Source organism: Ferrimonas sp. YFM (assembly GCF_030296015.1).
In the GTDB taxonomy this organism is placed as follows: Bacteria; Pseudomonadota; Gammaproteobacteria; order Enterobacterales; family Shewanellaceae; genus Ferrimonas.
The window spans coordinates 4,065,808-4,123,121 of the sequence record NZ_AP027368.1; the positions used below are offsets into that span (position 1 = coordinate 4,065,808).

At 59.1% G+C, this 57,314-nt stretch carries 54 protein-coding genes (2 of these 54 only partly in view); 27 read left to right on the plus strand and 27 right to left on the minus strand.

The window, feature by feature from the left end; genetic code table 11:
* Positions 1-29, plus strand: the final stretch of a protein-coding gene (locus QUE41_RS18825) for a PaaI family thioesterase (protein ID WP_286340495.1). The gene continues 412 nt to the left of window position 1, outside the view; the window shows 29 of its 441 coding nt (coding positions 413-441); its start codon lies beyond the left edge, outside the window; it ends in the stop codon at positions 27-29.
* 73 nt (positions 30-102) lie between these two features.
* On the opposite strand, the gene groL is transcribed toward QUE41_RS18825, so the two are convergent.
* The gene (gene groL / locus QUE41_RS18830; RefSeq protein ID WP_286340496.1) at positions 103-1,749 is read right to left on the minus strand and encodes a chaperonin GroEL; all 1,647 of its coding nucleotides are present in this window, start codon (positions 1,747-1,749) and stop codon (positions 103-105) included.
* A gap of 40 nt (positions 1,750-1,789) precedes the next feature.
* Positions 1,790-2,080 (minus strand): co-chaperone GroES, encoded by a 291-nt coding sequence (locus tag QUE41_RS18835; RefSeq protein ID WP_286340497.1) that lies wholly within the window; start codon positions 2,078-2,080, stop codon positions 1,790-1,792.
* A gap of 310 nt (positions 2,081-2,390) precedes the next feature.
* Here QUE41_RS18835 and QUE41_RS18840 point away from each other — a divergent pair, with 310 nt between their 5' ends.
* On the plus strand, positions 2,391-3,695 hold the full coding sequence (locus QUE41_RS18840; RefSeq protein ID WP_353506860.1) for an MATE family efflux transporter: 1,305 nt from the start codon (positions 2,391-2,393) through the stop codon (positions 3,693-3,695).
* Between the two features lie 118 nt (positions 3,696-3,813).
* On the opposite strand, the gene QUE41_RS18845 is transcribed toward QUE41_RS18840, so the two are convergent.
* Positions 3,814-4,362, minus strand: a complete 549-nt coding sequence (locus QUE41_RS18845; protein ID WP_286340499.1) for an FxsA family protein — start codon at positions 4,360-4,362, stop codon at positions 3,814-3,816.
* 220 nt (positions 4,363-4,582) lie between these two features.
* Here QUE41_RS18845 and QUE41_RS18850 point away from each other — a divergent pair, with 220 nt between their 5' ends.
* Positions 4,583-6,352: a protein-disulfide reductase DsbD gene (locus tag QUE41_RS18850; RefSeq protein ID WP_286342977.1), complete on the plus strand. Its 1,770-nt coding sequence runs from the start codon at positions 4,583-4,585 to the stop codon at positions 6,350-6,352.
* A gap of 338 nt (positions 6,353-6,690) precedes the next feature.
* Here the strand turns inward: QUE41_RS18850 and QUE41_RS18855 are convergent, their stop codons facing one another.
* The 3 genes from QUE41_RS18855 to QUE41_RS18865 all read right to left on the minus strand — a co-directional run bounded on the left by QUE41_RS18855 (position 6,691) and on the right by QUE41_RS18865 (position 8,717).
* On the minus strand, positions 6,691-7,272 hold the full coding sequence (locus QUE41_RS18855; RefSeq protein ID WP_286340500.1) for an LON peptidase substrate-binding domain-containing protein: 582 nt from the start codon (positions 7,270-7,272) through the stop codon (positions 6,691-6,693).
* Positions 7,273-7,396: 124 nt separating this feature from the next.
* Positions 7,397-7,597, minus strand: a complete 201-nt coding sequence (locus QUE41_RS18860; RefSeq protein WP_286340501.1) for a DUF2061 domain-containing protein — start codon at positions 7,595-7,597, stop codon at positions 7,397-7,399.
* 76 nt (positions 7,598-7,673) lie between these two features.
* Positions 7,674-8,717, minus strand: a complete 1,044-nt coding sequence (locus tag QUE41_RS18865; RefSeq protein ID WP_286340502.1) for an alpha/beta hydrolase — start codon at positions 8,715-8,717, stop codon at positions 7,674-7,676.
* A 399-nt stretch (positions 8,718-9,116) separates the two neighbouring features.
* Between QUE41_RS18865 and QUE41_RS18870 the strand changes: the two genes are divergently transcribed.
* The 5 genes from QUE41_RS18870 (at position 9,117) to accC (ending at position 12,597) form a co-directional block, all read left to right on the plus strand.
* Positions 9,117-9,536 (plus strand): DUF2057 family protein, encoded by a 420-nt coding sequence (locus QUE41_RS18870; protein WP_286340503.1) that lies wholly within the window; start codon positions 9,117-9,119, stop codon positions 9,534-9,536.
* 99 nt (positions 9,537-9,635) lie between these two features.
* On the plus strand, positions 9,636-10,055 hold the full coding sequence (gene arfB / locus QUE41_RS18875; RefSeq protein ID WP_286340504.1) for an alternative ribosome rescue aminoacyl-tRNA hydrolase ArfB: 420 nt from the start codon (positions 9,636-9,638) through the stop codon (positions 10,053-10,055).
* 241 nt (positions 10,056-10,296) lie between these two features.
* Entirely contained in the window at positions 10,297-10,758 is a 462-nt protein-coding gene (gene aroQ / locus QUE41_RS18880) for a type II 3-dehydroquinate dehydratase (RefSeq protein WP_286340505.1), read from the plus strand.
* Positions 10,759-10,772: 14 nt separating this feature from the next.
* Positions 10,773-11,237, plus strand: coding sequence for an acetyl-CoA carboxylase biotin carboxyl carrier protein (accB, locus tag QUE41_RS18885; RefSeq protein WP_286340506.1), 465 nt, complete (start codon positions 10,773-10,775; stop codon positions 11,235-11,237).
* 10 nt (positions 11,238-11,247) lie between these two features.
* Complete coding sequence (gene accC, locus QUE41_RS18890; RefSeq protein WP_286340507.1) at positions 11,248-12,597, plus strand: acetyl-CoA carboxylase biotin carboxylase subunit; 1,350 nt, start codon at positions 11,248-11,250, stop codon at positions 12,595-12,597.
* 62 nt (positions 12,598-12,659) lie between these two features.
* On the opposite strand, the gene QUE41_RS18895 is transcribed toward accC, so the two are convergent.
* A complete protein-coding gene (locus QUE41_RS18895) occupies positions 12,660-14,336 on the minus strand; it encodes a methyl-accepting chemotaxis protein (RefSeq protein WP_286340508.1) in 1,677 nt (558 codons plus the stop codon).
* Between the two features lie 379 nt (positions 14,337-14,715).
* Complete coding sequence (locus QUE41_RS18900) at positions 14,716-15,981, minus strand: dicarboxylate/amino acid:cation symporter (protein WP_286340509.1); 1,266 nt, start codon at positions 15,979-15,981, stop codon at positions 14,716-14,718.
* A 448-nt stretch (positions 15,982-16,429) separates the two neighbouring features.
* On the opposite strand from QUE41_RS18900, the gene QUE41_RS18905 reads away from it, so the two are divergent.
* Positions 16,430-17,092 (plus strand): hypothetical protein, encoded by a 663-nt coding sequence (locus QUE41_RS18905; protein ID WP_286340510.1) that lies wholly within the window; start codon positions 16,430-16,432, stop codon positions 17,090-17,092.
* 50 nt (positions 17,093-17,142) lie between these two features.
* Here QUE41_RS18905 and QUE41_RS18910 read toward each other — a convergent pair whose 3' ends face one another.
* A complete protein-coding gene (locus QUE41_RS18910; RefSeq protein WP_286340511.1) occupies positions 17,143-17,400 on the minus strand; it encodes a hypothetical protein in 258 nt (85 codons plus the stop codon).
* Between the two features lie 119 nt (positions 17,401-17,519).
* Between QUE41_RS18910 and QUE41_RS18915 the strand changes: the two genes are divergently transcribed.
* Together QUE41_RS18915 and QUE41_RS18920 are read left to right on the plus strand one after the other, a co-directional pair.
* The gene (locus tag QUE41_RS18915; RefSeq protein WP_286340512.1) at positions 17,520-19,976 is read left to right on the plus strand and encodes an EAL domain-containing protein; all 2,457 of its coding nucleotides are present in this window, start codon (positions 17,520-17,522) and stop codon (positions 19,974-19,976) included.
* Between the two features lie 44 nt (positions 19,977-20,020).
* Entirely contained in the window at positions 20,021-20,632 is a 612-nt protein-coding gene (locus tag QUE41_RS18920; protein WP_286340513.1) for a hypothetical protein, read from the plus strand.
* 44 nt (positions 20,633-20,676) lie between these two features.
* Here QUE41_RS18920 and QUE41_RS18925 read toward each other — a convergent pair whose 3' ends face one another.
* The 3 genes from QUE41_RS18925 to QUE41_RS18935 all read right to left on the minus strand — a co-directional run bounded on the left by QUE41_RS18925 (position 20,677) and on the right by QUE41_RS18935 (position 24,488).
* A complete protein-coding gene (locus tag QUE41_RS18925) occupies positions 20,677-22,041 on the minus strand; it encodes an L-serine ammonia-lyase (RefSeq protein ID WP_286340514.1) in 1,365 nt (454 codons plus the stop codon).
* A 69-nt stretch (positions 22,042-22,110) separates the two neighbouring features.
* Positions 22,111-23,388 carry an aromatic amino acid transport family protein gene (locus QUE41_RS18930; RefSeq protein WP_286340515.1) on the minus strand — a complete coding sequence of 426 codons (1,278 nt, stop codon included), beginning with the start codon at positions 23,386-23,388 and terminating at the stop codon, positions 22,111-22,113.
* Between the two features lie 311 nt (positions 23,389-23,699).
* Positions 23,700-24,488 carry a sulfite exporter TauE/SafE family protein gene (locus QUE41_RS18935; protein WP_286340516.1) on the minus strand — a complete coding sequence of 263 codons (789 nt, stop codon included), beginning with the start codon at positions 24,486-24,488 and terminating at the stop codon, positions 23,700-23,702.
* 69 nt (positions 24,489-24,557) lie between these two features.
* Here QUE41_RS18935 and yjjX point away from each other — a divergent pair, with 69 nt between their 5' ends.
* Positions 24,558-25,100, plus strand: a complete 543-nt coding sequence (gene yjjX, locus QUE41_RS18940; protein WP_286340517.1) for an inosine/xanthosine triphosphatase — start codon at positions 24,558-24,560, stop codon at positions 25,098-25,100.
* Positions 25,101-25,111: 11 nt separating this feature from the next.
* Here the strand turns inward: yjjX and QUE41_RS18945 are convergent, their stop codons facing one another.
* The 3 genes from QUE41_RS18945 to QUE41_RS18955 form a co-directional block, all read right to left on the minus strand.
* Positions 25,112-26,092, minus strand: coding sequence for a permease (locus tag QUE41_RS18945; protein WP_286340518.1), 981 nt, complete (start codon positions 26,090-26,092; stop codon positions 25,112-25,114).
* A 10-nt stretch (positions 26,093-26,102) separates the two neighbouring features.
* Complete coding sequence (locus QUE41_RS18950) at positions 26,103-26,339, minus strand: thioredoxin family protein (protein WP_286340519.1); 237 nt, start codon at positions 26,337-26,339, stop codon at positions 26,103-26,105.
* A 216-nt stretch (positions 26,340-26,555) separates the two neighbouring features.
* Positions 26,556-29,135: an acylase gene (locus QUE41_RS18955; RefSeq protein ID WP_286340520.1), complete on the minus strand. Its 2,580-nt coding sequence runs from the start codon at positions 29,133-29,135 to the stop codon at positions 26,556-26,558.
* Positions 29,136-29,363: 228 nt separating this feature from the next.
* On the opposite strand from QUE41_RS18955, the gene QUE41_RS18960 reads away from it, so the two are divergent.
* Complete coding sequence (locus QUE41_RS18960) at positions 29,364-30,575, plus strand: aminotransferase class V-fold PLP-dependent enzyme (RefSeq protein WP_286340521.1); 1,212 nt, start codon at positions 29,364-29,366, stop codon at positions 30,573-30,575.
* Positions 30,568-31,020, plus strand: a complete 453-nt coding sequence (locus tag QUE41_RS18965) for a SufE family protein (protein ID WP_286340522.1) — start codon at positions 30,568-30,570, stop codon at positions 31,018-31,020. Before QUE41_RS18960 ends, QUE41_RS18965 begins: the two co-directional genes overlap by 8 nt.
* Here QUE41_RS18965 and QUE41_RS18970 read toward each other — a convergent pair.
* Positions 31,017-31,937 (minus strand): hypothetical protein, encoded by a 921-nt coding sequence (locus tag QUE41_RS18970; RefSeq protein WP_286340523.1) that lies wholly within the window; start codon positions 31,935-31,937, stop codon positions 31,017-31,019. The two genes, QUE41_RS18965 and QUE41_RS18970, sit on opposite strands and share 4 nt — an antisense overlap.
* A 44-nt stretch (positions 31,938-31,981) precedes the next feature.
* Complete coding sequence (gene tcdA, locus QUE41_RS18975) at positions 31,982-32,776, minus strand: tRNA cyclic N6-threonylcarbamoyladenosine(37) synthase TcdA (RefSeq protein ID WP_286340524.1); 795 nt, start codon at positions 32,774-32,776, stop codon at positions 31,982-31,984.
* A gap of 352 nt (positions 32,777-33,128) precedes the next feature.
* On the opposite strand from tcdA, the gene QUE41_RS18980 reads away from it, so the two are divergent.
* The gene (locus QUE41_RS18980; RefSeq protein ID WP_286340525.1) at positions 33,129-34,145 is read left to right on the plus strand and encodes a porin; all 1,017 of its coding nucleotides are present in this window, start codon (positions 33,129-33,131) and stop codon (positions 34,143-34,145) included.
* 329 nt (positions 34,146-34,474) lie between these two features.
* On the opposite strand, the gene QUE41_RS18985 is transcribed toward QUE41_RS18980, so the two are convergent.
* The 4 genes from QUE41_RS18985 to zntR all read right to left on the minus strand — a co-directional run bounded on the left by QUE41_RS18985 (position 34,475) and on the right by zntR (position 38,618).
* The gene (locus QUE41_RS18985) at positions 34,475-35,515 is read right to left on the minus strand and encodes a DcaP family trimeric outer membrane transporter (protein ID WP_286340526.1); all 1,041 of its coding nucleotides are present in this window, start codon (positions 35,513-35,515) and stop codon (positions 34,475-34,477) included.
* Positions 35,516-36,498: 983 nt separating this feature from the next.
* Positions 36,499-36,783, minus strand: a complete 285-nt coding sequence (locus tag QUE41_RS18990) for a hypothetical protein (RefSeq protein ID WP_286340527.1) — start codon at positions 36,781-36,783, stop codon at positions 36,499-36,501.
* A 152-nt stretch (positions 36,784-36,935) separates the two neighbouring features.
* Positions 36,936-38,213, minus strand: coding sequence for an SO_0444 family Cu/Zn efflux transporter (locus QUE41_RS18995; RefSeq protein ID WP_286342978.1), 1,278 nt, complete (start codon positions 38,211-38,213; stop codon positions 36,936-36,938).
* A 3-nt stretch (positions 38,214-38,216) separates the two neighbouring features.
* Entirely contained in the window at positions 38,217-38,618 is a 402-nt protein-coding gene (zntR, locus tag QUE41_RS19000; protein ID WP_286340528.1) for a Zn(2+)-responsive transcriptional regulator, read from the minus strand.
* A gap of 293 nt (positions 38,619-38,911) precedes the next feature.
* Between zntR and purH the strand changes: the two genes are divergently transcribed.
* Complete coding sequence (purH, locus tag QUE41_RS19005; RefSeq protein ID WP_286340529.1) at positions 38,912-40,504, plus strand: bifunctional phosphoribosylaminoimidazolecarboxamide formyltransferase/IMP cyclohydrolase; 1,593 nt, start codon at positions 38,912-38,914, stop codon at positions 40,502-40,504.
* 185 nt (positions 40,505-40,689) lie between these two features.
* The gene (gene purD, locus QUE41_RS19010) at positions 40,690-41,973 is read left to right on the plus strand and encodes a phosphoribosylamine--glycine ligase (RefSeq protein WP_286340530.1); all 1,284 of its coding nucleotides are present in this window, start codon (positions 40,690-40,692) and stop codon (positions 41,971-41,973) included.
* Between the two features lie 328 nt (positions 41,974-42,301).
* Here purD and QUE41_RS19015 read toward each other — a convergent pair whose 3' ends face one another.
* Complete coding sequence (locus QUE41_RS19015; RefSeq protein WP_502875911.1) at positions 42,302-43,192, minus strand: collagenase; 891 nt, start codon at positions 43,190-43,192, stop codon at positions 42,302-42,304.
* A gap of 172 nt (positions 43,193-43,364) precedes the next feature.
* On the opposite strand from QUE41_RS19015, the gene QUE41_RS19020 reads away from it, so the two are divergent.
* The 4 genes from QUE41_RS19020 (at position 43,365) to QUE41_RS19035 (ending at position 45,750) form a co-directional block, all read left to right on the plus strand.
* On the plus strand, positions 43,365-43,913 hold the full coding sequence (locus QUE41_RS19020) for a cytochrome b (RefSeq protein ID WP_286340531.1): 549 nt from the start codon (positions 43,365-43,367) through the stop codon (positions 43,911-43,913).
* 29 nt (positions 43,914-43,942) lie between these two features.
* Positions 43,943-44,509 carry a YceI family protein gene (locus QUE41_RS19025; RefSeq protein ID WP_286340532.1) on the plus strand — a complete coding sequence of 189 codons (567 nt, stop codon included), beginning with the start codon at positions 43,943-43,945 and terminating at the stop codon, positions 44,507-44,509.
* A gap of 162 nt (positions 44,510-44,671) precedes the next feature.
* Entirely contained in the window at positions 44,672-45,511 is an 840-nt protein-coding gene (locus QUE41_RS19030) for a CvfB family protein (RefSeq protein WP_286340533.1), read from the plus strand.
* Entirely contained in the window at positions 45,511-45,750 is a 240-nt protein-coding gene (locus QUE41_RS19035; RefSeq protein WP_286340534.1) for a DUF2960 domain-containing protein, read from the plus strand. The genes QUE41_RS19030 and QUE41_RS19035 overlap by 1 nt, the downstream gene beginning before the upstream one ends.
* 31 nt (positions 45,751-45,781) lie before the next feature.
* On the opposite strand, the gene QUE41_RS19040 is transcribed toward QUE41_RS19035, so the two are convergent.
* Together QUE41_RS19040 and QUE41_RS19045 are read right to left on the minus strand one after the other, a co-directional pair.
* Positions 45,782-47,104: a winged helix-turn-helix domain-containing protein gene (locus tag QUE41_RS19040; protein WP_286340535.1), complete on the minus strand. Its 1,323-nt coding sequence runs from the start codon at positions 47,102-47,104 to the stop codon at positions 45,782-45,784.
* A gap of 196 nt (positions 47,105-47,300) precedes the next feature.
* Positions 47,301-49,676, minus strand: a complete 2,376-nt coding sequence (locus QUE41_RS19045) for a multiheme c-type cytochrome (RefSeq protein ID WP_286340536.1) — start codon at positions 49,674-49,676, stop codon at positions 47,301-47,303.
* 81 nt (positions 49,677-49,757) lie between these two features.
* On the opposite strand from QUE41_RS19045, the gene QUE41_RS19050 reads away from it, so the two are divergent.
* The 5 genes from QUE41_RS19050 to QUE41_RS19070 all read left to right on the plus strand — a co-directional run bounded on the left by QUE41_RS19050 (position 49,758) and on the right by QUE41_RS19070 (position 53,043).
* Entirely contained in the window at positions 49,758-49,973 is a 216-nt protein-coding gene (locus QUE41_RS19050) for a hypothetical protein (protein WP_286340537.1), read from the plus strand.
* A 159-nt stretch (positions 49,974-50,132) separates the two neighbouring features.
* Complete coding sequence (locus tag QUE41_RS19055; RefSeq protein WP_286340538.1) at positions 50,133-50,393, plus strand: hypothetical protein; 261 nt, start codon at positions 50,133-50,135, stop codon at positions 50,391-50,393.
* Positions 50,394-50,531: 138 nt separating this feature from the next.
* Complete coding sequence (locus tag QUE41_RS19060; protein ID WP_286340539.1) at positions 50,532-50,861, plus strand: phasin family protein; 330 nt, start codon at positions 50,532-50,534, stop codon at positions 50,859-50,861.
* Between the two features lie 22 nt (positions 50,862-50,883).
* Entirely contained in the window at positions 50,884-52,614 is a 1,731-nt protein-coding gene (gene phaC / locus QUE41_RS19065; RefSeq protein WP_286340540.1) for a class I poly(R)-hydroxyalkanoic acid synthase, read from the plus strand.
* 72 nt (positions 52,615-52,686) lie between these two features.
* Positions 52,687-53,043 (plus strand): hypothetical protein, encoded by a 357-nt coding sequence (locus tag QUE41_RS19070; RefSeq protein WP_286340541.1) that lies wholly within the window; start codon positions 52,687-52,689, stop codon positions 53,041-53,043.
* Between the two features lie 68 nt (positions 53,044-53,111).
* Here the strand turns inward: QUE41_RS19070 and QUE41_RS19075 are convergent, their stop codons facing one another.
* Positions 53,112-55,397, minus strand: coding sequence for a YgiQ family radical SAM protein (locus tag QUE41_RS19075; protein ID WP_286340542.1), 2,286 nt, complete (start codon positions 55,395-55,397; stop codon positions 53,112-53,114).
* A gap of 161 nt (positions 55,398-55,558) precedes the next feature.
* Between QUE41_RS19075 and QUE41_RS19080 the strand changes: the two genes are divergently transcribed.
* The gene (locus QUE41_RS19080; protein ID WP_286340543.1) at positions 55,559-56,248 is read left to right on the plus strand and encodes a CPBP family intramembrane glutamic endopeptidase; all 690 of its coding nucleotides are present in this window, start codon (positions 55,559-55,561) and stop codon (positions 56,246-56,248) included.
* On the opposite strand, the gene QUE41_RS19085 is transcribed toward QUE41_RS19080, so the two are convergent.
* Entirely contained in the window at positions 56,245-57,039 is a 795-nt protein-coding gene (locus tag QUE41_RS19085) for an SDR family oxidoreductase (protein WP_286340544.1), read from the minus strand. The two genes, QUE41_RS19080 and QUE41_RS19085, sit on opposite strands and share 4 nt — an antisense overlap.
* A gap of 47 nt (positions 57,040-57,086) precedes the next feature.
* Positions 57,087-57,314, minus strand: the 3' portion of a protein-coding gene (locus tag QUE41_RS19090) for a putative bifunctional diguanylate cyclase/phosphodiesterase (protein WP_286340545.1). It continues 2,346 nt past the right edge of the window; the window shows 228 of its 2,574 coding nt (coding positions 2,347-2,574); its start codon lies beyond the right edge, outside the window; its stop codon occupies positions 57,087-57,089.

Below are 57,314 nucleotides of genomic sequence, written 5' to 3' on the forward strand. Positions count from 1 at the left end.
CGGAAGCCAGGGGGTATGCCGAAGGTTAACTCGCCAAAGCCAAGCACAAAAAAACGGACGCCTTGGCGTCCGTTTTTTCATGGAGGTCGGTAGACCGGCAGATTACATCATGCCGCCCATGCCACCCATACCGCCCATGCCACCCATGTCAGGGGCTGCGGCAGCTTCATCCTTAGGCAGGTCGGTCACCATGGCTTCGGTGGTGATCATCAGACCCGCCACGGAAGCGGCGAACTGCAGGGCAGAACGGGTTACCTTGGTGGGATCCAGGATACCCATCTCAACCATGTCACCGTAGGTGTCGTTACCGGCGTTGTAACCGTAGTTACCTTCGCCGCCCTTGACGTTGTTGGCCACAACGGAGGACTCTTCACCGGCGTTGTAGGCGATCTGGCGCAGAGGGGATTCCATGGCACGCAGGGCCAGACGGATACCGACGTTCTGCTCTTCGTTGTCGCCAGTCAGCTCGGTGATCTTGGCAGCAACGCGAACCAGGGCAGTACCGCCACCGGCAACCACGCCCTCTTCTACGGCGGCGCGAGTGGCGTGCAGAGCATCTTCCACGCGAGCCTTCTTCTCTTTCATCTCAACTTCGGTGGCTGCGCCAACCTTGATTACGGCAACACCGCCGGCCAGCTTGGCCATGCGCTCCTGCAGCTTCTCTTTGTCGTAGTCGGAGGTGGACTCTTCGATCTGCTGCTTGATTTGAGCAACGCGACCCTGAATCTGGTCCTCGGCGCCTACGCCGTCGATGATGGTGGTGTTGTCCTTGGAGATCACAACGCGCTTGGCGCTGCCCAGATCTTCCAGGGTGGCCTTCTCCAGCTCCAGACCGATCTCTTCGGAGATCACGGTACCGCCGGTCAGGATGGCGATATCCTGCAGCATCGCCTTACGACGGTCACCGAAACCAGGGGCCTTAACGGCAGCCACTTTCACGATGCCACGCATGTTGTTCACTACCAGAGTCGCCAGGGCTTCGCCCTCAACGTCTTCGGCGATGATCAGCAGAGGCTTACCAGCCTTGGTCAGGCCTTCCAGGATGGGCAGAAGCTCACGGATGTTGGAGATCTTCTTGTCCACCAGCAGGATGAAGGGGGAGTCCAGCTCAACGGTACCGGCTTCGGCGTTGTTGATGAAGTAGGGAGACAGGTAGCCACGGTCGAACTGCATGCCTTCAACCACGTCCAGCTCGTTCTCCAGGGCCTGGCCCTCTTCCACGGTGATTACGCCTTCCTGACCCACTTTCTCCATGGCGGTGGCGATGATCTCACCGATGGCGGTGTCGGAGTTGGCGGAGATGGTGCCTACCTGAGCGATGGACTTGGAGTCCTTACACTCAACGGCCAGATCTTTCAGCTGCTCAACGGCGGCGGCTACGGCCTTGTCGATGCCGCGCTTCAGATCCATGGGGTTCATGCCGGCGGCAACCGCTTTCAGGCCTTCGTTGACGATGGACTGAGCCAGTACGGTGGCGGTGGTGGTGCCGTCACCGGCAGCGTCGTTGGCCTTGGAAGCCACTTCCTTCACCATCTGGGCGCCCATGTTCTCGAACTTGTCTTCCAGTTCGATCTCCTTGGCCACGGACACACCATCTTTGGTGATGGTAGGGGCACCGAAGGACTTGTCCAGAACCACGTTGCGGCCCTTAGGACCCAGAGTCACCTTAACGGCGTCAGCCAGAACATTTACACCAGCCAGCATTTTTACGCGGGCGTCGTTACCAAACTTTACGTCTTTAGCAGCCATGTTGCGCTTTCCCTTTGAAATTCAGAATCTACAGAGTGACTTATTCTACGATGGCCAGGATGTCGGCCTCAGACATGATCAGGACCTCTTCACCGTCCACTTTCTCAGTCTTAACGCCATAGCCTTCGTTGAAGATAACAACGTCGCCTACTTTCACGTCCAGAGGCTTCACTTCACCGCTGTCCAGGATGCGACCATTACCCACGGCCATAACTTCGCCACGGGTGGACTTTTCCGCTGCACTGCCGGTCAGTACGATGCCGCCTGCGGACTTGGACTCAACCTCGGTACGCTTAACGATTACCCGGTCATGCAATGGACGAATCTTCATCTCTGATGTCTCCTAAAAGGTTCCGTCTAAAACCAAATCTTCAATAATATGTGCGGCCTGCGCCGCCAGATGATTTTCAATATGGGGCCGATGGTTCAAAACACAAGGGCGAGGGCAAAATTTTTTTGCTCAGCCCCCGGTAAAAAAGATGCCACAGAGGCCCGGATTTTACCTCTGCCTCTTTGCGCTGGCCCCCGGGCCACTGGTACCATGCCCTCCCGACGACTCCGTCCCCAACCTAGATGTGACTTACCGGATGTATGATAAGCACGGCCTTTTGACCGCTCCCATAGGCAGAGTTCTGCTGCGTATGAGCCTACCCAACCTCCTGGGTGTACTGAGCCTGCTGTTCTACCATCTGACCGACACCTTCTTCATCAGTCGCCTGGGCACCGAGCCCCTGGCGGCCATCTCCATGACCTTCCCGGTCACCCTGGTGGTCTCCTCCATCGCCCTGGGCATGGGCGCAGGCATGAGCGCCCATATGGGCCGGCTGCTGGGTCAGGGGGATCTGCCCCAGGCCAGGAGCTTCCTGACCCACGGTTTGTTGCTGGCAATGTTGATCGTGGTGGTGATCGCCCTGGCGGGTGCCCTGACCATCCGGCCGCTGTTTGCCCTGATGGGGGCCGAACCGGCGATGCTGGAGATGATCTGCGACTACATGCTGGTGTGGTATCTGGGCATCGGCCTGCTGGTGCTGCCCATGGTGGGCAACCAGGCGCTGCGCGCCACCGGCAACACCCGCACCCCGGCGATTGTCACTGCCGTGGCCGCCCTGGTGAACGCGGTGCTCGATCCATTGTTTATCTTCGGCATCGGCCCCTTCCCGCGGATGGAGATGCAGGGCGCCGCCATCGCCACCGTGCTCTCCTGGCTGATCACCTTTGTCGTGGCCGCCTGGATGCTGGGATGGCGCTACCGCCTGATTGCCGCCCCCTGCCAACGCTTATTGGAGCACTGGCGGCGGTTGCTGCACATCGCCCGCCCCGCTGCAATCTCCAACCTGCTGAACCCCCTGGCCAACGGCCTGATCCTGGCGATTCTGGCCCGAATCGACACCCAGGCGGTGGCCGCCTTCGGTGCAGGCACCCGAATCGAAGCCCTGATGCTGGTGGGGGTGACCGCCCTGTGCGGCTCGCTGATGCCCTTTATCGCCCAGAACCTGGGCGCCGGTCAGTACCTGCGCGCCAAGGAAGCCCTGATGGGCAGTATCCGTTTCGTGATTGTGCTGCAACTGGGCTTATACCTGCTGATCTGGCCCTGGCTGGGCGAGATTGCGGCGATATTCAGTCAGGATCTGACGGTTCAGGGGTACCTCATCTGGTACCTGCAGGTGCTGCCTCTGGCCTATGGCCCCCTGGGCGTGGTGATCCTGTTTGTCCTGGCCCTCAACGCCTATCACAGGCCGATGACCGCCCTCTCCCTGAATGCGGTGAGGCTGTTTCTGATGCTGATCCCCATGACCATGGTGGGCGCCTGGGCGTTCGGGGTGAAAGGGGCCTTTATCGGTGTCGCCATGGCCAACCTGATGATGGGTGCCGCCTGTTATCACCTGGCCACCCGGGTGTGCGAACCCGACTCCCTCACCGAGGCGCACAGCTCGCCTCTGGACTGAACGTCAGGCATAGAAAAGCCGCCCCGAGGGGCGGCTCTGTCACATCGGATTCAAACGCTAACTCGAACCCTGGTGAACCCGGACAGTTGACCACAGAGGCGCAAGGCACTCAAGAACTTCAGTCATCCTTTCTCTCATACTCGCCTTCGATGGTGGTGTTACCACCGCGATCCCGGTTGTCCTGACGCTCGAAAGGGCGCTGTTCACCGAACGGGGACTGCTGGTCGCCAAAGGGGGATTGCTGCTCATCGAAGGGGCGCTGTTGGTGGAACTGGGTGTGGAAGCCAAACCCCTGCTGCTGAGTGGCGATATGCACCTGGGCACGGCTCATCAGCCAGGTGGCCAGCTTGCGGCGGGTAAAGGGAGTCAGCACCAACAGGCCAAAGAGGTCGGTAACAAAACCCGGGGTCACCAGCAGTACGCCGGCCACCGCCAGCAACATGGCTTCCATGATCTGAGTTCCGGGCATCTCGCCCCGGGCCATGCGGTTACGCACCTCCATCATGGTGCTCAGCCCCTGGCTACGAACCAGGGAGGCCCCCAGGGCCGCGGTCAGCAGCACCAGCCCTATGGTGGGCCAGGCGCCCAGAGTGGTGCCGACCTGCACCAGGACGGAGATCTCGATGATCGGCATCACCGCGAAGAGTAAAAAGAGATAGAAAACCACACCTGCCTCACAAATTCTGTCTGGTTAAGAAACTCAAATGGGGGTGACCCGGTCTATTTTCAAGTCAGCCTTCATGGGCTGTTACATTTATCGATGCAGCACCGGGATGGATCCAGTAAAGTAGCGGTCTCAATCGATACAGGCGGGTGTTGCCCGCAAGGGTTCGCCGACGAGCGATTCGCCCCCCTACGGACATGATTGGAACAACACACAGACAATGATGAAAAGACTTTTTGCCCTGGCCCTGATGCTCACCTTGAGCAGCACAGCCTTCGCCCAGTTCTCCTTTCTTAATCAGGAGCCTGAAGTTCTCCCGGTAGACCAGGCGTACCTGTTTAACTTCTATCAGCAGGACAACAAGCTGGAGCTGACCTGGGAGATGCCCGAGCAGGGATACTACCTCTACCAGGAGCGTTTCACGGTCAAGATCGAGGGCAACGCCAAGGTTGGCGACTTTGTCTACCCCGAAGCCACCTCTCACTTCGACGATTTTTTTGGTGAGCAGCCGGTCTACTTCGACCGGGTGACCCTGGCACTGCCCATTCTGGAAGCCGCAGACAACACCGAACTGACCATCACCTACCAGGGGTGTCTGGACAAGGTGCTGTGCTATCCGCCCACCCGCCAGAAGGTGCTGCTCTCCGCGGTGGCTGCCAACGACGGTTTGATTGCCACCCCGGCAGCGCCTGCCGCCACCCTGGGCACTGCGGCTACGGAGCAAGACAGCCTGGCGGCCCTGCTCTCCGGCGGCCATCTGGGCCTGGTGATTCTGACCTTCTTCGGCCTGGGGATTCTGCTGGCCTTCACCCCCTGTGTGTTCCCCATGTACCCCATTCTCACCGGCATCATCGCTGGCCAGGGGGAGAAACTCTCCACCGGACGGGCCTTCGCCCTCTCCATGACCTATGTGCAGGGGATGGCGATCACCTACTCCGCCCTAGGCCTGGTGGTGGCGTCTGCCGGCCTGAAATATCAGGCCGCCCTGCAGCATCCCGCCATTCTGATCGGCCTGGCCATCCTGTTTGTGGTGCTCTCCCTGTCCATGTTTGGGGTATACAACCTGCAACTGCCTGACTCCTGGCAGAACAAGCTGAACCAGGCGTCCAACTCCCAGAAAGGGGGCTCCTTCACCGGCGTACTAGTGATGGGCCTGATCTCCGGTCTGGTGGCCTCCCCCTGCACCACCGCCCCTCTGTCCGGCGCCCTCATCTACGTGGCCCAAAGTGGTGATCTGATGCTCGGTGGCCTGGCCCTGTACGCCCTGTCCATGGGTATGGGCGCCCCACTGCTGCTGCTGGGCACCTCTGGTGGCAAACTGCTGCCCAGGGCCGGGGCCTGGATGGAGATCATCAAACACGTCTTCGGCTTCCTGCTGATCGCGGTGTCCATCGTGATGCTGACCCGCATCTGGAGCGGTCTGGTGGCAGACCTGATGTGGAGCCTGTGGGGCCTGGCCCTGGTGCTCTACCTGCTGAAAGAGAACCGCAATACCCGTCAGGGCATAGGTCAAAGCGCCCGTTACCTGGTACTGGGTGCCCTGATGATGGGCTCTCTCGGCTATGGTGGCTTCAGCGTGGGCTACGCCCTCTACAGCGACAAGATCGCCGAGGCCGGCGGCGCCCATCACGAGGTGGAGTTTATCCGGGTGAAGAGTCTGACGGATGTGGAGCGGGAAGTGGCCAAGGCCGCGGCCGCCGGCAAGCCGGTAATGCTGGATCTCTATGCGGACTGGTGTGTGGCCTGTAAGGAGTTCGAGGTTAAGACCTTCCCCAAACCTGAAGTGATGAAGCGCACCGATCAGATGGTGCTGCTGCAGGCAGACATGACCGCCAACGACGACCTGGATATCGAGATCCAGGAGCACTATCAGGTGCTGGGCCTGCCCACCATCCTGTTCTTCGATCGTCAGGGCAATGAGCTGAGCCGTCAGCGGGTCACCGGCTTTATGAACGCCACCCGCTTCGCCTCACACCTGGACGGGGTACTGTAACCATTACCCCAACCACACCAGCGCCTGGGCCAACAACCCGGCGCTGGTGATCAGCGCCAACCCCATCCAAAGATAGCTCCATCTCAGTTTCAGCATCACGCCCTCCCTCTGTGGATAATCAGATTACCGCCACCGCCCCAAGGCGGCCGCGTACAGCGTTCTCTGATAGTTCTGACCAAGCCGTTCGTTAAAAGTGTCGTAAGAGTTTGTAAAGGTCTTGATAACGACCACTTGAATGGCGGTCTCTGCGAAGCCCGGCAAAAGGGGCCAGTACGCAAAAAGCCCCACATTCCGATGCGGGGCTTTCTCTGACGACCGGTGTGAATATCTGGTTTCGGTCAGGCCAGATTCTCCGGCTGAATAATGAGTGACAGGATAAATCTCAAGGTACGGGTGCAATCCGGTGCCCGGAGCAGCTCCTGGGTGTCCTGCTCCAGCAAGGGCAATATCTCCAGCCAACGCTGACCCACCCAGCAGGCGTCCTCCAGTTGGCACTCCCCGTAGAGCTCGCCCAGTTCAGGGCGGACCTCAAACAGGCGCTCCAGGGCTTCGCCGAGCAGTTCAAACCTCGCGGGCATCGGCAGTGAGGGCCAGTTGTTCATCACCAGGCCCTGGCCCATCCATACCCCGTCGGCTTCGGCCCAGGCCTCAGACACCTTGAACCGGCGACAGCCTTCGACGATCAGGCTGAGGCAACCGTCTTCCAGCTGGTGAAAATCGATGATATTAACGACGGCCGCGATGGGGTAACAGGGCAGTTCATCGTCCTCCCGCTGGACGCAAACCACCAGAGGCAACTGATTGTGATAATGCTCGGCCACCACCCGGTGTTGACCAGGGGTCACCATGCGAAGCTCTTTGCGCCCCTGCGGCAGCACCGGGCTGTCGATGGGCAGCAGGGCGACGGTCATTCTGTGCATACACCCTCCCAGCCGGAGTTGTCACCCGTCTCAACTGAGGTTTGCATATGCTGCGATCACCTCTGAATCTGCGGGCTTTCCACTAGTTTAGACCCAGATTCAGCGGTGGGGGTTCATTTGTTGATCAGGCAGCCAGGGGGGCGGCTTGAGCCCTGCGCTGCTCCAGCCGCTTCCACACCTTGTCGTGGAAATAGAAGGCAACGGTGTTCACCAGAGGCTCAATCACCGCCACGGCGCCGCCGATGGCCCAGCTGCCGGTTAACAGATACACCAGAACGAAGGCGATGGAAAAATGCATGATGGCAAAGGTCAGAGTCTTCAACATTGGGGTATCTCCGTATTGGATTTGATTTAATGATAATAGTTATCATTTACAACAAAAGCCAATAATTGCGAATGCCCTAATCGATCGCCTCAATATCCAGGGGATGCTCCCCCCTCACCATCGCCTCAAACGCCTGAGCCAACTGCTCTCCGGCCTCGGCCACCTGATGCCAGCGCTGCTGTCGCTCATCGGTAGGCAGGGCCTTAAAATCATTACGATCCGGAATCTTTGCTCCCGGCAGGCTGGCGATGAACTCCTCGGAGGGCACCAGCATCACGACTTTGTCGAAGTTGTCACCGGCCCGGCGGCCCTTGAGTGATTTGTCGAACCAGCCCGGCAGCGCATAGGGGTGAAAGTGGGGATAAAGCACCAGCCCGCCTCGCCTGAGTACCGGCAGGTCCAGGTGGTAATCGGTGAGGCCACCGTCCATGTAGCGACCGGCGGAGGCGCCCTGGATATCCACTTCCCCGGGTGACAGCAGAGGGATGCTGCCGGTGGCCAGCAGCACAGCCTCCATATTCTCCTCGGTCAGCGCACCGTGGTGGGTCACCAGCTCCCCAGGATCGTAAAACCCCTGATGCTCGGCAGAAAACAGCCAGCGCTCCCACTGATGCTGAATCAGGGGGCGACTGACCAGATTGAGCCCCGCCGTTAACGCCAGGCTGACCCCCTGCAGCAGAGGTCGGCGGGTACGCTGCCCTTTCCAACGACAGGCAATTAGGTTCAGCACCCGGTTGGGCTGCTGCAGCAGGGCCCCATAGCCCTGCTCCCCGGCCAGGGCACGCATGATGGTAACGCAGTTATTTCTCACCACCTCTTCGGTGGGGCGAGTCTCATACACCTGGCCTATGTAGGCATGCTGCAGGCGCCGGTGAGCCTGATCCGCATCGGGGTGGCACAGGGCCGCGCAACGCCAGCCGCCGGAGGAGGTCCCCAGCAGCTGCATCTTCTGATCCCTTGGGATCCAACGTGTCATCAGGGCCCGGTCCAGGCCGGCCATGGGCAACCATTTCGGGCCTCCGGATGCCGCGATAAATCGATCGAACAGTGCAGTTTCCCAACCATGTTCAGAGAGTTGCCGCCGGGCTTCGGCCCCGGCCAGTATGCGAAGTGGAGTCAATATGAGGATCCTGTTAGCCCTGTGGTGGGCGCGACTGTGCCCAGCTCATTGGGGATAGAAAATATCAGAAGTTGTTAAAATTTAGAACAATGTGGCCTTTTACCCTGCTGAGCTTCCGGCCAGCACCAGACTCTCAGATACCGAGACGATTCTGCCCTGTATCAGGGGCCAAAGTCAGCAGCTTTCACCTCCCGCACCGCCTTGGAGCCGAACAAAGTCGGGCAGGAGTTCACTTTCTGGTAACAAAATGGTAAAACGTGATCCATGTCGCAGTTCGGGCCCACACAACAATCACAAGGCCCGGTTCCGGTCTGGCAGGACAGCCACCGGAGCGCGACACGGGGCGCCCCGGCTGTCACGGGGCACCACTCGCGCAGTAATGAAGGAAGGAGTATCTGTATGCGCTTACGCTCTCTGGCCACCCTGGCCGCCACTCTGCTACTGACCGCCACCGCATCCGCCAGCACACTGCAACTGCCCAAGGGCTTCTACGCCACCAATGTGAACGGCCAACAGGTGTCCGCCTTTGACTCCAGCCTGGATCTGGGACAGGGCAAGCAGGTCGTCACCCTGAGATACGCCAACCCCCATAGGATTCATCCTGAGCACCATGAAATGGTGGTCTCTGGCCCCATCTACGTGGTCTTTGACGCCGACGGCAACACCGACTATCAGCTCAGTGCCGATCTGCCCATGGCTCTGAACCAGGCGAAATCCTACGCCCGCAACCCCAAGTTCGACCTGACATCCGATGGCCTGGTCATCGCCCATCAGGCCTACCTGGGCCAGGGTGCCATTGCCCGGCTGCTGACCGATTGATGCCACAGGGCGGCCCAACCGGGCCGCCTCGCCTCACTCAAAGCTGAATCTCACAGGGTGGGGCTGATATACTCTCTGTTTTCCCTGCGGTAGTTCGCCATGCTGACCCTGTCCAATCGTCTCACCATTCCCGCCTCCGAACTGGAGTTCCAGGCGATCCGCGCCTCGGGCCCGGGGGGACAGAACGTCAACAAGGTCTCCACGGCCATCCAGCTGATCTTCGACTATCGCCGCTCCCCTACCCTCCCCGACCACTATAAAGAGGGGCTGGACAGGCTCTCCCACCCCAACATCACCCCCGGGGGCAAAATTCTCATCAAGGCGCAGCAATTTCGCAGCCAGGAGATGAATCGCCAGGACGCCCTGGACCGCTTACAGGCCCTGCTGAAGAAAGCCGCCTTTCGTCCCAAGACCCGTCACGCCACCAAACCCACCAAGGCCAGCGTCCGTCGCCGACTGGACGGCAAAAGCCGCCAGAGTCAGCGCAAGCAGATGAGGCGCTCACCTCCGAAAGAGTAAACCAGCGCGGCGTTTGGCCTTTTTGCGGATTATCGGTCAATTCTCCTTCAACCTGGAGGTCCCGCCGTCGCTATTAACACTGTGGGCAACACACGTGATTAGACCAGTAAAATGCTGCCATTTTCGTTGATGTAGTTATAATGGCTGTCACTGGAATTCAAGGGTGTGAAACTGTGGCGAATTTTGGTGTCTAACGATTTACACTGAATATGCACACACGTTCGCAGAGGATAGGCGCAAAATGTCGAAGCAAAAGCGAATCTTGCTGGTCAATGGTCCCAACCTGAACATGCTGGGACGGCGCGAACCAGGCCATTACGGCTCGATGACCCTGGATGAGATCGTTACTGGTCTGACCAAAGTCGCCGAAGATCATCAGGTTAGCCTTAGCCATATCCAGAGCAACTCCGAAGCTGAACTGATCGATGCCATCCACGCCAGTGACGTGGATTTCATCATCATCAATCCCGCCGCTTTTACCCACACCAGTGTGGCCTTGCGGGACGCCATTCTGTCGGTTTCCACCCCCTTTATTGAAGTACATCTGTCAAATGTCCACGCCCGGGAGCCTTTCAGGCACCACTCCTATTTTTCCGATGTAGCGGTAGGAGTTGTTTGCGGTCTGGGCGCGGACGGATACCAATTTGCACTGCAAAGTGCGGTTAATTACTTGAATCGTGCGGACGAGTACGAGCGCAGCTGAATAAGAGAACCACTATGGATATTCGCAAAATCAAGAAACTGATCGAACTGGTACAGGAATCTGGCATCGCCGAGCTGGAGATCGCCGAAGGGGAAGAGTCCGTACGCATCAGCCGCACCGGCAACGCGCCTGTGGCCGCTTCCTACACTGTCGCTGAGGCCCCAATGGTCGCAGCCCCTGCACCTGTGGCTGCCGCTGCAGCACCTGCGGCCGCCCCTGCTGCCGAAGCGGCTCCTGCCATCTCCGGTCACGCAGTGAAGTCTCCCATGGTAGGCACCTTCTACCGTTCCCCAAGCCCGGCGGCCAAGCCCTTCGTTGAAGTGGGCGACACCGTGGCTGTGGGTGACACCCTGTGCATCATCGAAGCGATGAAGATGATGAACCAGATCGAAGCCGACAAGGCCGGTGTGGTTAAGCAGATCCTGGTGGAAAACGGCGATTCCATTGAGTTCGACGAGCCGCTGTTCATCATCGAGTAAGGAAGTCACTATGCTGGACAAAGTGGTCATTGCGAACCGCGGAGAGATCGCCCTGCGAATTCTGCGCGCCTGTCGCGAACTGGGTATCAAAACGGTGGCGGTACACTCCACCGCTGACCGGGACCTGAAGCACGTGCTGCTGGCCGATGAGACCATCTGCATCGGCAAGGCCCCGGCCACCGAAAGCTACCTGAACATTCCTGCCCTCATCTCCGCAGCCGAGGTGAGCGACGCCGTCGCCATCCACCCAGGTTACGGCTTCCTGGCTGAGAACGCCGACTTCGCCGAACAGGTGGAGAAGAGCGGCTACATCTTTATCGGTCCCTCCCCCGAGGTGATCCGTCTGATGGGCGACAAGGTGTCCGCCATTACCGCCATGAAGAAGGCGGGCGTACCCTGTGTACCCGGCTCCGACGGTCCTCTGGGCGACGACCCCAAGGTCAACACCCAGATTGCCAAGCGCATCGGTTACCCGGTGATCATCAAGGCGTCCGGTGGTGGCGGTGGTCGCGGCATGCGCGTGGTGCGCTCCGAGTCCGAACTGCTGAAATCCATCGAACTGACCCAGGCAGAAGCCGGTGCCGCCTTTGGTAACCCCATGGTGTACATGGAGAAGTTCCTGGAGAACCCTCGTCACATCGAGGTTCAGGTTCTGGCAGACGGTCAGGGCAACGCCATTCACCTGGCCGAGCGTGACTGCTCCATGCAGCGTCGTCACCAGAAAGTGGTTGAGGAAGCTCCGGCGCCCGGCATCACCGAAGAGATGCGTAAGTTCATCGGTGAGCGCTGTGCCCGCGCCTGTATCGACATCAACTACCGTGGTGCCGGTACCTTCGAGTTCCTGTATGAGAACGGCGAGTTCTACTTCATCGAGATGAACACCCGTATCCAGGTTGAGCACCCGGTCACCGAGATGGTCACCGGCGTGGATCTCATCAAGGAGCAGCTGCGCATCGCCGCCGGCCAGCCCCTCTCCATCACCCAGGAGCAGGTGCAGGTACGTGGCCACGCCATCGAGTGCCGCATCAACGCCGAGGATCCGGATACCTTCATCCCCTCCCCCGGCAATATCGATCGCTTCCACCCACCCGGTGGCATGGGGATCCGTTGGGACTCCCACATCTATGCCGGTTACAAGGTTCCGCCTCACTACGATTCCATGATCGGCAAGCTGATCACCTTCGGTGAGAACCGGGACATCGCCATCGCCCGCATGAAGAACGCCCTGCGCGAGCTGGTGGTTGGCGGCATCAAGACCAACGTTCCTCTGCAGCAGAGGATCATGGCTGATGAGAACTTCCAGCACGGTGGCACCAACATCCACTACCTGGAGAAGAAGCTGGACGCCTCCTCCAAATAAGTGGCCACGGCTCAATGAAAAAGAGGACCTCAGGGTCCTCTTTTTTGTGCCTGGGCGGCGAGTTAGATCTTAAACTGGCCCACCAGCTGCCGCAGCTGCTGGCCGGAGAGGCCAAGTCGCTCTGAGACCCGGGCCGACTGTTCACTGGTGTGCACCAGCTCGCCGACGATGTCGCGAATGGCCACCATGTTGCGGTTGATCTCCTCGGTTACCGAGCTCTGCTGGGTGGCTGCGGTGGCGATCTGACTGGTCATGTCGTTGATCTCATTGACCGCACCGGATACCGCATTGAGACTGGTGGTGATCTCCGATGAGGAGCCCACGGTTCTCTCGCAGTTTTGCTGGCTGTTGCTCATGGTGTCCACCGCCTTGGAGACCGACTGATGCAGCTCATCCAGCATCTCTTTGATCTCCAGGGTGCTGGTCTGGGTGCGGCTGGCCAGCTGACGTACCTCATCCGCCACCACGGCGAAGCCCCGCCCCTGGTCTCCGGCTCTTGCCGCCTCGATGGCCGCATTCAGTGCCAGCAGATTGGTCTGATCGGCGATGTCGCCGATGACTCCCAGTACGCTGTGGATCTTGGTGGACTGCTCGTTGAGGCGGTCGATGTGCTGAGACGCCAGGTCCACCTCATCCACCAGGGCGTTGATGGAAGACACCGAGTGTCCCACCTTGTCCTGGGCCGTGCCGGCATCATCGGCGGCGGCCTGAGTGGCACCGGCCATCTGATTGGCGTTGCCTGCAATCTCCGCCGCCGCCATGCTCATCTCGGTCACCGCGGTGACCACCTGCTCGGTTTCATCGTCGTGGACCGACAACTGACGGCTGATGGTGGCGGTCTGGTCGTTGATGCTGTCTACGGCCATCCCCACCTGCTCCGTGGCCTCGGCCACCTCACTCATGGTCTGCTGCAGCTTGGAGGTGAAACGGTTGAACGCCTCACCCAATTGGGCAATCTCATCCTGCCCCTTCACATCCAGGCGCTTGGTCAGATCACCCTCTCCCTGAGCAATCTCCTGCAAGCTGAGCAACATGGCGTTCACCGGCGCCACGGTGCGCCGGGACACATACAGGATGGCGAGCACCGCCAGCACCAGAATCCCCAGGGCCAGCACCGAGGTGGTCAGGGTCTCTTTGTCGGACATCGCCTGGGCGTCGCCTCTGAAGGCGGCCACTGCCGAGTCAATTTCATCCACGTAGACCCCAGTGCCCAGCAGCCAGCCATATTCATTCAGAGGTTCAACATAGCTGATCTTCTCCACCAGCCCGGTGGCACCCGGTTTCTGATAAAAGTAGGACGCGGTGCCGCCTCCGGCCTTGGCCGCCTTCACCAGCTCCGCAATGAAGGGGGTACCATTGGGATCCTTCAGGTGCAGCTGATTCTGCCCCTTGGTCTGAGGCTTGAGACCATGAAACTGCACCGTGCCTTCCAGGTTGTAGACAAAGAAGTAGCCCCCGTCACCGAAAGTCACCTTGCTCAGGGTCTCCTCCACCACCTGAAGAGGCGATCTGTCCGGCTGGGCCTGAATCTGGTTGCGCACCGACGCCAGGGCAATGGTCACCGCATCTTTCACCTGCTTCATCTTCTGGGCGCGCAGATCCTGGGTAAAGGTGTCTACCTGTTGATCCAGCGTCTGATTTTTAAAATAGATGGAGCCGGAAAACACCACCACCAGGGTCAACACCAAAGGCACCAGGGCAAGCATCAGCATCTTGCCCATCAATCCAAGTCGACTCATTCAACCTCTCCTGACTCGAAAAATGAGAATCCCACAACAGCAATCCCGAACTGCGGCCACCATGTGACCGGCATCACCTTGCTAGTTATCACGAACAGGATTCACTTCTCAATTGGGATTTCGGCTGAGGACGGTGTATCGGCGCACTTTCGATGATGAGTCGAGGCTGGGTAGCTAACGGAATGAGGGCTAGCCGGGCACAGAAACGAAACTTTTTCGTTTTTTATCAGACCATTACGTTGCCCAGAGCGTTAGTTGTGGCTAATTTATTGATTACTAATACAAATTCGCCTTAGTGGACGATTGCACCGGGAATAAATGACACCTTAGTCGCAATCAGGGGACAGGCCGCCGCACGGCAGCCTGCCTCCCACAGAGGTTAGGCTGACGCCGGCGCCAGAGACTCCGTCTCCTCAACCTCGCCTTCGGAGTGGGCGATCACCGTGGTCGCCACCAGATCTCCGGAGACGTTCACCACGGTGCGGGCCATGTCCAGCACCCGGTCGATACCGGCCACCAGAGCCACCCCCTCAAGGGGCAGCCCCACGGAGGTGAGCACCAGGGTCAGCATCACCAGGCCGGCACCGGGGACCCCGGCGGTGCCTATGGAGGCCAGCGTCGCCGTAGCGATGATGGTGAGGTACTGCACCAGAGTCAGGTCCACACCGAACAGCTGCGCCACAAACAGGGCACACACCCCCTGGTACAAGGCCGTGCCGTCCATGTTGATGGTGGTTCCCAGAGGCAGCACAAAGCTGGAGATGCTCTTGTTGATTCCCAGTTTACGGGCGCATTTCATCGAGGCTGGCAGGGTACCGGCGGAGCTGGACATGGTATAGGCCACCGCCATCGCCTCGGAGATCGCCCGGAAGAAGCGCATGGGGTTCACCTTGGCCACTATGGCCAGCAGCAGGCTGTAAAATCCGAAGATGTGCAGCAGGCAACCCAGATACACCGCCAGGATCACCTTGAGCAGAGGCAGTAACACGTCGATGCCATACTTGCCGGACACCCAGGCCATCAGGGCAAACACACCGTATGGCGCCAGGGCCATCACCATGTCGGTCAGCTTGTACATCGCCTCCGCCAGGGATTCGAACAGCTGGACCGCCGGCCTGCCTCGCTCGCCGATGAGCACCAGGGCGATCCCCAATGCCACCGCGAAGACGATCACCTGCAGAATCTTGCCTTTGGCCAGGGCCTCTATGGGGTTGGTGGGCACCATGTTGACCAGGGTCTGCACCAGGCTGGGGGCTTCACTGACCTGAGTGGTTCGCGCCACCTCCTGGGTAATCTCCACGCCGGCGCCGGGTTGAAACAGGTTGCCCAGCAACAAGCCGATGGAGATGGCAATGGCGGTGGTGCCCAGATAGAAGAGGAAGGATTTCAATCCCACCCGGCCCATCTTCTGAGTGTCCTGCATGGAGGTCACCCCGACGATAAGGGAACAGAACACCAGGGGCACGATCAGCATCTTGATGGTGTTGACGAAGAGGGAACCGATGAACTTGAGGTGCACGGCACTCTCCCCGAGGGAGATGCCGGTCAGTATCCCCGCCAGCATGCCAGCCAGGATCTGTGCCCATAACGGCAGGGCACGCCACTTGCCCCAGCAAATCGCCAGGGGATTGGATTTAGTAGACATAGGAGACCTATGGAGTAGTTGGGTAACAGAGAGGGTTTTGCAGAGAGAAATTGTACCCTGTGGTCCCCCAGCCCCAGCGCAGATTCTCCTTCAAAGGTGATCCCAGACGCAGAGAAAAAACGACCAATGATCCGGATCAGCCCTTGATACACCTGGGGAAAACAAACTCCTTACCCCTTCACATCCATTCCCATACGGCGGAGTCACAACCCCCTCATTTTCTTCAACTCAGTTTGTTGCACAGCCGCATTCAACCCGCTAGACTCGCCGCGAAATATTCAGTTATTTCAATAATTTCAAATAAGAAACGCCGCGCTAAACCATGGAAAAGGAAGCGTTTTGGACCGAAAGGAGTCGGTAACATTGGAGCAACCTCTGCTCTGACCTTTCCTCCAGACCTTCCCAGATTAGCCGCCGTCTTGATTTTTCTATATCCAGAGATGACGAAATGAACACCATCAGATTACTGCTTACTATGCTGGCCCTGGCCACCCTGACCGGCTGTGTCAGCCCCATGTCCCTGGAGGAGCAATCCCCCTCCCCGGAATACCAATCTAAGAACAAGGTCCTTATCTCCGTTCACGACCAGCGTGGTCGCGTATCCGAGGGCAAACCGGAAACCTTCATCGGCGTTGCCCATGGCACCTTCGGCATCCCATTCGACTGGCATGTGAACCCTGTGCTGGCAACCGAAAAGGGCGACAGCAAGCGCACCCTGGCCCAGTTCCTGGAACACCGCCTGGTGAACGGCCTGCAGAAGAAGGGTTGGGATGTCGAGGGACTGAACGTCAAGCAGGAGTTTAACGGCGAAAACGCCAAGACCGTGCTCACAGAGAAGCAGGCAGGCAAGCTGCTGGTGCTGAACCTGAATGAGTGGTACTTCAGCGTCAACCTGAACTGGGTGTCCGCTTTCAACTTCGATACCGACACCCTGGTCCAAGTCTATGAGCTGAAACAGGGGAAACTGCTTGAGAAGAAGATTGGCGGCCGGGATGTCGTGGAGGAGAAGTCAGATGAATCTCCCCAAAACAACATCCTCCGCGCCTATCGCGATCAGTTGATTGAGATCTTGAGCGATCCTGAAGTGCAGCAGTCTCTCAGCAACATCTGATCTCCGCCTGTCGGCGCCCATGGCCCCGACAGGTGACACTCCAGGGCCACTCATGGACGCCAGATGCTGCTGGCCCTGGTGCTTCTCTCCCGCAAGCTCTGATGATACGCGGTGGAGTAGCCCATCAGCGACAGACCCTCACCCAGGCCACACTGACAGCAACTGCCGGATGTGCACTCAAGATACGCCCAGACAAAACTCCAGGCTCCGGCCGTCAACAGAGTCAGAGTCAGGTGCAGGCTGTGGTCTACATAAGCCCATTCATGACGGGTCTGAGTGTGACACCAGCCACAGAAGCTCTTATACACAGTCCGCCTCCCCGAAGAATGTTGCCAGGGTATAAAGTTTAGCCGCTTATTCCCTTGGCAAAGAATTGGCGAAAGTGGCATCATTGACCGACTTTTTTTTGACAGGCTTCAAGCAGCCGATGCATCCATCATCCTGTGAAATTCCGGCCACGCTGTCGTCGGCGCCCCTGATCTCGGCGCTGGCACAACTGAGCGCGCCAGACACAGACGAGGATGCCGCGTTTTCCGCCCTGCATCAGTGGCTGGATGATCACCTGCACGCCCCCCACTTCCTGGTGCTCGAAGAGCACTCCCTGCGCTACCGTGGCAGTCCCCTGAGTGAAACCCAACTGCTGTCGGATCAGGGACTGATCGAGCATCTGTTCAAGGGCAACAGCACCCTGGTTCTGAACCAGGCGGAACTGGTGGCACGCCAGCTCAACAAGCAGGTGCAGCTGCTGCCCCCTAAGCCCTATGCCTGGATGGGATGTCCCTGGCGGGATCAGGATGGCCGTCGGGGTGCCCTTATTGTCTTCACCACGGACAAGCACAGATACGACGACGACGCCAAACTGCTGCTGCAACAGGTCGCCGACCTGATGCGCCAGGCGCTGCAGGGGCGTCAGGCCAAGAATCAGTTGAAACAGCTGGCGCAAAGGCAGGAGCGGGTGGAGCATCAGCTTCAACAGCAGGAGAAGTTGCTGTCGGTGCAGCACCGAGTGACCCAGCTCAGCCGTCAGCTGCTGCCTCTCAACGAGCTGTGCAGTCAGTTTCACCAGTTGATGGGACAACTGCTCCCCTGTGAGAACTTCTACGTTTCCCTGCTCAAGCGGGAGACCGATGAGCTGGAATTCCCCTATATGGTGGACCAGTTTCAGAAGAACCAGACCAAGACCCGTCCCCTGGCTCGGGGCCTGACCGAGTATCTGATCGAGAAAGGCGCTCCCCTGCTGCTCAACGCCGCCCAGCGACGCTACCTGGCGGAAACCGGCGCCGCCGAAGAGCAGGGGCAGGTGGCCAAATCCTGGATGGGCGCGCCACTGGTGATCGACGACGAGGTGATCGGCGCCGTGGTGGTTCAGGATTACCAGCTCGAAAATCTCTACGGAGATGAGGAGATGCAGATGCTCTCCTATCTGGCCGCCCACATCGCCAACATCATCATCATCCAGCAGGCCCACCGCAGCCTGTCCGAAACCCAGCAGGCGCTGGAAGGCGCCGTGGATGAACGCACCCGGGCCCTGCAGCACGAGATTGCCGAGCGCCGCCGTATCGAGAGTCAGTTGCGTCATGACAACCTCCATGACCACCTGACCGGCCTGCCCAATCGCGCTCTGCTGTTGGAGCGCCTGGACCAGCTGTATGCCCAGCGCAAACGCAACCCCGATTTCAATTACGCCCTCATCTATCTGGATCTGGACAGGTTCAAGATGGTCAACGACAGCCTGGGCCACCTCACCGGTGACAGCCTGTTGATGCAGGTGTCCGCCCGGCTCAAGCGCTGCCTGCGCGGCAGTGATACCGTGGCCCGCCTCGGAGGCGACGAATTTGCCGTGTTGCTGGACAGCCTCCATGAGGCCCAGGATGCGATGATCACCGCCAAGCGGATCCACAAGATGCTGTCCCAGCCCTTCCTCATCAACAACGAGGAGATCTACAGCGGCGGCAGCATCGGCATCGCCTATTGCGATGACGCCTACAGCAACCCCCAGGAGATCCTGCGGGATGCGGACGTGGCCATGTACCAGTCCAAGGCCAAAGGAGGCCGCCAGCCCGTGGTCTTTTCCGCCACCATGCGCGAGGCGGCGCAGAAGCGACTGCGGCTGGAAACCGAGCTGGCCCGCGCCATCGAACAGGACCAGTTTGAGATCCACTATCAGCCGGTGTGGCGCCTGGACAATGAGCACTTGGTGGGCTTCGAAGCCCTGGTGCGCTGGCAGCACCCGAAACGGGGACTGTTGCTGCCGGGCAAATTCATCGAAGTGATGGAGGAGACCCGGCAGATCCTGGAGCTGGATCGCCTGGTGCTGCAGAAGGCCTGTCACCAGTTTGCCCAGTGGCATGAGAAGTACCCGCGAATGACCAGCCTGAGCGTCAGCGTCAACCTGAGCTCGGAGTGGTTCTCCCGCCAAAACAGCCTGGATGTGATCAACTCCATCCTGCGGGAGTCTGGCCTCAGTCCGGAAGCGCTGCGGCTGGAGATCACCGAGCGATCGCTGCTGGGCCAGCACGAGCAGGCCTCTGTGGTGCTGAAGCAGATCCGCCGGTTGGGGGTCCGCCTGGCCATGGACGACTTCGGTACCGGCTACTCCTCACTCAACTACCTGCATCGGCTGCCCCTGGATATCGTCAAGATCGATCGCAGCTTCACCTCCCAGGTGCACACGGAACAACGGGCAAGAGATGTGGTTCTTGCCATAGTCCATTTGGCTAACGCTTTGAATATGAAAGTGAATGCCGAGGGGATCGACGATATTCGCCAGATTGAAGTGCTCAGAGAGATGGGCTGTCACTTCGGTCAGGGTTTTCAGCTGGGTCGTCCGATACCCGCAGAGGATGTTCCTAACTATATAGCGGGAAAAAACACCAAGCACTGACATAGGCAATTTACAATGGGGTGTGTTTTCTCAAGGAGTGAGAGATGCGTTCACAAAGTTTGTTGTCTTTAATCTGGCTGCTTCCACTTCTGGTGCTGGTGCTGTTCTGGGAGCCGGCCCCTGGAAAAAGCCCGGAACGGGTCTCTTCCCAGCCTGCCGATCTTCGCGAGGAACCGGTACTACCCGGCAGTCCGTTGAATCACTCTCTGGCCCTTCAGGCCGCCGATCCCTCAGAGCTGATGCATCAGTATCAGAAGATGGGACCGATGTTCATCGTCGACGGCTGGATTTACCTGGCGGACGACCGAAACCCCAAACAGATTCGCTTTCGCCGCCTGCACCCTGAGTTTCCGGTCAGCCGGGACGACCCGGAGCATCTGGCCCAGTGGCGCTACTTCTATCATGCTAACGAGTGGGGGGAGTGGGGGCAGCCTCGCTGGCTCAGAGACTCAGTGCCCGCTCCCATGGATCAGGCGTTCGCCCACCACCCCATCTGCCGACAATACCGCTGCATGGTGGAACTGAACATCAGCTCAACCGGTGCCACGGCCTGGCAGCAGCAACTGATGCGACACCTGAGCAGCGGCGTCAGCGCCGAGATGCGGGGCGGGGCCAATCATCCGCTGCTGGTGCTGACCCTCAACTCCAGGCATTAAAAAGCCGGCACAGGACCGGCTCTTAAGTCGACGCTACAACTCAATCAGCAGACATTCAACACCTTGATCGCCAACCCACCCTGGGAGGTTTCCCGATACTTGGGGTGCATATCCTTGCCGGTTTCATACATGGTGGCGATCACCTTATCCAGAGACACACAGGGATCGGAGTTACGCCTCAGCGCCATGCGGGTGGCGTTCACCGCCTTCACCGCGGCGATGGCGTTGCGCTCGATGCAGGGCACCTGCACCTGACCCGCCACGGGATCGCAGGTCAGGCCCAGGTTGTGCTCCATGGCGATCTCCGCCGCCACGCACACCTGGGAGGGGCTGGCCCCCATCAGCTCCGCCAGTCCGGCGGCGGCCATGGAACAGGCAACGCCCACCTCACCCTGACAGCCTACTTCCGCACCGGAGATGGAGGCGTTCATCTGGTACAGGGTGCCTATGGCTCCCGCCGCCAGGTAGAACTTGGTGTACTGGGGCGCCTCCACCTTCTCGATAAACCGATCGTAGTAGGCCAGCACCGCCGGGATGATCCCCGCGGCGCCGTTGGTGGGCGCCGTCACCACCCTGCCACCGGCGGCGTTCTCCTCTGACGCCGCCAGGGCAAACATATTGACCCAGTCGATGATGCTCATGGGATCCGTGGTATTGCGCTCATTGGCGATCAGCTGCCGATGCAGCGCCGCGGCACGACGTGGCACCTTCAGCGGGCCAGCCAGCAGGCCTTCGGTCTTACAACCCCGGTCGATGGCCTCCCGCATCACATTCCACACCTGGCCGAAGCCCGCACCGATGGCGGCTTCATCGTGGTAGGCCTTCTCGTTCTCCATCATTAGTGCAGAGATGCTCATGCCTGTGCTGCGGCACTGGGCCAGCAGCTCGTCGGCGTCGGCGAAGGAGAAGGGCACCGGCTTGAGGTTGGCACTGGGGCGGCCAAAGTTCTCTTCATCGACAATGAAGCCGCCGCCGGTGGAGTAGTAGGTCTTAGACAGCAACAGCTGGTCGCCGGCAAAGGCGTGCAGCCTCATGCCATTCTCATGAAGGTCCAGCGCATGCTGGTGGAAGGTCACCGCATCCCTGGGGAAGGCCACGGGGTGCTGATCTCTGCCCAGGGGCAGGGTTTCACTGCGCTCCACCTCGGCGATGAAAGCGGGAATGGCGTCGATGTCCACGGTCTCCGGGCTGTTGCCCGCCAGGCCCATGATGATGGCGATGTCCGTGTGGTGCCCCTTACCCGTAAGTGACAAGGAGCCATAGATATCCACGGCGACCCGGGTCACCGCGGCCAGTTGCTGGGCACCGGCCAGATCATCGGCAAACTGCATGGCCGCCTTCATGGGTCCCACGGTATGGGAGCTGGAGGGGCCGACGCCGATCTTAAAGATATCGAACACACTGAACATGGGGAGAACCTCGATGTTGAAAAAAAGCCGGAGTCCGACGACTCCGGCTTCAGAGTCATGAATGCGGGTTTAGAACAGGCCTTTGACGATGGCACTGATGGCGATGATGCCCATCACCGTGATGAACACGTTGGACAGCTTGCCGCTGTAGCGCTGCATCGCCGGTACCTTGTTGATGGCGTACATCGGCATCAGGAACAGGATGGCCGCGATGAAGGGGGCGCCCAGGGACTCAATCATGCCCAGCACCGAGGGGTTGATGATGGCCACACCCCAAACACTGAAGAAGAAGAAGGCCACCAGGGCACGGTCGAAGCCCTTGTCACCCATGGCGGTTACCATCTTGGGCGCACTCTTTTTGGCAATGCCCGCCAGCCCCTCTTTGGCGCCCAGGTAGTGGCCGAAGAAGGAGGAGAAGATCGCCAGGAAGGCCACCAGGGGACCCACAACGGAGATAACCGGAGAGTCATACTGGTTTGCCAGGTAGCTCAATACCGGCAGGTTCTGCGCCTTGGCCTCGGCCAGCTGGGCAGGTGACAGGGCCAGCACACAACTGAACACAAAGAACATCACAAAGCCCAGCAGCATCATGGAGGCACGCTTGAGGATGATGTCGGACTTGGCCACCGCATCATCACCATGGGCTTCACGCTGAGCCAGGGCCATGGAGGAGATCGCCGGGCTGTGGTTGAAGGAGAAGATCAGCATGGGGATGGTCAGGTACACCACCAGCATCAGGTCGCCAACGGCGGGGATGTTGTCGACACTCATGGCCGCCATGGACCAGTCGGGGATCAGGTAGACAGACATCGCCAGCAGGATGAACACCAGGGGGTACACCAGCAGCTCGGTCGCACGCAGCATCAGGCGGCGACCCAGGATCATCACACCCATCATCATCGCCACCAGCACACCGGAGAGGATCCAGCGTGGCGGGGAGATCATACCCAGCTGGTTGACGATGAAGCTGTCCACTGTGGTGGTAATGGCGTTGCCATAGATCAGCACGATGGGGTAGATGGCAAAGAAGTAGAGGATGGTGATCAGCAGGCCGGCCCCTTTACCGAAGTGCTCCTCAACCACATCGGTGATGTCGGCGTCATTGCGCTTGGAGGAGAGCACAAACCGGGCCAGGGCACGGTGAGACAGATAGGTCATGGGCCCCACCAGCAGGGCGATCAGGATCAGGGGCCAAAACCCTTCCAGACCGGCGCGAATCGGCAGGAACAGAACACCGGCGCCCACGGCGGTGCCGAACATGGAGAGGGACCAGGTCAGGTCCTGCTTGGTATAGGTTACGGCCTTGCCGGCGGTGCCGGTGGCAGTTGCAGCGGTTGAAGCCTGCATAATTATTCACCTTAAAGAGTTCGAGTTAGCGAGGGCAAATATAGAGATTTATTTCAGTTTTGATGGGATCAAGATCCCAAATCAGATTTCGCCACGTGAGCCAACTCACAACATCGATCTATTGCATCCTGGCATGAACAGCCTTAATGCGAAGGTGAAAACCTTGTGAAATATCGTTCAATATCGGTTATTACTGGGTAATCCGCGTAAACTCCCCACTCAGACCCGGTGAATATGGCGAAAAAAAACGGGTCTTATTGACCCGTTTTCAAAAAACCATTTGTAGTTTAATTACAGCAAATCACGCCGGGTTAACTGGTCAATAACGTCTTTATCGCAATGACAAACAGCAGGACGGCGAAACTTTTCTGCATAATTCTTGGGTCCAGCTTGTGAGCCAGGTGCGCCCCAAAGCGGGAAAAGATGGAGCTGGTGAGGATGATCCCCACAAAGGCAGGCAGGTAGACGTAGCCCAGGCTCATCTCCGGCAGCCCGGGCTGATTCCAGCCACTGATGGCGTAACTCAGGGCGCCGGTGAGGGCGATGGGGAAACCCAGGGCGGAAGAGATCCCCACCGCCTTACGCATCTCCAGCCCAAATCGGGACAACAGGGGCACACTGATGGTGCCGCCGCCAATGCCGAAGATGGCAGAGAAGAAACCGATGCCGGCACCGGAAACACTCAGTCCAACCGGGCCGGGGAAGGGCTGCAACCCCTTGGGTTTGAGGCCGAACCACATCTTCATCGCCACTGCCAGGATAAAGGCGGTGAAGCAGTAGGAGAGTATGGTGGCGTCCAGCAGGTGGGCCACATAGCCCCCCAGGTAGGCCGCCAGGACAATGCCGGGCACCATGGTAAACACCACCTTCCAATCCACCCCGCCCCGACGGTGGTGGGCCATCATGGAGTTGATGGAGGTGACGATGATGGTGGCCAGCGAGGTCCCCAGCGCCATGTGGATGGCGATGGCATTATCGAAATTGAGCACCTTGAAGGTCGTCAGCAACACCGGCACGATCACCAAACCACCGCCGATGCCAAACAGACCGGAGAGTACGCCCGCAAAGGCGCCGAGGAGCAGATACAACAGGTAGATCATAATTAGTTGAAGTTGCTGATTAGATTGACGACCATTGTGTCATATTCCCCTACGCAACCACACCGACTGATGACAAAAACAACAGAAAAAACTTTGCTGGTGGCTTCCCGCAATCCGGTAAAGGTCAATGCCGCCCAACGGGCCCTGGAGCGCGCCTTCCCCCAAGTACATTGGCAGGTCAAGGGCGTCAGCGTCCCCTCCGGCGTAGACGAGCAGCCCATGGGAGACACCGAGACCCGGGTCGGCACCATCAACCGGCTGGAGGCGATCCTCAGGGAGCAAGCCGACTTCTATGTGGCCTTCGAGGGGGGCTATGATCGCATCCATGGGCAGGGTTTCACCTTTGCCTACATCGCCGCCAGTGATGGCACTCAGACCCAGATTGGCCGCAGCGGCCTGTTGCCCCTGCCGGAACTGGTCAGCCGCCGTCTGGAGCAGGGCGAAGAGCTGGGTCCGCTGATGGACGAATTGTTCAACGACCACAACATCCGTCAGAAGGGGGGCGCCATGGGGATCCTCACCAACAACCTGGTGGACAGGACCAGCATCTACTCAGACACCCTGTGCATGCTGCTGGCCCCTTTCCTGCACCCGGAGCTCTACGCTCAATAACGTGGGCTGTTCTAGACCAGGTTCAGCACCCACCCCATCAGGGTGAAGCCGGTCAGCAACAGGGCAAACAGCAGCGCCAGCAAGCGCCACTGCATCACCTGTTTGAGCATCACGAACTCGGGGAAGCTGGCGGCGACGGTGCTCATACAGAACGCCAGGGTGGTGCCCAGGGGCACCCCCTGCAACAGCAGACTCTCCATCACCGGAATCACCCCGGTCGCGTTGGCGTACAGAGGGATGCCCAAGCCCACCGCCGTCGGCACCGACCACCACTGGCCGTCCCCCAGGTGCGCCTGCAGCCAGCCTGCGGGAACAAAGCCATGGAGCGCGGCCCCCAGACCCACACCGACGATCACCCACTTCCACACCCGGCCGAAGATCTCCAGGGTCTCCTCACGGGCAAACTGGTGGCGCTGGGTCAGGCTCAGCGATGGCGCTTCATCGTCCTCCCCCTGAGGCTGGGCCTGCTGGCCCATGGCGTGAGCACGGGCAGCCAGGGGCTGCAGCCAGCGCTCCGCGCCGATGGCGTCCAGCAATGCCCCTCCAGCCATGCCGATGGTCATCCCCACTACCACGTAGATCAGGGTCAGCTCCCAGCCCAGCAGGCTGAGCAGCAGCAACAGGGCCACCTCGTTAATCAGGGGCGAGGTGATCAGAAACGCCATGGTGATCCCCACGGGGATGCCTGCCGAGGTAAAGCCAAGAAACACCGGGATGCTCGAACAGGAGCAGAAGGGGGTGATGGCACCAAAACCGGAGCCAAGCAGATAGCCTGTGGTTCGGCTCTTACCACTGAGGTAGTGGCGCACCCTGTCCACATCCAGAGAGGCGCGGACCAGGGCGATGGCGTAGATCATCACCACCAGCAGCACCAGAATCTTGCTGGTGTCCTCCACGAAGAAATGCAGCGCCTGTGCCAGTCTGCTCTGCGGATCCAACTCCAGCCATTGATACACTATCAGGCTGGCCAGATCACCGAACAACTCAAACATGGGATCAGCCTTAACCCTGGTTTAACAAGGCATCCAACTCAGCCTGCCCGGGCAGCGAGCCGCTGTGCTTCACTTCACCGTCGATCACTATGGCCGGAGTGCGCATCACCCCGTAATCCAGGATCTTCTCCATATCGGTGACGTGCTCCAGCTCAAATGCCAACTCCAGCTCCTGAGCTCGAGTTTTCACCAAGTCTGCCAGGGTGTTGCACTTCTTGCAGCCACTTCCAAGAATCTCAATCTTCATCATTGCCTCTTCTGTCTTTTGGATAATATGGATATCCATATATTGGCAATGATACTGTTCCAGGATTAATGTCGCTTCAAGTAAAAACAGGATTCAGGGGCAACTAATTGGCGGGGAGTTGATCCGGATCAGATACTGGAACTCAGGCCTGACGGGCCCTGAACCAAAAAAAGAGGCGCACCAGGCGCCTCTCTCCATGACCTCTTTAGAGGAGGATTATTTCTGATACTGCAAACGTACGTCCGACAGGGTCTCGGCGGCAATCGCCTCTTCAGTAAACAGCAAGGGCCTCAGGGCGGTGTTGTCCGAGTAGTACTTGGTCTGGTCCGCCCAATGGGGCGACTGGGCGTTATAGGCCTCTGAGTAGGTCAGCAAGCCACGCCCCTCGGGACCCTGATCGCCAAAGCCCACCACCATCATCCAGCTGGAGCCGTAATCGATGTGGTAACCCTCGGTGGTCAGTTCGGATCGGGTCGCCTGGCCGGTGACCGCATCCACTGCCGGGGTGTAGGCGTGCTGGGGCAGCATGGTGTCGTCGCCCGGGCTGTTGGTGTAGGCAAAGACGTTGAAACCGCCCTCAAAGTTGTTGGCACCGGACCAGGGGAACCGCACCCCGGAAGGCTGACCATTGGGCAGTGACTTCTCCACAAACTGCATCTGCCCCAGGGGCGCTTCCAGATCGAAGCCGTTCTGGGTCAGGGTGGCACTGGCTGCGGCCAGGGCCACCAGCGCGGAGCCATCGGCCGCCAGGGTGTTGGGCGTGTTGATGGGATCCGTGTAGACGAAAGGCACATCCAGGTGACTGTCGCTGTCGAAGCGATAGCCAAACTCGCGCAGCAGGGCACCGGCAATGCTGTCCTGATTTTGTGCCCCATTCCACTTAGCCAGGGCCGCACAGGCCGCAGACACATCGACACTCAGGCTGTCATTGACCACCACAGGGTTACTCCCCTGGGCTTCACACTGGAGCAGCAACTGGGGCAGCACCAGCTCGGCCAGGTAGGCCCGGTTGGAGAGCAGTGCCGCTTCCACCTCGGCCGGATTGAATTTGCCATCCTCACCGCGGGCGTCGCTCATCAGGGTCAGTGCCATGCGGGTACGCAGTGACTGCTCGACCCGGCGCTGACCGTACAGGGGGGAGACGTTTTCGATGGGTTCCGCCGGGTTGGTGATCCAGTAGGAGTTGTTGGAGTTCTGCACGAAGTCCTGACGAGTGAGCTTGGGGGCACGCTCGTAAGGCACCGCACCGTCATAGGCAAAGCGCGCCTCATTACCGGGCATGATGGTGAACCCCGCCTGCTCACGGGCGGCACGCAGCTCAGGGCTCAGCCTCAGGGCGTTTTCCGCCTCGCTGCTGATGTTGGGCACGGTGGAGTCGTCGATGTAGAAGGCGTTGCCCTGGGCATCGGCGTACATGGTGTTGTTGAAGATCACCCCGTCGAAGCTCTTGAACGCCTGCTGGAACTCCTCCAGGTTGCTGGCGAAGTTCATGGCAGACCAGTGCTCCAGCACATCCACGTTGTTCATGTTGGCGTCCTGAACAAAGAACGCCTGAGTGTCATCCCAGGGGAAGGGCGCCAGTGCCGGTGGCGCTTCCACCATGGGCCCCTTGGCTGTGAGGTACACCTCCTTCTCCAGGGGAATGGTCACCCCGCCGCCAATGTTCACCTCAACGGTCAGTGTCTTGGGGGTGATGGCCATCTCCTCACCTTCAAACAGATAGGTGAGGCGATCCCCCTCCTTCAGGCTGAGGTTGTACATGATGAAGTGTTCGGCGGTAGAGAAGGTGTGGGTCCAGGCCAGATTCTGGTTAAAGCCGATGTTCACCGCTCCGGGCATGCCCACCAGGGAGCCCCCCATCACATTGAGGTGGCCGGGAATGGTCAGGTGCGACTGCCAGAAACGCAGTTGCCCCGTGTGCGGGAAGTGGGGGTTGCCCAGCACGATTCCCTTGCCGTTTTCGGTCACTTCGCTGCCCAGGCCCCAGCCGTTGGAGCCCATCTCCCTGGGGTTCACTTCCGGGGTGATCAAGGTCGCCGAGCGAGCCATCGCCTTGGTGCGAATATCCGCCAGCATCATCTGCCCCTGTATAGGCAGGGAGGCGGTGGCCGCGGGCCGTGGCAGGTACTCGTCGCCGTCACCTGGGTTGGCGAAGAAGATGAGATCGAGGAAGTTGGCCGCCCCGGGCAGCAGGGCGATGGAGAACAGATAGGTCAGCATATCCACGTCGGTGATGGGTTTCACCCAGGGCTGACCGGCGCAAGGCAGGTTCGGGGTGGTCACCGCCCCGGACGCCAGATCCGCCAGATAGAGGTTATAGCCTGCGGCGAAACCGGAGAGCATGGCGCGGGAACGATCCGGCAGGGTACCAATAAGCTCGGCGGCAGACTGACGCACCCCCAGAGCCTTGTAACCGAAGTCATTCACCAGGTTCTGGTTGTCCTCCTCTACGGGAAGGCCGGTGGCGAAGTCGATGCTCTTGTGAGGGCCAAAGTACTTGGAGCGCTCACTGTTGGCCTTGATGATGCCGTCGGCCAGCAAACAGAGATGATCCTGCGCCTGGGCATAGCCGGAACCGAAGGCCAGACTCTCAATACTGTCGGCCTCGATATGGGGGACACCGAAAGTGGTGCGGCGAATGCGCACATCCAGCAGACCATCTTCGGCAAACACCTGCACTTGCGGGGCGGGTTCAGGGGGCGGAGTGGTTGAGTCGCGATTGTCGTCGTTGCTGCAGCCTGACAGCATCAGTCCGGTCGCCGTGGCTACGGCGATCCACAGAGGTGATTTTATCATTATCATCTTCCTTGTTGGGTGCTCACCTCCCCAGTGAGCCAATCCCCATTTAAACAGCTCAGACCAGATAGATCCACAGAGTTTTAACCCCATTAACAGTAAATTAACCAATGATGTCGGAGGCCTGGCTCCCTGCTTCAGGCAAAACTGGTATCCTTCCTGTGATCACTTGCAACCGGGGCAGGGATTGGTCATTCTCTGCCGCCGAATTACCTTGATGGAACCTCGATGAGCGCACCACTGCAGCAACTGCGACACCAGTTTCCGGCCCTGAACCAGCCGGATCTGGTCTACCTGGACAACGCCGCCACCACTCAGAAACCTGAGCGGGTGCTCTCGGCGATGAACCGTTTCTACCGGGAGCAGAACGCCAACGTCCATCGCGGCGCCCATCGCCTTTCAGACCTGGCCACCCGGGCATTCGAGGGCGCCAGAGACCGGGTGCAAACCTTCATCAATGCGCCGGCGCGGGAGGAGGTGATCTTCACCCGTGGCACCACGGAGTCGATGAACCTGCTGGCCCGGAGTCTGGGCAGCCACCTGCTGCAGCCCGGCGACGAGATCCTCATCGACACCTGGGCTCACCACGCCTGCATCGTCCCCTGGCAACAGATGGCGATGCGCACCGGCGCCAAACTGATTCCCATCCCCCTGACTCCGGAGGGCGACCTGGACCTGGACGCCTATCGGGCTCTGCTGGGACCCAAAACCAAAGTGGTCAGCCTCACCCAGGTTTCCAATGCCCTGGGCAAGGTGGCACCTCTTGAGGTGATGCTGCCCGCCGCCAGGGCTGCCGGCGCCATCACCATAGTGGACGGGGCTCAGGCGGTGGCCCACCTGGAGATCGACGTACAGGCGCTGGGCTGTGATTTCTACGCCTTCTCCGGCCACAAATGCTATGGCCCCACAGGCATAGGCGTCTTGTGGGGACGTCAGTCGCTGCTGGAACAGATGCCCCCCTATCAATATGGCGGCGAGATGATCCAGCAGGTCAGCTTCGAGGGCAGCCAGTTCAACCGTCTGCCCTACAAGTTTGAAGCGGGCACGCCCGCCATCGCCGAAGCCATTGGATTAGGTGAAGCCCTGGCCTTTATTGACGGATTGGACAGGAAAGCGCTGCAGGCCCATGAAGCCGAACTGATGGAGAGAGTAAAAGCGGGGATTGCCGCCCTGCCAGGCGTGGAAGCGATCGCCGGCACCGGAGTGAATCTGGGTGCCCTCTCCTTCAGAGTCGAAGGCGAACACCACCAGGATATCGGCATCCTGCTGGACCAGGCGGGCATCGCGGTGCGCTGCGGCCACCACTGCTGCCAGCCGCTGATGCAGGCGCTGGGACTCAAAGGCAGTTGCCGGGTCTCCTTCGCCGCCTATAACAGCCTCGAAGAGGCGGACGCCTTCCTGGCCGCCCTCAAAGAGATCACGGAGTTTCTCGATGATTAAACCTGGCATTCAAGAGTTTCTGGACTCCCCTCTGGGCAAGGGTCTGACTCGCGAGCAGTTACACGGGGAGCTGATGGCCCAGTCCCACTGGCAGGGGCGATATCGGATCATCATGAAACTGGGCAGCCGCATGCCAGATTTGGCGCCACAGTGGCAAAGGGAAGAGGCAGAGGTGGCCGGCTGCGAAAGCAAGGCCTGGCTCTACCATCACAGGGATGAAACGGGTTGCCACCATTTCCTGGCCGGCAGTGAGTCGCGCATCATCAAAGGGTTGCTGGTGCTGATTCTCAGCGCCTGCAATCACGGCGATGATGAGGCCATTCATGGCCTGGATCTGGACGACTGGTTTGGTGACTTGGGATTATCGGCCCATCTGAGCCCATCCAGGGCCAATGGTCTGGCGGCACTGGTGGAGGCGATTCGGGCCCAGGCCGCGCCGCGCTAACGGCGTTGGCCGAACTGAGCCTCCAGGGTCAGCATCAACTCCAGGTTGGTGTCAAAGCCGTACTTTCTCGGCCAGGTGACCTGGGGTTCCACTTCATAGAACAGCCAGCTTCGAAGAAAACTCTGGCGAAAGGTCAGGCCCAGGCGTCGAATTTCACTCTGGGTCTGGGCATCGTCGGTGGCTCCTGATACGGCGGCAAACACCGACAGGGCGGTCCGTTCATTGAGCCACTCTACCCGGCTGAGTTTGCTGCTCCACTCCAGTCCGTCACTCTCCTCACCATAGAAAAGCCGGTTCCTCCACAGCAGGGCGTGACCGTCATAGTGTCGTTCCAGGTTAACGCCAGTGGTTTCGCTCCACCCCTCTCCCGACTGCAGCCTCAGCTCCTGGGTTGCCTTGATCAGGGTGCGCTCATCCAGGTTGTCGTAATAGCGGGCCCGGCCCCGGACAAAGGGCTGAATGCCCGAATCCACACTGGCGCCAAGGTCCACCGACAGATCCCAGCGTTTGCGATCCAGGGGGATCCAGCGCAGCGCCGCTCGGGTGGTGCCCTCACCTGTGCCGGTGAAGGGGTCACCCAGCTCCTCATCCTCTTCGTCGGACTCCAGCAACAGTTTGAGCCGGCGTTCGGTCTGGGGAAGATAATAGGCGGCGGACAGGCGCAAACCCAGCTGGTCACTCTCCCGTTCAATGAACTCCTGCTGAACTCTCAGCCTGAAGTGACTGGTCGCCTGGTCTGCGTCGTCTGTGGGGCCAAAGAAGTGATCAAACCACAGGGCGGAACGGCGAGCCGAGCCGGAGAGCAGTTCGTGGGCCTTGTCATACCAGGGATGCTCAGGGGTCACCGGCTCAGACTGCGCCTTCACCGAAACACTCAGGCTCATCAGCAGGCCAATCAGCCAAAGCTGTCTGGACAACACGTCACTGCCCTCCTTTGGCATTGAACTAAAGCATTGAAATATTATGCCTCTTTGTCGGCCTTTGCCGCCAGTTTTAGCAGCACTCTGCTGGCCGCCACAAAGCCAAAGGTGCCGGTGACCGGGGTCACGGCACCAAAACCACTGGCGCAATCCATCGCCTTGGGCCCCTCTGCGGCCGACTTGGCCAGGCAGACCTGACCATCGGCTCCGGGGTATTTGAGCTGCTCATCGGAGAAGACGCACTCCACCTGAAAGCGGCGCTTGGGGTTCTTACTGAAGTTATACTCCCGGCGCAGCAGGTTGCGCACCTTGGCCGCCAGGGGATCCTGATAGGTCTTGGCCAGGTCTGCCACCTGAACCCGGCTGGGATCCAGCTGGCCACCGGCGCCGCCCACGGTGACAATGCGGACCTTGCGCCGCTTACAATGGGCGATCAACGCCGCCTTGGCCTTGACGCTGTCGATGCAGTCCACCAGGTAGTCCAGGCTGTCGTCGATAAGCTCAAACAGATTGTCACTGTCGACAAACTCTTCCACCTCATCCACCTGGCAGTCCGGGTTAATGGCCCGGATTCGCTGAGCCATCACCGCCACCTTGGAGAGACCCACGGTCTCCTTCAGGGCATGGCATTGCCGATTGGTGTTGGTAATACAGATGTCATCGAGGTCGATTAGAGTGATTCGCGCGATACCGCTGCGGGCAAGGGCCTCGGCCACCCAGGTGCCCACCCCTCCGATGCCCACCACGGCAACATGGGATCGGGAGAATCGCTCCAGTGCCGCTGGACCATAGAGACGGCCAATGCCGCCAAAGCGTTGTAGATAGTCGTCGTTCATCTCTGCATTCCTGACAAAATCCGGCGCAGTATAGCAGGGGAGAGGGATATACAGGGAAACCCAAGGAGGTTTACGTAGGGTGAACTTTTTACGTTAACCATATAACCTTGGTGAATCAATGGATTAATCACAGCTTTATTGACCTTCCGCAACATTTACAATTATCTCACGCCAAAACGTGCGCCACTTCAAAAAATGCCCGATCGGGCGGTTGCATGTCACAGACTTCCTGCCAGAATCGAGTTCGCAAAATGACTAAAAAGCCTGATTAAATCTTGATACATAGGGAAATATGTTGCTTATGTGTTAACCAAACATCAGGCATTCATTGATCGTCAGGAGTAAATTGATCATGTTAAAACGGACACCCGCCCTCTCTGCTGCTGCACTGCTGGTTGCTGCCTCTTTCGGCGCCCAAGCAGAAATGCCCACCTTCTACGGTGACCTGAACATCTCTTTGACCGATTCCGACACCGGTTACACCGTTCAAGGTACCAGCGGTGATACCGGCACTGTTCTGGAAAACAACTCTTCCAACATCGGTATGAAAGGCGCCCACGATATCAACGGCGCTCTGAAACTGGTGTACAAGGTAGAGGTTGGTGTTAACGGCACCGACAACGACGCCGATACTTTCTCTTCCCGTAACACCTACATCGGCCTGGCCGGTGGTTTCGGTGAAGTGGTATTCGGTCGTAACGACACCGCATTCAAGGGCTCCGAAGGTGGCGTTGATGCCTTCGGTAACCTGAACGCCGACATCGTAATGATCCTGCCTGGTCAGGATCGTGTAGCTGACGGCATCACCTATGTTCTGCCTAAGGTAGACATGCTGACCGGTAAGTTCACCTACATCCTGGAAGACGACAACGACGGCGCCACCAGCGACGACGGCGACAACTACGCTCTGTTCCTGGGTTACGGTGACAAAGGCCTGAAGAAAGCCAACTTCTACGTTGGCGGCGGCTATGTTGACGGCATCAAAGGTCTGACCGCTTGGCGTCTGACTGGTCAGGTAAAAGTTGCTGACCTGGCTCTGGGTGCCATCTACCAGTCCTCCGAGAAGACCGCCGACTCCTCCGTTGAGTCCGACGGCTACATCGTTTCCGCCAAGTACCCTCTGGGCAACTTCATGCTGAAGGCTCAGTACGGCTACGAAGATGGCGCTCTGGGTACCTTCGGTAAGAAGGCCCAGGGTGACACCGCTGGCACCGTTGAAGATGTAACCAACTACACCATCGGTGGCGACTACACCCTGAGCAAGTCTGCTTACCTGTACGGCCACTACGCCAAGTACGAAGCCTCCATCAAGGACGCTGCCGACATCGAAGATGATGTAGTAACCGTAGGTCTGCGCTACCGCTTCTAATCTTTGGCCCAGCCAAAGAGGAAACGGTCGCCACAATCGGCTCAGGCTGATTGGGTAACCTGCCAGAGGCCACCGCAAGGTGGCCTTTCTTATGCCTGACTTTCCCCGGCCCCATCACGCCCGCTGCCCCCAGCCAACACTGTCTATCCCTGCTTTCTGATGATCATTGTGGTCAACGCCTGACACAGACTCGGCGGCATGACTGCCTGCGCCAGGCCCGGCAACCGGACACAAAAAAGCCGGCGTTTCCGCCGGCTAAGGGTTGGGTCTAACTCTCTGCCAAGATGGACCCTTTGCGGGGTCAGGATCCCCGCCTCTCTGCTACCTAGTTACAGGGCGTAACGGATGGAGAACTGACCGTACATGGAGTCTTTGTCTTCGTGGTCGATGGAGTAGTTACCTACTTCCAGACCCATGGACAGCTCCTTGGTGAAGTTCTTGAATACGTTTACGCCCCACTGGCTGGTTTCGTTACCGGAAACGTCGCCTTCGATGTGGCCATAGATCAGAGTAGAACGAACAGTCTCGTTCCAGAAGTGACGGTAGGCGATGTTGTAGGAAGTAGTATCTTCTACCTCTTCACCCACCAGGTCCTTAACAGCTGCGGTACCGACGTAACGGCCCAGCTCACCTTTGTGAATCTGGAAGCGCAGGTCATCTTTACCGAAGGTGTTGATGCGACCGGCTACGGAGAAGCCCAGGGCGTTCTCGGTTTCACCACCGGTGGTGTTCAGCTGACGGGCCAGACCGGCAACGGACACGTTACCCCAGTCACCCTTAAAGGTGTACTTGGCGATAACGTCAGGCAGCTTGTCATTGGCGGTGTCACCACCGAAGCTCTCGGGGTTCTCAATGGCCAGTTGCAGGCCACCGTTGGTGTAACGGATCTGACCCTGACGGATAAAGGAGATACCCATCATGGTGCTACCAAAGTCAGCGGTCTCACCAATAGCGCTGGTGTTCATGAAGGTAGACCAGGTCTGACCGGCAGTGATGTTCTTGTACTTCACGAACGCGTGACGCAGACGTGGGTTCAGGGAGTTGGAGATAATCTGGTTACCGCCACCACCGAAGAAATCCATCTCGATGAAACCAACCAGGTCACCGTGGATGTACTTGGTGTTAAAACGGGTTTCGTTGGCGAAGATGCGGAACTGAGATGCGCTCTCCTCCAGAGGGGTGCCTGCACCGGTCCACTGGTCTTTATAGGCTACGTCACCATCTACGTAACGGACATCAGCCTTGATGTAACCGCCGAAGACCAGCTTATCGTTATCGTTCAGTTGGATCTCGTATGCAGCTAACGCCGGGGTTGCCATGGCAGCCAGGGAGGTTACTAAGGCAATCTTTTTAATTTTAGAAACGAACATCTCAGTTTCATCCTATTTTATAGGTTATGAATCAACATCACTCTCTTATTTGAAATGTTGTGTCGTGGACTGAGATCATTTGTCGCCAACGCATAAGATGGAAAAACTAACCTGACACAACCACAGATAAGCGCCAATCAACAAACACCAGTCCAAACATTTCGCCCCACGAAGTTAACAAAACGGTAATCTGAATTTCCTTACCCAAGCGCAGCCAGTGCGACCCATGTCGCATAATGGCGATTATTGTCGAACAAAACCTACATCGGACCAGAGGCAAGAAAGATAAAGATCACACCAAAGGACAGGTTTTCGATCCGGTTAACGAATTTGGATATTTTTTCAGGCTGGCGCAGCCTTTAAGGCCATTTTGCAATTTCGGCGTGATCCAGAGTGAATTAAGAGATAAAGCCAGTTGCCAATTAACTAACGCTAAACTTATCAAGCAGAAACAATGAACCAGAGCCAATAAAATACAACAAGTTGAATGCAGCAAACTTAAAAGGCAACCCAAAGGATGCTTAATTAATTATTGCCTTTTGATTATGGAATCATTGAAGGGATACCTATTCCAAATTAGGTAGAGATCCAGTTCACAAAAGCTATTTATGGAGAAAGTCAGGCGGGTCTATTTGTAATTTTATTAGAAATTTTACCCGAAAAAAGCGGCAGAGATCCGACTGCAGAGTGAATGAGCCTCAATTTATTGAATGATATTTTCTTTGTTTGTAATTTTTGGACTCGGCAACCCGGAAAAGGGGTGCACAATATTTGTGCAGTTCTTAAGCTGTGCAGGTAGGCTCCTTGACCCGACCAGCATGTGAAATAGTCATATGCAACTCTTTATTTCCTTGGGGAATATCAACCATGGAATCATCTAGGGACGGTGAGGAGAGAAAGCGGGCAGCCATGGCTGCCCGGCGGACGCTGAGAGGAACTGAGCCCGACGGCAATATCGCGCTAACTGGAACGCAGACGCCCCTCTACTGATTCTTCTCACAAGGGAAGTACAGGCTGGCCTGCTTCGCCGCAAACTCCTCTGCTTTGGCTTCGCAGTACCCCGCCTCATTTTGGGCACGCCACAACACCTTGCTGTCACTGCCTTTCAGATAATGCACCTCACAGGGCAGGGGCGCTCCCTGGGGATAGATGACCTGGATACGGCGCTCCATCTCTCCATTGCGGCAGATATACTCATCACCCTGCTCCACCCCGGCCAAAGCGGGTTCAGAAGCAAGGGCGGTCACCAGGACGAACAGTGCACTCATAGGAAGATCCTCTCTGAGGGTTAGGGGGTAGCCCGCGTTCTCGAGCCATCTGAAATTGGCTGAATTTTAGCACAGCATCGGCAAGTTAATGCCGAAAAAACAACGCGCTGCATTTGCAGCGCGTTGTCATCAATCCAGATTAACCGGCTCCATCAGGCCGGTGTCGGGGTCATCTTGACCTTGAGTGTGGTCAGCAAGGCCCGGCTCATCAGCAACGCCAGCAAGACGCCGCTGCCATACACCAGCCAGTTGGGCAGCATCCTGTGCTCCTCACCCACCAGAGGCGTCACCTGGAAGCCGTAGCTGGCCACCAGGAAGTTCACCAGGTAGCCAAACACCATGGCAGTGCCTATGACGCCCCCAAGGTAACCCCACAGGGCACGCTTACCCAGCTCGTTACGCACTACCCCCAGGGTGGCGATGTTGGTCGCCGGACCCGCCATCATAAACACCAGCACCGCACCGGGAGACACGCCCGCCAACAGCAGGCCCGCCGCGATGGGCGTCGAGGCGGTGGCACAAATGTACATGGGTACAGACACCAGCACCATCAGGGACATGGCCAGGATGCCGTCCCCCCACTGAGACAGGTACTGGGGCGGTACAAAGGTGTTCACCAGGGCCGCGAAGAACAGGCCGATGAGCAGCCACACTGTGGTGTCCTTCACCAGATCAGTGCTGGCATAGCGGATCCCCTGGACGATTCGACTGAATACCCCATCACTGGTTTTCGGGGCCGCCTTGGAAGCACAGCAGCCAGCGTCACTCTTCACCTCCTTCTCAGAGGAGCAACAGCTGGATACCGGCTCGGGTGCAACCTCCTTCTTGGAGGAGCAACAACTGGATACCGGCTCGGGTGCAGCCTCCTTCTTGGAGGAGCAACAGCTGGATACCGGCTCGGGTGCAGCCTCCTTCTTAGAGGAGCAACAACCAGGCTTTGACTCGACCTTCAGCTGAGACTGGCCTGCCGACGCCATCAGAGACCCCTGATTCATCGGGGTCATCTTGACCGGCGCCTTCTCCGTCTTGGGCTCTTCGTCGTCCCCACCCACCAGCAGGCCGGCCACCACCGCAGAGGTCACTGCCGCAATGGGGCGCACCACCGCCATAAAGGGGCCCAGCAGGACATAGGAGACCGACACCGAATCCACACCGGTTTCCGGGGTAGACACCAGGAAGGAGGTGGTGGCGCTCTTGGAGGCGCCGGAGCGACGCAGCCCCACCGCCGCCGGTATCACTCCGCAGGAACACAGGGGCAGGGGCGCACCAAACAGGGCGGCCTTCAGGGTGGTCTTGAAGCCGTGGCCCCCAAGCTGCTTATTCATCCACGCCATGGGGACAAACATCTTAAGCATCCCCGCCAGGAACAGGCCCAGCATCAGCCAGGGTGCAGAGTCCAGGAAGAGGTCCAGGAAATTCTCAATCAACAACATCTACTTCGTCTCCAGGGTGTCCAGGATGGAGCAGTGAATGGCACTCTCCGGCCCGCCACAGCATGCGTCCGCCAGCTCCTGCAGGGAGTCTCTCAGGCGGGTCATCTCATCAATCTTTCGCTGCAACTCGGCCGCCTTGGCCTCTACCATCCCTTTCACATCGGCGCAGGCCCAGTCCGAACGACTGGCCTCGATGTTGAGCAGCTCCCGAATCTCCGTCAGGCTGAACCCCATCGCTTTAGCCCTCAAGATAAACTTGAGGTGGCGGGCATCCTCTTCGGTATACAGCCTGTAACCCTTATCCGACCGGGACGAGGGGCTGAACAAGCCGTTCTTTTCATAAAACCTCAGGGTGTCGGCGGTGACCTTACAGGCCGTCGCCAGCTCGCCGATGCGGTACATGACAGACTCCGGATTCTTGACTTGAGTGGAGTATAAACCTTGGAGTTAAGTCTAAGGTCAAACCTTTTTTATAAGGAAACGCACTTTTCTTATAGGTGAACGAAAGTCGTGGATTGGGCCTGATTTCAGGACCAATTTGACGTACAATGCGCGCGACTCCATTAAGGTTGTACAGACCCCCAAAGAGGGTATTTCGCCAACACCTTACGCCTAGGTGTTAGCGAAATATCTTCCCATAATAAGAGTCGCCCTCAGGGTGACCCACTAACCCTACATGAAAGGATCTGTACCCTATGGAATCTGCACGTCCCATTCGACGCGCCCTGCTGAGTGTGTCTGACAAGACTGGTGTGGTTGAGTTCGCCCAGGCCCTGAGTCAGCGCGGTGTAGAGCTTCTCTCCACCGGCGGCACCGCACGCCTGCTGGCCGAAGCCGGCCTGGCCGTCACCGAGGTGTCCGACTACACCGGCTTCCCTGAAATGATGGACGGCCGGGTCAAAACCCTGCACCCCAAGGTACACGGTGGCATCCTCGGTCGCCGCGAGAAAGATGACGCGGTGATGGACAGCCACGGCATCAAGCCCATCGATATGGTGGTGGTGAACCTCTACCCCTTCGCCCAGACCGTAGCCCGTCCCGACTGCACCCTGGAAGACGCCATCGAAAACATCGACATTGGCGGCCCGACCATGGTGCGCTCCGCCGCCAAGAACCACAAAGACGTCACCATAGTGGTCAATGCCCACGACTACGACAGAGTGATCGCCGAGATGGACCAGGGTGAGGGCTCACTCACCTACCAGACCCGATTCGACCTGGCCATCGCAGCCTTCGAACACACCGCCGGCTATGATGGCATGATCGCCAACTACTTCGGCACCATGGTGCCCAGCCACGGTGACAACAAGGAGGGTGACGACGAGTCCGTCTTCCCCCGCACCTTCAACCAGCAATTCATCAAGAAGCAGGATATGCGCTACGGCGAAAACAGCCACCAGCGCGCCGCCTTCTATGTAGAGAAGCAGCTGCAGGAAGCCTCGGTGGCCTCCGCCACCCAGATTCAGGGCAAGGCGCTCTCCTACAACAACATCGCCGACACCGATGCCGCCCTGGAGTGCGTCAAAGAGTTCGACGCCCCCGCCTGTGTGATCGTCAAGCACGCCAACCCCTGTGGTGTGGCCCTGGGGGACAATCTCCTCGACGCCTACGACCGCGCCTTTAAGACCGACCCCACCTCCGCGTTTGGCGGCATCATCGCCTTCAACCAGGAGCTGGATGGCAACACTGCCCAGGCGATCATCGACCGTCAGTTCGTTGAGGTGATCATCGCCCCCACCGTCTCCGACGAAGCCAAGGCCGTGGTGTCCGCCAAGCAGAACGTGCGTCTGCTGGAGTGCGGCCAGTGGCAAAGCAAGACCACAGAGTTCGACACCAAGCGGGTCAACGGAGGTCTGCTGGTCCAAGACAGGGATCAGGGCATGGTCGGCCTGGAGGAGATCAAGGTGGTCTCCAAGCGTCAGCCCACCGAGGCGGAGCTCAAGGACCTGATGTTCTGCTGGAAGGTGGCCAAGTACGTGAAATCCAACGCCATCGTCTACGCCAAAGAGGGGATGACCGTGGGCGTGGGCGCCGGCCAGATGAGCCGCGTCTACTCCGCCAAGATCGCCGGCATCAAGGCCGCCGATGAGGGTCTGACCGTACCCGGCTCCGTGATGGCGTCTGACGCCTTCTTCCCCTTCCGTGACGGCATCGACGCCGCCGCCGAAGCGGGGATCAGCTGCGTGATTCAGCCTGGTGGCTCCATGAGAGACCAGGAAGTGATCGACGCCGCGGACGAACACGATATGGTTATGGTGTTCACCGGGATGCGCCACTTTAAGCATTAACCCGCTTGCTGAACGGGCGATAGGCGGCGTCAGGCCAGAGGCTCGAACTCCTCATTTGCAAAAGCAAACTCCGGGTTCTCGCTCTGGCCAATCCTTGCCTCTCATCCCGTTCAGCTGCGCTCTGGGGAGTGTACTTCTCGCTTCGCTCCCTTGAGCCAATAGCAATCAGATTCAGGAACAGAGTGATGAAAGTATTAGTTATTGGTAGCGGTGGTCGCGAGCACGCCCTGGCGTGGAAGGCGGCGCAGAACCCTGCTGTGGAGACGGTGTTTGTGGCGCCGGGCAACGCCGGCACCGCCACCGAGCCCAAGCTGGAGAATGTCGACGTCTCCGGCAACCAGGCCCTGGTGGCCTTCGCCAAGGAGCAGCAGATTGCCCTGACCATCGTCGGCCCGGAAGCGCCTCTGGTGGATGGCGTAGTGGACGCCTTCGAAGCCGAAAGACTGACCATCTTCGGCCCCAGCGCCGCCGCAGCCCAGTTGGAAGGCTCCAAGGCGTTCACCAAGGATTTCCTGGCCCGACACGCCATTCCCACCGCCGAATACCAGAACTTCACCGAAGTGGCGCCGGCCTTGGCCTACCTGCAGGAGAAGGGCGCCCCCATAGTGGTCAAGGCTGACGGCCTGGCCGCCGGCAAAGGCGTAATTGTTGCCATGACCCTGACCGAGGCCGAGGACGCGGTCAAAGACATGCTGGCAGGCAATGCCTTCGGCGATGCCGGCCATCGGGTGGTGATCGAGGAGTTCCTCGAGGGTGAGGAGGCTTCCTTCATCGTCATGGTGGATGGGGACAACATCCTGCCCATGGCCACCAGCCAGGACCACAAGCGCGTCGGCGACGGCGATACCGGCCCCAACACCGGTGGCATGGGTGCCTACTCCCCTGCCCCCGTGGTCACCCAGGCGATCCACGATCGCATCATGGCCGAAGTGATTCGTCCCACGGTAGAGGGCATGAAGGCAGAGGGTCACCCCTACAAGGGCTTCCTCTATGCCGGCCTGATGATCGACGCCGAGGGGACACCCAAGGTGATCGAATACAACTGCCGCTTCGGCGATCCGGAAACCCAACCCATCATGCTGCGGATGCAGTCTGATCTGGTGGAGCTGTGCCTGGCCGCCTGTGGCGGCGAACTGGCTGGCAAGAGTGCCGAGTTTGATCCCCGCGCTGCGGTAGGTGTGGTCCTGGCCTCTGGCGGCTATCCGGCCAGCTACACCAAGGGCTTTGCCATCAGCGGTCTGCGTACCGACTATGCCGAGGGTGAGAAGGTGTTCCAGGCCGGCACCAAGGAGCAGGATGGCGCCATCGTCAACACCGGCGGCCGGGTCCTGTGTGCCACCGCCCTGGGGCACACGGTCACCGAAGCGCAGCAGCGTGCCTACGTGCTGGCGGACGAAATCCGCTGGGAAGGGGCGTTCTGCCGACGGGACATCGCCTACCGGGCCATCGCCCGGGAACAGCAGCAATAACTCCCAGATTGTCAGCAGGCAGGTCGCTCACCCGAGTGACTCTGGTAGAAACGAAAAGGCCGCGTATGCGGCCTTTTTCATGATGCTTTGGCGTGCTTTTTTCTGGCTCGCTTCTTACGACTGCGATTGGAGATGGGAGTGACCTCCCGATGCTTTCGTTTTCGGGGTACCAACAGAAACGCGACTGCCGCCGTTGCCAGTGCCAATAGCAGCACCACAGTAATGGCCGACTCCATCATCCTCTCCTTGAACCAGTGATCACCTCTTCAGCATGCGCTCATTTCCTCGCCCGGTCCATGGCGTACCTCACAAACAGGGTATCGCAGGCTTACTTCATGCCCCGTTCCAACTCCGCCATATCCGCCAGCCAGGCACTGAAATCGGCGTCCATCTCGCTGCCCCACTGTCGCACCAGGGCCTGATACCTGGGGTAATCACCGCGCCGGGTCAGGGTCAGCATCTGCTCCACCCTCTCCCTCTGATGCTCCATCATGTAGCGCACCGCCAGATAGCCCCAACCGTATACCCGTTCGCTGCCGCCATTGAGGGTATAGCTGGTGTCAAACAACTCACTCAAGGCAAACTTCGGCTCCAGAGCCAGCGAGGTGGCCCTTGGGTTGTCCCTGCCCTTGGCCACGTACTCCGCCACCCCCTCTGACCACCACACCAGGTGGGGCAAAGGAGGCGATGGCTGAGGACAGTACTCAGGCGCGCTGTGATCGTCGTGCAGGCCCAGACAGAAATCCCCATAGAGATTGAAGCGACCGTCCAGATAGTGGACATACTCATGGGCCAGATTCCAAATCTCGCCCCGCTTTTCATAGGCGACAAACTCCGCCTGGTTCCCCGGCCTGTCCGGGTGACCCTCCAGATACATGCCACCGTTGTCACTGGGCACATTGAAGTGGGCGGTCACATGGGCCACATAGCTGTCCCTGTCCCCATAGATATTGGCCCGCATCGCTCCATTGTGATCCTGGGGCACAGGTTTACCTTGGGTGCCAAACATCTTATGGAACTGATTCTCCTGGCTACCCAGCATGTCGCAGGCTTGCCTCTGCTGCTCCGGCGTCAAAGACTCGGATCTTAGGATCAGGGTGTCACTGCATCTGTGCACCTGAGACAGCACCTGCTCCACCGGGGGAACCGCTGGCCCCTGTGAGGCCCAGGACGAGGCACTCAGCATCAGCAGACCAAGAGAAAACGAGCGGGAAATCATAGAGACTCCAGGATTGCATACAATATTCGTGATTTTGCCTACCCGAGGGGGCTAAGGCAAGTCCGCCAAAAACAGTTCTACTTTTTAGAAAGAACTGCTCACGATTTTGCGATATTAATTCTCATTTGTGAAATTAAAATGTGTTGCATCACTCACTTTCAGGAGACCTGTGATGATACGCAACAACTTCCAAGGCTACGGCTGGGTCACCATCGCTCTGCACTGGCTCTCCGCCCTGGCGGTGTTTGGCCTGTTTGGCCTGGGCCTCTATATGGTGGATCTGAGCTACTACGATCCCTGGTACCGTCAAGGCCCCTACATCCACAAGAGCCTGGGCCTGCTGCTGCTCGGTGCCACCCTGCTGCGCCTGGTCTGGCGATTCGTCAACCCGGTGCCCAAAGCCCCCGAGGGGCAGGGACGCATGACCCAGATGGCCGCCAAAGCCGGCCACGGCGCCATCTACCTGCTGCTGATTGCCCTGCTGGTCTCCGGCTACCTGATCTCCACCGCCGATGGCCGGGCCATCGACGTCTTCGACTGGTTCAGTGTCCCCGCTCTGGTGACCGGCCTGAATCAGCAGGAGGAGATCGCCGGCACCATCCATGAATACGCCGCATGGAGCCTGATTATCCTGGCACTGGGCCACGGCCTGGCTGCCCTGAAACACCAATTCATCGACCGTGATAACACCCTGGGCCGCATGATCGCACCATCGAACTGAGCCCCGACCAACTAGAGAGAGTACTGACTATGAAAATGATCAACGCTGCCCTGCTGGGCTCCGCCCTGGCTTTCAGCTCCCTGGCTATGGCCGACGACTACGCCATCGACACCAAGGGCGCCCACGCCTCCATCAACTTCAAGATCAACCACCTGGGCTACAGCTGGGTGATTGGCCGCTTCGACAGCTTCAAGGGCAGCTTCAACTACGACGAGGGTGCACCGGGCGCCTTCCGGGTAAGCATCGATACCGCCAGCGTCAACTCAAACCACGCCGAGCGCGACAAGCACATCCGCGGCGAGGACTTCCTGGAGGTGAAGCGCTTCCCCGAAGCCAAGTTTGTCAGCACCTCCTATGACGCCAAGGATGCCGAATCCGGTGTGCTGCACGGTGATTTCACCCTGCGTGGCGTCACCAAGCCCATCTCCATCGAGGTGCAAAAGATCGGTGAAGGTCAGGATCCCTGGGGCGGCTACCGCGTCGGCTTCGAGGGCAGCACCACCATCAAGATGAAGGACTATGGCATCCCCATGGATCTGGGCCCTCAGTCCGCCGAAGTGCAGCTGGACCTGCATGTCGAGGGCATCAAGCTGTAAAGCTCCCTTTTCCTTGGAGCAAACATCATCATCTCTTGGGCCGGCCCGCCAACAGGCTGGCCCTTTTTTTCTCTGTCCGCCCCAATTGGTTTATACTCGCTGCAGTTTTGGCGCCCATATCCCTGCGGTATGCCACCCCTCTTTCGGACAAAGATTTTCACCATGGTAAGAATAGGTCACTACAACCGCCTCTCCGTCGTTCGCCTCAGCGATTACGGCGTGTTCCTCGACGGCGGCAAGTTCGGTCACATCCTCCTTCCCCGCAAGTTCGTTCCCAAGGACACAGAGATCGGCACGGAGATCGAGGTGTTCCTCTACTTCGATTCCGAGGATCAGCTGATCGCCACCACCCAGAAGGCCAAGGCCTGTCTGGGCGAGTTCGCCCTGATGCAGGTGGTGGACGTCAACAACGCCGGCGCCTTCCTGGACTGGGGACTGGATAAGGACCTGCTGGTGCCTTACAACCAGCAGAAGGTTCCCATGGAGAAGGGCCGCCACTATGTGGTGCACATCTACCAGGATCACCACACCGAGCGCCTGGCAGCGTCCACCAAGCTGGACCGCTTTGTCTCTGAGAAACCCGGCCGTTTCAAGCGGATGCAGAAGGTGGATCTGCTGCTGACCAACAAGACCGACCTGGGGTTTAAGGCGATCGTCAACGACAGCTACTGGGGCGTGCTCTATCACAACGAGATCTTCCGTGAGGTGCGAGTGGGTCAGCGCCTGACCGGCTACATCAAGTGGGTACGGGATGACGGCGGTGTCGACCTGACCCTGAATCCTCCTGCCGCCGAAGCGGTGGATCAGCTGGAGGCTCAGGTCCTGAAACACCTTGCAGACAACCAGGGCTTCAGCCACCTCGGCGACAAAGCGGATCCCGAGGCGATCAAACGGGTGTTCAAGGTGAGCAAGAAGGTGTACAAGCGCACCCTGGGCAGCCTGTTCAAGGCCGGTAAGATCAGCATTGATAGCGATGGCATCCGCCTGAAGGAGGAGAGCTAATGGCCCTGACCATCAGCTACACCTTCAAGGGCAAACAGAAGACCATCGGCTATGCCAACGACAAGTACCACGACGCCTTCGAGGCGGTGGCCGCCGCCGAAGGGATCGACACCAGCGACTACCTGACCATGGAGCAGGCGGTGCGTATGTCCACCCGGGATAAGAAGACCATCCGCAACTTTCGGGATAACTACATCCGTCAGAAAGGCTTTACCGACATAACTGTGGTAAGGGATTAAAAAAGGGGCTCGGATGAGCCCCTTGTCGATTCTAGAGTGTCAATTGGGCCCTGTGGGCCCACACCATGGTCTCTCCCCAGAGGGGCAGACTCCAGACGCCACTCTGGTCATCCTCATAGACCTGATGCAGGGTCATCTGCTTCTTGGAGAGTACCGCCTTCTGGATCTCCCGGTAGATCACCGCCCCCTCTTCGGACAGCTGCTCCGGCCGGCGGAAGTTTTGATCCTCCACCTGAATCAGGAACCGCTTCACCGGGCGCCCATCCACCTGAGTCTGCCGCACCCTGAAGGGGCCGGAGAACTCATAGCGCATGCTGATCTCCCGGTTCAGTGCATCGGTAAAGCAGGCGGCCACCAGCAGTTGTCCCTTGGTTTCAGACTGGTAGAGAATGGAGAAGCGGATGTCTCCTCGCACCACATTGTCACTGTCGCCATAGTAGTAGACGTCGGCACGATAGACATCCTCCAACAAACCATCGGTCGGCCCGTCGAACCGGTCCAGCAGGATCTTGTTGTAGGTCACCTGCTCCATTCTGAGCTTGGTGTCCCTGAGCCACTTGAGATCCAGCGATGGCTGCTCGCCATGGCGGCGCACCAGGTTCAGCGGTTGTTTGTCCCGGCAGATGCCATCGAAATCCGCACACAAGGCGATGGAATCAAAATCAGGACTCTGCTTCAGGTAGCTCTGCTGGGCTTTGACCTCGGGCAACATCTCATCCACCCGCTCCCAGTTGGCGACAAACCTCTGCGGCGACACCTTGGGCAGGGTTTCCTCCTCCTCGAACACCACATTGTGGGCCAGATTCGGGTGGGAACCCACCTTGAGCGGCTCGCTGGAGATGGCAGCCACCGATGGCTGACTTATCAGCCTCAGCCAGTCCAGGCCATGAGACAGGCCTCCGGAGAGGTGAAGGTAAGCCACCGCCGCCAATACCAACCCCAGCAAAGGCCAACGCCAGTTCACCCTGGGCGCAGATCGGGAGGGGGCTGCAGAAACCTCGCGAGGCGCAGGGGAGTCACAGCCCTCAATGGCCTCAGGCGCAGGCGCCACCGGGGCGTCCACATAACAGAGGCAATAGCCGTGCCTGGGGATGGTCTTTAGCTCGACGTCCGGATGTCCCTCCAGCTTTCGCCTCAGGGTGCTGATGCACTGAGTCAGTGATGACTGGGCCACGATTCGGCCCGGCCAACCCGCATCAGTGAGACGCTGCTTGTCGATCACCTCGCCGTGCTCGGCCACCAGCAGCTTCAGCATCTCCAGTTCGGCGAAGGAGAGTGGATGGGTCAAGTTCCCTTTGCTGTCGAGCAGCAGGCGACGCTCCTCGTCCACAGTCAAATACTTGGATACTTTCACATCAGTCCTCTCAACCCTGTTAGACGGCCTTGGTTCGGGATAAGGCTCAGCTTAATGGCCATGATAATCCCAAATTGAAGTGGGTTTTATTCTGCACCTTCAGCTTTGTGATCCCGCCCCTGACTCAAAAAAGGCCCGGGTGATGAAGCCCGGACCTTGTCTTACAGGGAAAAGTTGCACACGCGGGCGTCAGCCCTTAGTTAAGACCGTGAACAGACTTGAGGTTGTCCAGGCTGTGACACACGGCGCAGGACTCTTCGCCGGTGTACTCACCTTCGGTCACACCGAACTGGGCACCGTTCTGCTTCATGTGGGCCACCACCTCTTTGCGCACCTGGCGGCGGTCTTCACCGGCCTCGGGAGCACGCTTACCGTGACAGCTCAGGCACACGGCCGCAGTGGGGGAAACAAAGGCATCTGCCTTGGCATCCACGGCGTATCGCTTGTTGCCGCTGGTGTCCTTGCCATTGGCAGGATCCAGGCCGTCATAGGTGTCCATGTAGTCCAGATCCAGCGCCAGCGGCTTGCGGCCCACCAGGTACTTGGCATCGAAGCTGTCGCCTTCGTGGCACTTGACGCAGTTCGCCAGGTCGGCGGAGTACTCGACGTTACGTACCCAGCCTTCACCGCCCTGGTTGGCGCGGTTGTTGGCGTGCATGGAGTGGATCCAGACCTTGTGGTCAGGGTGACTCATGGTCAGCTGTTCCACGTAATCGGCGTCGCCCTGCTTGGTGTGGGAGTCGCGGATCACCTGGGTCGGCGGGTTGTTGGCGTTGTGGCAGGCCAGACACTCTTCACCGGCGTTGGAGGCTGTGGTCCAGTCGCGCTCACCCCGTGGACGCAGGTTCTTGATCATCACCTGCTCATCCAGCTGGCCATCACCGTCTTTGTCGATGGAACCGGACGCACAAGTGGTACCGAAGAACTCGGAGTCGGTCTTGGTCACCGGGTGGCAGCTGCGGCAGTTCAGGGTCATCTGAGCCATACCATCGCTGTCGCGCTCGGTCATGCCGTGGCAGGAACCACACTTCTCATTGGTCACCACCTGACGGCGAGGACGCTCGGAGAGCATGCCCTGGTCATCGAAGAAATGCAGCCAGTTGAAGCCTGCGGCACCCTGACCCCAGACACTGGAGGTTTCCTTACAGGACTCCAGGTTTTCACCCTTGGCATCCATACAGAACCAGATACGTGGAGACACCATGCCGTAGCTGTCGGTCAGGTCACCATCGAAGGTGTCGGTCAGATCAAACGGACCGATTTCGAAGGTGGTTTCACCGTTTTCGTAGTTGAGTACGATGGGGGTGTCTACGTAACCCGGGTAGAGCTCCTTGTTGGTGAATACGCGCAGGATCTTACCGCGCTCCATGCCCATGTCATGGCCACCCCAGTTGATGTAGAACTCGGAGTAGTAGAAGAAATCTGCCTTATCCAGCTGCAGATTCATGGACTGCCCATCCTGGTCACGGATGTCTACGGTCAGCTGCACGTAACCGGTCTGATCTGTATCCAGGCCGGCATCGATGTTGGCCTGGGCCTGAGGCGCCGCCACCATCTTGGCATCGGTCACCGTCAGGTGAACGTTTTCACGACGAGAGGTTTGTCCCTGGTAGGTGGACAGGTGGTTCATCTCGATCATCGCTTCGCTGTGGCACACGGCGCAGGCGCTGTTGTCTTCGCGAGGGCCACCCACGTGGTTGGCACCACTCTCGAAGTCTACATCGGCGTGGCAGGTAGAGCAGGACTCGATGGTGGGCACCTGCTTCCAGTTGGCAAAGTCGCTCGCCTCACCAGATTCGTTGTGGCAATTGTCACAACCACCCACGGGCGCGGAGATCACCCCAATGTGAACCTTGTGCGCCAGGTTGGTGAACAGAGCCTCTTCGCCCACCTTGTTGTCGGCGTGACAGGCCACACAGGTCTCCACCTCGGTGTACTTGCCACCGTGGAAGGCCAGGTCGTCGTGACAGGAGGCACAGTTCTCCTCGGTGACCACATTCTTGGAGTAGGAGGGAGTGTTGCCATCAGGACGGAAGTCGTGAATCAAGTTGGCGTAGGCCACTTCAGTGCTGCCGACCTCTTCACCACCGGTACGGATCACCAGGCGCAGACTCTTGTCGTCGGCAATGGTAAAGGCAGACTCGGCGGTTACATCCTTATCGAACTGATAGCTGTAGGTGCCATCCTTATTGTCCACAATGGTGCCGCATCCGGAGTACTTACTGGCGGGGCAGCCTTCTGAGGCCAACAGTTTCCAGGCGTTGGCGTCCCCATCCTGGCCCTGTTCCAGACCGGAGAGGAGAAAGCCGAACTTATCCAGGCCAACCACAGGCAGATCCTGCTCGTTGACCACACTGAAGTTCACCTGGGTGTGCTCACCCAGGGCAATGTTGGTCACAGTGACCTCGAGGGACTTGGCGGAGTCGGCCACCACCAGTCCGGGGTTGCCGGGTTGGCCGGGCTCGCCGGGCTGACCCGGGGCACCGTCTTTACCGTCGTCGCCGGAACAGCCGGTCAGGGCTGTGGCCAGCATGGCCGCCAGGGTGGCGACCTTAAAGTTGAGAGGTTTCATCATCATTTCCTTCAATCAGCGGTTTGATTGTTGCCCTTCTCAGGGGCAGTTGAACCTTAACCTCCCTGCTGCGGACACTCCGTGACCGAAGCGATTGCAAAACTGATGAAAAAACAAACTGTGAACCAGCCCCCGATGAAAAGGCTGTTTGCTGCCCCAAGGCAAGAAAAAGGAAAAAATATGGGCAATTTTTTGTTGCACAAAGGTAACCCGGGGCCGTTTTTGGGTGATTTGGGACACCTTTTGGGATCCCAAGGCTGCCATTACTGCCGATTACTTGCCAAAAAACGTGATTAGTCGCCAAAGGGGAGCCGCAGAAGGAGAAAAGATCTTCTCCTGCCGCCAATCAAGAGGGAAAAAACCGGGATGCAAAGAAGGTAAAGCTCTGTAAATTCGCTCAAATCTGGACCCAGACTGACCGATAAATGGGGAGTTCATTCACTAAAGGATTTCAGGATGCAGGTCGGCAACCACTCCAGTCTCGCCCAATATCAGGCCAACTCCGTCAACCAGGCACGCCAGGGTGAGGCGCCGGAGAAACCCAGCTCCACTGACGATGAGCGCCCACTGGGTGACGACCTCTCCACCTTTGCCCACGGCGCCCTGGGGATGGAGCACCCGGACAAGATTGAAGCGGTCGATGACCCCACCTATGAGGCCGGCCAGTATGCCAAGGCGGTGATCGCCATTGGCGGCATCCTGCTGGCCATCGCCTAGGACAGCTTGCCAACGCGCCCCAACGCCTTTTGCAGCCTGACAAGGCGTCATCCACTGCTCACTGGATTGTCACCTGCCTGTCATGACTCCCCCCTAACTTCTTGAGTGTTTTATCACCAGACCCTCAAGGAGAAGAGCATGTACATGGATATGATGAAGCAGTTTCAGGACCAGGCTCAGCAATTTACCGCCCCCTGGGCCGAAATGAACCAGCTGCTGGCCGACCACTACCAGCAACTGACCCGCCTGCAGCAGCAAACCGGCAAACACTACACCGACCTGAGCATCGAACAGGTTCAGGCCTGCGCCGATGTGAAAGATCTGCAGACTCTGACCGCACTGGCCGGCAAGCAGATGCAGCTGATGGGAGAGATCTCCTCCCGGATGATGCAGGACATGCAGTCTCTCAATGAACTGGGCCAAGAGTTTCGCACCTCCATGGACAAGCTGACCCGTTCTCAGTCCTGATTCCGACCTAGGAGAGACAACGATGAACCAGGAGTCCATGGAGTGGATTACCCAGTGGGGCCAGTGCCAACAGCAGCTGTGGCAGAAATGGTTGTCGCCCGCCTCCGGCCAGGAGGGGCTGTTCATGGGCCTGGGCCAGACCTGGCTTGAGTACTGGCAACAGGAGACCGACCAGCCAGAGCAGGCGATTAGCCGCCAGCTGACGTGGTGGCAGGAGCAGCTGCACCTGTTTGAACGTCTGATGCAGCAGCAGCCTGCGGTGATCGCCCCAGACAAAGGGGATCGCCGCTTCAAGGATCCCCAGTGGCACTCCGACCCCTGGTTCAGCTGCATCCTGCAATCCTACCTGCTGACCTGCCGCCACGTTCAACAGGGAATAGAGCAGCAATCCGGGCTGAATGACACCCAGAGAGAGCGGCTGCAGTTCTTGGCCAGGCAGATGCTCAGTGCCCTGTCGCCCAGCAACTGTCTGGCCACCAACCCTGAACTGATCAAGCTCACCGCAGACAGCGGTGGCCACAACCTGCTCGAGGGATTGCAGCGCCTCAGGGAGGACCTGACTCGCAGTGGCACCCAGTTGAAGGTCACCATGAATGACGACGCCGCCTTCGAGCTGGGCCGGGATCTGGCCACTACGCCGGGACGTGTGGTGTTTGAGAACCGTTTGCTGCAGCTGATTCAGTATCAACCCACCAGTGAAGAGGTGTATAAACGGCCGGTGCTGATGGTGCCCGCCTTCATCAACAAGTTCTACATCCTGGATCTGCAGCCCAAGAACTCCCTGGTCAACTACCTGGTCGGTCAGGGGCATACGGTGTTTATGATCTCCTGGGTCAACCCGGATCAGAGCCACAGCCAGTTGGATTTCGACGACTACGTAATCGACGGAGTGATGGCCGCCCTGGATGCCATCGATGCCGCCACCGGCGAGCGTGAGGTCAACGGCGTGGGCTACTGCATTGGCGGCACCCTGCTGGCCGCCACCATGGCCTATATGAGTGCCCGGCGGATGAAGCGGCGCATCCAGTCCGCCAGCCTGTTTACCACCCTGCTGGACTTCTCCCAACCTGGAGACATCGGCCACTTCCTCAATGAGGCCACCATAGATGCGGTGGCAACTCAGAACCAGCGACTGGGGCTGATGGATGGCCGCCAGTTGGCGGTGACCTTCTCCCTGCTGCGGGAGAATCAGCTCTATTGGAACTACTTCGTCGACGGCTACCTCAAGGGCAAGAGCCCCATGGCCTTCGATCTGCTTCACTGGAACTCAGACAGCACCAATGTTCCCGGCCCCTGCCACACCAGCCTGGTGCGCCGTCTCTACCAACACAATCAGTTGGTGACCAAAGGGCAGTTTAAGGTCAAAGGCACCGGCCTGGACCTGAAAAAAGTGACGGCTCCGGCCTTCGTGGTGGCGACCCGGGAGGACCACATCGCCCTGTGGCAGCCCTGCTACGACAGTGGTCAGGCCCTGGGGGGCAAGACCACCTTCGTCCTTGGCGAGTCCGGCCACGTCGCTGGGATCATCAACCCTCCAGGGGGTAAATATGGCCACCTCACCGGCGAAAGCGCAGGCTCTGCCGACGCCTGGCTGGAGGCCGCCAGCCGGCAGGAGAGCAGCTGGTGGCCCACCTGGCAGCAGTGGCTGGAGCAGCAAAATCCGGCCACCAAGGTGGCCGCCAGGGTGCCCGCCGAAGGCCTGGAAGCCGCGCCAGGCCGCTACGTCCGCCGCCGCCTGGACGGAATCGGCTAACAATTCGGACCCTCATTGGCGACCCCGCCTCCCGGCACCTATGCTTAGGGTTGTCCCACAAGGAGGCTCCCGATGAAGCAGCTACTGATTGCCCTGGCGCTGGTGCTAAGCGCCTCAGCCCTGGCGCTCGACAGCACCTCACCTCAGGTGAAACTGCTCTATGGTATCCATGATACCGACGGCAACCTGGTGCATGCTCAGGAGGTGCTGGTGACTTTGGTGAAGCCCTACTATCTGCGGCTGGACAGGGGCACTGGCGGACAATTGGAACTGGTGATCAGCGTGGATGAACTGGCAACCCGACTCAGCATGTTCTCCCCGGAGCTTGGGGAGTGCGAGTTTACCTTGGAGCGAGAGTATGACGCCGGCACCTGCCACACCCACAATGGCAGCAGCATCACCCTGATGATAGACAAGTACAACCGTTAGAGCGGCTCCCCCAAAACAACCACGCCGGGCATCTGCCCGGCGTTTGTTTTGAGTGACAAGGTTATTCTCTAACGTCCCTGACGCTGAGGCTTGGGACGACTCTGAGATTTGCCCCGGCCGGCTGAGGGCCCTTTACCTGCCGCACCCGGCCGGTTTCCTCCAGCCGCCGGCCCCTTACGCTGACCCTGGCCGGCCGGTTTGCCCTTGCCGCCGCCGCGGTTGTCGCGGGTTGCGCCACTGGCCGCCTTGCGGGGCTTGTCGAACTGCTTGAGGCCGGTGTGCTTGCTCAGGGCCGGCTTGCCCCGTCCTCCCTGGCCTTTGGGCCTGTGCCCTTCCGGCGGCACCAGACAGTTGGGGCCATGACCAATCAGCCTGGCCAGCCCCGCCTTCTTCAGACCTTCGCGCACCAACGGCCAGCCCTCGGGGTCGTGGTAACGGAGGATCGCCTTGTGAATGCGACGCTCCCGCCCGCCCTTGGCCACGGTCACCCGGTCCGACTTGTGACTCACCTTGCGCATGGAGTCCACTTCGGTGTGCCAGATGGCGGTGGCGTTGGCCAGGGGCGAAGGATAGAAGTTCTGCACCTGATCCAGCTTGAAGTTGTTCTCCTTCAGCCACAAAGCCAGGTTGGCCATATCCTTGATGCTGGTCCCCGGGTGAGCGGAGATGAAATAGGGGATCAGGTACTGCTTCTTGCCCGCCTCGGCCGAGTATTTGTCGAACAGCTCCTTGAAACGGTAGTAGCTGCCCATCCCAGGCTTGAGCATCTTGGACAACGGCCCCTCTTCGGTATGCTCCGGGGCGATCTTCAGGTAGCCCCCCACATGGTGGGTCACCAGCTCCTTCACATAGCGGGGATCCTCCACCGCCAGGTCATAGCGTACCCCGGATGCGATCAGCACCTTCTTGATCCCCTTCACCTTACGCGCCTTGCGATACAGCTCGATGGTCGGGGTATGGTCGGTGTCCATGTGGCCACAGATATCCGGGTAGATGCAGGAGAGGCGACGGCAGGTGGCCTCCGCCTTGGGGCTCTTGCAGCGCAGGTGGTACATGTTGGCGGTGGGACCACCGAGATCGGAGATCACCCCGGTAAAGCCCGGTACCTTCTCCTTGATCTCCTCAATCTCCCGAATCACCGACTCATGGCTGCGGCTCTGGATGATCCTGCCTTCGTGCTCGGTGATGGAGCAGAAGGAGCAGCCCCCGTAGCAACCGCGCATGATGTTGATGGAGGTCTTGATCATGTCGTAGGCAGGGATGGTCTGGTCCTGATACTTGGGATGAGGCACCCGCTGATAGGGCAGGCCAAACACCCAGTCCATCTCGTCGGTCTCCAGGGGGATCGCCGGTGGATTGAGCCAGATATGGCGGTCGCCGTGACGCTGCATCAGCGCACGGGCACAGCCTGGATTGGTCTCCTGATGGAACACCCGGGAACTGTGGGCATAGAGCACCTTGTCCACCCGCACCTGATCATAGGCCGGCAGCAGGATGTACTGCTTCTCCCAGGGCTTGGGTTTGGCAGGCTGCACCGTGACCGCCTTGGCGCCCTCCTCCTGTTGAGGAGAGGCCATATGACAGCCCATCTCATCGGCGCCGTAGGGGTTGGGGATGGGGTCAATCTTCCCCGGGGTGTCCAGGGTGGTGGAGTCCAGGCCACTCCAGCCCGGCAGGGCATCTTTGGTGAGGAAGCCGGTACCGCGGATGTCGCGCATCTCGGAGATGGGCTCCCCCGCCGCCAGTCGGTGGGCCACCTCGATGATGGGGCGCTCGGCGTTGCCGTAGATCAGCAGATCCGCCTTTGCATCGAACAGGATGGCGCGGCGCACCTTGTCCTGCCAGTAGTCATAGTGGGCGATGCGGCGCAAGCTGGCCTCGATGCTGCCGATGGTCACCGGCACATCCTTGTAGGCCTCTTTGCAGCGCTGGGTATACACCACCACCGCCCGGTCCGGACGCTTGCCGTGAACATTGCCCGGGGTGTAGGCATCATCATGACGCAGTCGACGATCCGCGGTGTAGTGGTTGATCATCGAATCCATGTTGCCCGCCCCTACGGCGAAGAACAGGTTGGGCTTGCCCAGGCGCATGAAGTCCTGTTTCGAGGTCCAGTCGGGCTGATCGATCACCCCGACCCGAAACCCCTGGGCTTCCAGCATGCGGCCGACGATGCCCATGCCGAAGGAGGGGTGATCCACATAGGCGTCGCCGGTGATGACGATGATGTCACAGCTGTCCCAGCCCAATGCCTCCATCTCCTTGCGGGTGGTGGGCATAAAGGGAGCCGGACCGTAACTCTCGGCCCAGTACTTGGGGTATTCAAACAGCTTGGTCTTTGCCTTGGGGATCATGGTGCACCTTTTCTCTTACCGGGCGCGGATTGTAGCAGAGTGACGGGGCGCTGGCGATGGCCAGTTTTTAACCACTTAAAGTGTAGGGGCTCCCCTCTCCATTGCCCTTGTCCATAGGTGCATGGATACTGGTCGGCTAGAAGAAATCAAGGAAGTGCTCTATGAATCAATCTGTTAGCCAAGGAGTGGCAAATTTCGAGTTTAAGCTGCCGCTCTACTATGTGGTAGGACTGACGTTGATCTGCAGCTTCGCCAGCGGACTCACCTATATTTTCGTACTCTGGCTACTGCCCGACAACGTACCTCAGCACACTGGAGTCGCTGCCGGCCTGGCGATGCAGCTGACCTTTCTGGCCGGGATGCTGCGGAGTTACCAGAAGTACTATCGACGCCAGATGTTCACTGCCATGGCTTTGACCCGGCCTCGTCATTTCCTGCCTCTCATGGCCCTGGCACTGTTTTGCTTCGGCGTGGAGCTGCTGCTGTTTCAGTTTATAGAGCCATCCGAGCAGGACTTTCAGTGGATGGCAGACACCATAGGTAGCTTGCCGTTGTGGCTCTCCTTGCTGACCGTGGTGTTGCTCGCTCCACTGGTCGAAGAGCTGTTTTTCCGACAGATGTTCTGGGCTGGGCTCAGGGAGCAGTTCCACAGTCCCCTCATCGCCACACTGATCAGCTCGGCCCTGTGGGCACTCATCCATACCCAATACAGCTTTCAGGGGGTGTCCACCCTGTTCCTGTATGGGATATTGCTAGGCTACCTCAGACATAAAAGCAGCTCGGTTATCCCCTGTATCCTGCTGCATTCGGCGATAAACGCTTTGGCCTTGGCTGAATTGCACCTGGGCTAATGCCGCTCCCGTATCGCCCTGTCGGCGATGCGGTCGATCAGCCCGGGTGCCACCAGTCTCAGCCAGCGGCCCAGCTTGCCACGCACTGAGGTAATCAGCAGCCGCTTGCGCCCGGCGATCGCCTCCAGACACAGCTGGGCACACTGCTCGGCGGTCATGATCTTCGCTTCCTGCATGGGGGTTTGTCCCAGGGGATTGCCGTCCGGGCCTATGGCCCTTTTGTGGATCTGGGACACCACGAAGTCGGGGCAGATCAGGGTAACGGCCACCCCTTGCGGCGCCAGTTCAATACGGAGGGAGTCGAAGAAGCCGACCATGGCGTGTTTGGAGGCAGCATAGCCGCTGCGACTGGGGACACCGGTGAGGCCGGCTATGGAGGCCACCGCCACCACCTGACCACCACTGGCCTTGAGAGACGGCAGGGCGGCATGGGTCAGGTAGACGGCCCCGAGATAGTTCACCCGCATCAGGGTCTCGTAGATCGCCAAGTCTTCCGCCTCGTCGAAGCGGCTCCACATGGTGATGCCGGCGTTGTTGATCAGGATGTCGATGCGGCCGAAGGCCCCCAGGGTCCGCTCCACCAGGGTCTGGCACTGGGTTTGCTCGGCCACGTCACAGGGACACCACTGCACCCCCTCTCCCAGTTCGCCGGCCAGTTCAGCCAGCCGGTCTGAGCTTCTGGCCGCCAGCATCAGCCTGGCGCCGGCCCGGTGCAAGGCGATGGCCAGGGCCCGGCCAATCCCCTCCGACGCACCTGTGAGTATGACGACTTTGTCCTGCACTCCCTGCATCTTGTCCCTCCTTGGGATTCACTGCGACTGGGTAACGGTCTGGCTGATTATGGCCAGGCCTGAGCCTGCTCCTCCGGCGGCGGCAGATCCGGCTCATAGGTCTCCAGATCCTTGGGCCGGCCGATGCCGTAGCCCTGGGCGTAGTTGACCCCAATCATCTTCAGCTGATCCAGGGTGTCCTGATCCTCGACAAACTCGGCTACCGTCTCGATGCCGATCACCCGGCACACGTCGTGGATCGATTTCACAATGGCGTAGTCCTTGGCATTGGTGGC

Coding starts and splice junctions, on each gene's coding strand:
- QUE41_RS18965 (WP_286340522.1), top strand. CDS start 30,568: ATGATTAAACCTGGCATTCAAGAGTTTCTGGACTCCCCTCTGGGCAAG.
- QUE41_RS19055 (WP_286340538.1), top strand. CDS start 50,133: ATGCAGGTCGGCAACCACTCCAGTCTCGCCCAATATCAGGCCAACTCC.
- accC (WP_286340507.1), top strand. CDS start 11,248: ATGCTGGACAAAGTGGTCATTGCGAACCGCGGAGAGATCGCCCTGCGA.
- arfB (WP_286340504.1), top strand. CDS start 9,636: ATGCTGACCCTGTCCAATCGTCTCACCATTCCCGCCTCCGAACTGGAG.
- QUE41_RS18985 (WP_286340526.1), bottom strand. CDS start 35,515: ATGTTCGTTTCTAAAATTAAAAAGATTGCCTTAGTAACCTCCCTGGCT.
- groL (WP_286340496.1), bottom strand. CDS start 1,749: ATGGCTGCTAAAGACGTAAAGTTTGGTAACGACGCCCGCGTAAAAATG.
- phaC (WP_286340540.1), top strand. CDS start 50,884: ATGAACCAGGAGTCCATGGAGTGGATTACCCAGTGGGGCCAGTGCCAA.
- QUE41_RS19045 (WP_286340536.1), bottom strand. CDS start 49,676: ATGAAACCTCTCAACTTTAAGGTCGCCACCCTGGCGGCCATGCTGGCC.
- QUE41_RS19035 (WP_286340534.1), top strand. CDS start 45,511: ATGGCCCTGACCATCAGCTACACCTTCAAGGGCAAACAGAAGACCATC.
- QUE41_RS18900 (WP_286340509.1), bottom strand. CDS start 15,981: ATGTCTACTAAATCCAATCCCCTGGCGATTTGCTGGGGCAAGTGGCGT.
- yjjX (WP_286340517.1), top strand. CDS start 24,558: ATGACAAAAACAACAGAAAAAACTTTGCTGGTGGCTTCCCGCAATCCG.
- aroQ (WP_286340505.1), top strand. CDS start 10,297: ATGTCGAAGCAAAAGCGAATCTTGCTGGTCAATGGTCCCAACCTGAAC.
- QUE41_RS18895 (WP_286340508.1), bottom strand. CDS start 14,336: ATGAGTCGACTTGGATTGATGGGCAAGATGCTGATGCTTGCCCTGGTG.
- QUE41_RS19020 (WP_286340531.1), top strand. CDS start 43,365: ATGATACGCAACAACTTCCAAGGCTACGGCTGGGTCACCATCGCTCTG.
- QUE41_RS18950 (WP_286340519.1), bottom strand. CDS start 26,339: ATGAAGATTGAGATTCTTGGAAGTGGCTGCAAGAAGTGCAACACCCTG.
- QUE41_RS18860 (WP_286340501.1), bottom strand. CDS start 7,597: ATGTTGAAGACTCTGACCTTTGCCATCATGCATTTTTCCATCGCCTTC.
- QUE41_RS18980 (WP_286340525.1), top strand. CDS start 33,129: ATGTTAAAACGGACACCCGCCCTCTCTGCTGCTGCACTGCTGGTTGCT.
- QUE41_RS19075 (WP_286340542.1), bottom strand. CDS start 55,397: ATGATCCCCAAGGCAAAGACCAAGCTGTTTGAATACCCCAAGTACTGG.
- QUE41_RS18945 (WP_286340518.1), bottom strand. CDS start 26,092: ATGTTTGAGTTGTTCGGTGATCTGGCCAGCCTGATAGTGTATCAATGG.
- QUE41_RS19030 (WP_286340533.1), top strand. CDS start 44,672: ATGGTAAGAATAGGTCACTACAACCGCCTCTCCGTCGTTCGCCTCAGC.
- QUE41_RS19085 (WP_286340544.1), bottom strand. CDS start 57,039: ATGCAGGGAGTGCAGGACAAAGTCGTCATACTCACAGGTGCGTCGGAG.
- purD (WP_286340530.1), top strand. CDS start 40,690: ATGAAAGTATTAGTTATTGGTAGCGGTGGTCGCGAGCACGCCCTGGCG.
- zntR (WP_286340528.1), bottom strand. CDS start 38,618: ATGTACCGCATCGGCGAGCTGGCGACGGCCTGTAAGGTCACCGCCGAC.
- QUE41_RS18925 (WP_286340514.1), bottom strand. CDS start 22,041: ATGTTCAGTGTGTTCGATATCTTTAAGATCGGCGTCGGCCCCTCCAGC.
- QUE41_RS18870 (WP_286340503.1), top strand. CDS start 9,117: ATGCGCTTACGCTCTCTGGCCACCCTGGCCGCCACTCTGCTACTGACC.
- QUE41_RS18920 (WP_286340513.1), top strand. CDS start 20,021: ATGCGTTCACAAAGTTTGTTGTCTTTAATCTGGCTGCTTCCACTTCTG.
- QUE41_RS18935 (WP_286340516.1), bottom strand. CDS start 24,488: ATGATCTACCTGTTGTATCTGCTCCTCGGCGCCTTTGCGGGCGTACTC.
- QUE41_RS18960 (WP_286340521.1), top strand. CDS start 29,364: ATGAGCGCACCACTGCAGCAACTGCGACACCAGTTTCCGGCCCTGAAC.
- purH (WP_286340529.1), top strand. CDS start 38,912: ATGGAATCTGCACGTCCCATTCGACGCGCCCTGCTGAGTGTGTCTGAC.
- QUE41_RS19060 (WP_286340539.1), top strand. CDS start 50,532: ATGTACATGGATATGATGAAGCAGTTTCAGGACCAGGCTCAGCAATTT.
- QUE41_RS19080 (WP_286340543.1), top strand. CDS start 55,559: ATGAATCAATCTGTTAGCCAAGGAGTGGCAAATTTCGAGTTTAAGCTG.
- QUE41_RS18840 (WP_353506860.1), top strand. CDS start 2,391: ATGAGCCTACCCAACCTCCTGGGTGTACTGAGCCTGCTGTTCTACCAT.
- QUE41_RS18930 (WP_286340515.1), bottom strand. CDS start 23,388: ATGCAGGCTTCAACCGCTGCAACTGCCACCGGCACCGCCGGCAAGGCC.
- accB (WP_286340506.1), top strand. CDS start 10,773: ATGGATATTCGCAAAATCAAGAAACTGATCGAACTGGTACAGGAATCT.
- tcdA (WP_286340524.1), bottom strand. CDS start 32,776: ATGAACGACGACTATCTACAACGCTTTGGCGGCATTGGCCGTCTCTAT.
- QUE41_RS19070 (WP_286340541.1), top strand. CDS start 52,687: ATGAAGCAGCTACTGATTGCCCTGGCGCTGGTGCTAAGCGCCTCAGCC.
- QUE41_RS18850 (WP_286342977.1), top strand. CDS start 4,583: ATGAAAAGACTTTTTGCCCTGGCCCTGATGCTCACCTTGAGCAGCACA.
- QUE41_RS19025 (WP_286340532.1), top strand. CDS start 43,943: ATGAAAATGATCAACGCTGCCCTGCTGGGCTCCGCCCTGGCTTTCAGC.
- QUE41_RS18835 (WP_286340497.1), bottom strand. CDS start 2,080: ATGAAGATTCGTCCATTGCATGACCGGGTAATCGTTAAGCGTACCGAG.
- QUE41_RS18905 (WP_286340510.1), top strand. CDS start 16,430: ATGAACACCATCAGATTACTGCTTACTATGCTGGCCCTGGCCACCCTG.
- QUE41_RS19015 (WP_502875911.1), bottom strand. CDS start 43,192: ATGATTTCCCGCTCGTTTTCTCTTGGTCTGCTGATGCTGAGTGCCTCG.
- QUE41_RS18990 (WP_286340527.1), bottom strand. CDS start 36,783: ATGAGTGCACTGTTCGTCCTGGTGACCGCCCTTGCTTCTGAACCCGCT.
- QUE41_RS18955 (WP_286340520.1), bottom strand. CDS start 29,135: ATGATAAAATCACCTCTGTGGATCGCCGTAGCCACGGCGACCGGACTG.
- QUE41_RS18855 (WP_286340500.1), bottom strand. CDS start 7,272: ATGCACAGAATGACCGTCGCCCTGCTGCCCATCGACAGCCCGGTGCTG.
- QUE41_RS18915 (WP_286340512.1), top strand. CDS start 17,520: ATGCATCCATCATCCTGTGAAATTCCGGCCACGCTGTCGTCGGCGCCC.